Source organism: Ekhidna sp. (genome assembly GCF_965228795.1).
GTDB lineage: Bacteria > Bacteroidota > Bacteroidia > Cytophagales > Cyclobacteriaceae > Ekhidna.
In genome coordinates this window covers 1,326,444-1,384,114 of the sequence record NZ_OZ245839.1, presented here as the reverse complement: position 1 = coordinate 1,384,114, position 57,671 = coordinate 1,326,444, and the positions used below count along the sequence as shown (strand labels likewise).

Here is a 57,671-nt window from a genome sequence, read left to right as displayed (position 1 = left end):
ATTTATCTAGGAGAAAAGATCAGATTTGGAAAAAACATCCCAGACAGATACCCGGCCTAAATCTTAATGAAGATAGACAGTTTTCATTACTAAAGGATCTTGCGAAATATTATTCAGATATACCTTTCGAAGATCACAAAAAAGAAGGCCTCAGGTATTATTACAACAATACCATGTATGGATATTCTGATGCGGTGTTTCTTTTTTGTATGATTAGGAATTTCGCTCCTAAGAGAATCATTGAAGTCGGTTCAGGATTCAGTTCGGCTATTAGTTTAGACACTAATCATTTATTCTTTGATGACAAGATACAATGCACATTTATAGAACCTAATCCTGAGCGACTTAAGTCGCTCCTTTTCAAAGAAGAAAAGATCAATCTTATTGAAAGCATTGTGCAAGAAGTTGATCTTGACCTATTTAAGACACTTGAAGAAAATGATATTCTTTTTATCGACTCCAGTCATATAACTAAAGCTGGAAGTGATGTCAATTTTTTACTTTTTGATGTTTTACCTAATCTAAAAAAAGGAGTGAAGATACACTTTCATGATATTGGATATCCATTCGAATACCCTCAACACTGGGTAATCGACAAGTTAAGGGGGTTTAATGAAAATTACATTCTGAGAGCTTTTCTCATGTATAATTCAAATTTTCCAATCATTGCATTCAATACATTTCTCACTGAATTTCATGAAGCATGGTTTAAAGAACATATGCCAATGTGCCTAAAACATCCAGGAGGGAGTATATGGTTAGAGGTAAACTGAGCTTTTGAATACATAAAAACTTACCTCACTTACACACCCTCGCCAAATATTCTATCTTTGCGCGCTTATTTGAAATCTCGTATGCGAAGAATATTCCGAAACTTTACATTCAATCCAAAAAACGACATCCTCTCAGGCCTTACCGTGGCACTTGCTCTGGTACCAGAGGCGGTGGCTTTCGCCTTTGTGGCTGGTATCGATCCAATGGTCGGTCTGTACGGTGCGTTTATGATGGGGATAGTCACCTCGATGTTTGGCGGCAGACCCGGTATGATCTCAGGAGCCACCGGAGCTATGGCAGTGGTGATGGTGCACATGATCATGAAGGGAAATGAAGTAGGCATGTCATTGGCCAATCCGATTGAAAACCTTGGGTTACAATGGCTGTTTATCACCCTATTGTTCGTTGGTGGTATACAGATACTCGCTGGGATCTTCCGACTGGGAAAGTTTGTACGACTAATCCCGCACCCGGTAATGATGGGATTTGTGAATGGGTTAGCAATTGTCATCTTTCTCTCACAGCTCGGTCTTTTTAAAGAAAAAGTAAATGGAGCATTCCAATGGAAGCAGGGCCAGGACCTTTTCATCATGCTCGGATTGGTAGGCCTAACGATGGCTATTATGTACTTTCTACCAAAGCTTACCAAAAAAATTCCTTCTGCATTGATGGGAATAGTAGTTGTTGCTTGCATTACGATTTTTGGTGGACTAGAAGTAAGTACAGTAGGGTCATTTATAAGAGAAGGTGGTGGGAATGGACTTGAAGGAAGCTTGCCATCATTTCAGATCCAGATCTTTGGTCTATTAGATACACTCAATGGACATTGGGGATTGATTATATCAACAGCAGTGTTACTGGCGGCTGTAGGTTTGATTGAGTCATTGATGACGCTTAACCTTATAGATGACATGACGGAAACCAGAGGTAGTGGAAACCGTGAATGCGTAGCGCAGGGAGGTGCAAACATCCTGAATGGTCTTTTTGGCGGAATGGGTGGCTGTGCCATGATTGGTCAATCCATTATTAATGTTAGTTCCGGTGGTAGAGGTAGACTTTCCGGGATCACCGCTGCAATAGCATTGCTATGCTTTATTCTATTCGCAGCTCCACTTATTGAGCAAATTCCAATTGCAGCACTCGTGGGTGTCATGTTTATGGTGGTCATCGGAACATTCGCATGGAGTAGTTTCCGAATCATCAACAAGATTCCACTTTCAGATGCCATCATTTTGGTAACTGTTTCTGCAATCACCGTTTGGCAGGATTTGGCTATCGCAGTGATCGTAGGGGTAATTATGTCTGCCCTGGTGTTTGCCTGGGAAAATGCCACTCGTATTCGTGCTAGAAAATCTGTCAAAGAAGACGGTACAAAGGTTTATGAAATCTGGGGGCCACTTTTCTTCGGTTCAGTGCAGTCTTTTAATTCCAAATTTGATCCTGCTAACGACCCTGAAAGAGTAGAATTGGACTTTCTGGAGTCTCGTGTAAGTGACCACTCAGGCATTGAGGCTATTTATGCACTGGAAAAGAAGTATAAGGACTATGGAAAGCAACTTAAGCTGGTCCATCTAAGTCCGGAATGTAAGACACTTTTACACAAGGCTAGCCCGGATTTTGAACACATGATAGTTACCTCCATAGATGATCCGAGGTATCACGTGGTGACTGATTTAATGGATCAGGAGGTGTAAATTGTAACTATTACAAGAAACCAAACGTCATTAGTTAGGCTACTAACCTACCAATCATTTGAAAGCAATCGTTTGTCGATCATACGGACCAACTTCCCAGCTAAGGCTTGAAGATATTGAAAAACCCATCCCAAAACCCAATGAGGTTTTAGTCAAAGTGCGCTTCAGTGCAGTTAATGATTACGATTGGGGGATGGTTCGTGGGAAACCCAATCTTTATCGGCTACTCTTCGGTCTACTTAAACCAAAGCATCCCATACCCGGCATGGAACTATCCGGAGTGGTAGAAGCGTGCGGTGTGGGAGTTAAGAATTTTAGCGGAGGAGATGAGGTGTACGGGGACATCTCCAGATATGGTTTTGGAAGTTTTGCTGAGTATGTCTGTATCAATGAGAAAGCACTGGTTAAAAAACCAAAAAACATACCCTTTGAAGATGCAGCAGCGCTTTCACATGCGGCAAACCTTGCCTGGCAGGGGCTTGTAGACGTTGGTGGAATTAAAAAAGGCATGAAGATTCTTATCAATGGCGCAGGAGGTGGCGTTGGAACGATCGGATTGCAAATCGCTAAGACTTATGCATGTGAAGTAACAGGAGTTGATACAGGGGAAAAATTAGCAACAATGAAAACCCTGGGCTTTGATCACATCATCGACTATAAAAAAGAGGACTTCACCAAAAGTGATACACAATACGACCTCATTTTGGATGCTAAAACCACCCGTGCACCACGAGCTTATGTAAAAGTGCTCAGCAAAGGAGGTAAGTACGTAACGGTGGGAGGTACCATCGGACGACTCCTTCAACTACTCCCGGCTGGGAAATTATTAAAGAGACCTGTTTATATAGTAGCTCTTGATGCTAATAAGGACCTGTTTGCCATTGAAAAGCTTTACATGGAAGAAAAGATTAAACCCGAGATTGATGGTCCCTATCCTTTAGAAAAAACTCCATGGGCCATCCAGCATTTCGGAGAAGGAAAACATACCGGCAAAGTGATTGTATCAGTACAATAGGGACATTTATTAAAGTCCTTTATAAACTTTACGTACCATCTCACCGATCTGAGAAGGCTCAAGCCACCTGGTCACAATAACAAGATCTTTTTTCTGATCCACTACAATGAAGTTGCCGCCAAACCCTGCTGCATAAAACAGATGATCTGGTAATCCCTCCCAGGATCTGGGGCCTTTATTCAGCCACCACATATACCCATAGCTTTCATTGGCTGTTGCAAGTGTTTGAACCATTTCAGTCCATTTCGCTGAAATCAATTGATCGTTATTCCATATACCTTTTCTTGCAAAAAGAAGCCCAAATCGTGCATGATCTTCCGTATTTATAAATACTCCTCCTCCATGATGACCGCCTCCACTCACTACCTGCATGTGCTGTCCATCCAGGGTGATCCAGGAGTTGTCATATCCATACCATCTCCAGGTAGTGCTTGCCCCAATTGGATCCATGATTCGCTCTTTAAGCACTTGTGGCAATGGCTTCCGCCAAACGTTCAATAGTGCGTAAGAAAGGACATTAACACGTACATCGTTGTACTTATAGCTTGTCCCCGGCTCTTTGAGTTCACGATACCTCCAATCATCAATAGCTCCATCACGAGCAGGTCTGTCTGCCCAATCGTATAGGCCAAATAATGCTCCTGACCAATCGGAGGTCTGGTGAAGCAGGTGTTCCCATGTGATTTTCGAATTGTGTGCTCCTTCAAAGGTATCGTCCCAGACGTATTGATTAACCTTATCTTTTACAGAGCCAATAAGCCCGTCATCTAAGGCCAACCCAGCAGTCGTGGATAAATAACTTTTGGTGACACTGAACGTCATATCTACCCTACGGATATCGCCCCACTCAGCAATCACATAGCCATCCTTAATGATCATTCCTGCAGGCCCACCTCTTTCTTTCGTTGGTCCCTGTAGCTGATGATAAGGCTCTCTGCTAAAGCCCTCAAGAATTGCTATACGAAGGTCTTTAGGTCCGGAATACTCATTGTCCTGAGCAAACTGAACTGCATCATCAATCGCCGACTGATCAATTTTTACATCCTCTGGTGACTTACGTTCCCACTCGGATTTAGTTGGGTAATATTGAGCGCTGAGCGTTGTAGCAATGCCCAGCGCCAGAAGGAATATGTATTTTCTTGCCATACAGGCAAGATACAAAATGTGATATTTATTAGTCGACTTTTACCGCCGTACCACTGGCACTTACCATCATCATTCCTGAATCTTTGCCCAATGTTTCATAATCCAGATCAATGGCGATTACTGCGTTTGCTCCAAGCGCCTGAGCAGCTTCTATGAGCTCCTTTACCGCAATGTTTTTCGCATCCTTAAGGGACTTTTCATAAGCACCTGACCTCCCACCTACAATATCGGTAATCGATGCAAAAATGTCTTTAAATATGTTGGCTCCAATGATGGCCTCACCGGTCACCAGACCATAATAAGTGGAGATTGTTTTTCCTTCAATATTGTTTGTAGTAGTTAATAACATGTTATCTAATTAAATCTGTTGAAAGTGCTTTTTTCTTATAGCGTCGGTTCAATAACGGATAGAGTAACACAGAGGTTAAAATCAATAAAGTTCCGATATAAAAACCGGGACTCATTTCTTCGCTATCACCGAAAATAATCAAGGCTAAAATAATTCCATAGACCGGCTCCAGATTGACAACCAAATTGATTGAAAATGCAGATAGTCGCTTCATCAGTTCTACTGAAACAGAATAGGCATATACCGTACAAAAAATAGCTAATGATCCCAGATAGAACCAATCCATCAGTGACGGATTAAGTGAAAGTTGGTCTACAAAAAAATGAGAGTAAATGGGAAAGAACAGTGCAATCGATACACATGCGCCTATCATTTCATAATAGGTAATCACATATGGGTCATACGTTTTTGTTAGCCTGCCATTTATCACGGTAAATACAGAAGCAATAAATGCAGATAAAACAGCAGTTAATAATCCTGACAAGTAGTCAAACTCTACATTAAAAATCACGCCGATTCCTATGAAAGCGATTATACTAAGCAAAACCTCAAATCCTTTTATTCTCCTACCCTGAGAAATCGGTTCGATTAGGCTAGTCCACAGTGAGCAAGTGGCCATACCAGCCAGACAAACAGAGGCATTTGAAATTCTAGCTGACAAGAAAAACAAAATCCAGTGAGCTGCGATCAATGCCCCGGTCCCAAGAATAGTTAGCAGTTGCTTTCGTGAATTTATTTTAAGCGGTCGTTTCCAGAATTTTAGCAATACAAATAATCCAATTGCTGATATGAGCGTGCGAAAGAATACAACCTCCACGGATGGAATCTCAATGAGCAACCCCAGAATGGCGGTGAATCCCCAAATCAGCACAATGAAATGTAAAGTCAGGTAATCTTTTTTCTCCTGGATCATCTTGGTACTGTTCGATAAAGCAATGCAGCTACTCCCCCGAAAATAATATTAGGCATCCAGATTGCCAGCACTTCATTCATACTACCTGCCTCTGCAATGGCGCGTGCTAATATGAAAGTAATGATAAAGGCGAAGGATATTACAAAGCCCAAGGCAATCTGAAAGCCGGTACCCTGACGGGATTTTCTTGCTGCCACAATCACCCCGATTGACATCAGTATTAAAACCGTGAAAGGAGACATATACCGGATGTACTCCTCAATCTGAAAAATATGTACGTCATCCGCTCCTCTAGATCGCTGTAGCCTGATGTAATCATTCAACTCTGTCATGGTCATGGTTTCCCACATCCGCTCTTTATTCCCAAAATCCTCTGGTGATAAATTCAACAGTGTATCTAATTCCGTACCCTCTGTAATGATTTCTCCATCCGCTACAATCTCACGTCTTTGCCATCTTTTTAATGTCCAGTTCTCCTCCTCATCATTCCACTCAATCTGGCGTGCCGTGATCTTATCTACAAGTTCAGTACCCTTAATTTGTTCCAACGTTACTGACTGCCCCACATCTCTTCTCACGTCATACCGATACATGTAGATGTAATCTTCCAGACTGTCCTCTTCTGCTATTTTCAGATGAATATGCTTATCTGTGTTATAAAAAGGATCTTTCAGGTACTGTAACTCAAATTCCAGACGGAATTTATTTGCATCAGGAATCACATAACTGTTGAGGTAGAAACTGGCACACCCAATCATGACTGCAGCTACCATAAATGGAAACATCATTCTTCGGAAACTTACACCGCTCGCTAGTATAGCCACGATCTCCGTTTTTGCGGCCATATTGGCTGTAACGAATACCGTAGCAATAAATACAGTAATAGGGGTGAGTAACCCGGCGATGAACGGAATGAATGTGATGTAGTATTGGGATATCATATCCCATCCAAGCTCATTTTTAATGAAGTCATCATTTTTATCTGCATAATCCAGAACACAGATGATCACTTCGAACATGCCTACCACAAAAACGAATGTGACAAGTATCTTTTTAAGTATGTACCAATCGAGTTTTTTCATGAACTAAAGACGCTGGCTTACTTTTTTCACCATAAGATCCTTCCAGTTGGCGAAGTTATCGTTTAAGATTTGTTTACGAGCCTCACCTACCAGCCATAGATAAAAAGTAAGGTTTTGGATGCTTGCAATTTGTGCGCCAAGAATTTCATTGCTCGTAATTAAATGCCTTAAGTACCCTTTAGTATAAAAGGTGCTCGCATATCCTCCAAGCTCCGGATCAATTGGGCTAAAGTCATCTTTCCATTTCTCGTTACGGATATTGATGATTCCCTGGGTAGTAAAAAGCATACCATTTCTGGCATTTCGGGTTGGCATCACACAATCAAACATATCTACTCCTAAAGCAATGCACTCCAGGATATTGGCAGGTGTACCCACTCCCATCAAATACCTGGGTTTATCATCAGGCAGGATGCCACATACATGATCAGTCATCGCATACATATCCTCGGCTGGCTCTCCCACAGATAGGCCTCCTATCGCATTACCCTCACGTTCTTTACTGGCAATATATTCAGCCGATTGCGTTCGCAAATCCTTGTACACACTTCCCTGTACGATAGGGAAAAGGGTTTGTGAATAACCATATTTTCCTTCTGTTTCATCAAAACGATTGACACATCGATCCAGCCAACGATGGGTCATATGCATGGACTTCTCAGCATAACCATATTCGCATGGATATGGAGTGCACTCATCAAACGCCATGATAATATCAGCACCGATGGTTCGTTGAATGTCCATGATTGATTCAGGAGTGAAAAAATGTCTGCTCCCATCTTTGTGTGATTGGAAATGAACACCTTCTTCCACAATTTTTCGGTTATCAGCAAGCGAATAGACCTGGTATCCTCCACTGTCTGTTAAAATGGGCTTTTGCCAACCATTAAACTTATGTAACCCTCCGGCCTGCTCTATGATATCTAAGCCCGGTCGCATATATAAATGATAGGTATTTCCAAGGATGATTTGTGCTTTAATATCATCCTCTAGTTCACGCTGATGAACTGCCTTTACTGTACCGGCAGTACCAACAGGCATGAATATAGGTGTTTCAATTTGGCCATGATCGGTGGCTATTGTTCCGGCCCGTGCTCTGGACTTGCTATCGGTATGATGTAGGTCAAATTTCATCGGTCGCAAAAATACGTTGAAATGATCGGCAGGAAGAGTTATTTCAAATTCCATTCAATTCTATTGCGGATTTATTTAATTCACTGAATGATTTTAATAATCACCTGCGTGTTTGCTTTTACACACCTTGGAATTATTGTGTATTTGACCAGTGCATTTGCCAAATCCCAAAAGCCAGCTGAAGTGCAAACTGCGCCATCTATTTCAGTGATTATTGCTGCGCGAGATGAGGAGCAAAACTTAAAAAAGCTAATTCATGAATTACTCAATCAGTCTTACTCAGATTTTGAAATAGTCATCGCCCTGGATAGGTGCACAGATGAAAGTGAGGCTCTGCTCCGATCTTTTCAAAGCAAGAAAATAACTCCAATAGTAATAGATCAGGTACCTGAAGATTGGAATCCGAAGAAGCATGCTCTTAATCAGGCAATAGAGCAAGCAAATGGTGACTGGCTTGTCATGACGGACGCTGATTGCATTCCACAATCAAATAATTGGTTAAATGAAATTGCTAATCAAACAGGTGCAGCAACGGATATTATCATTGGCACTTCCCCCTACCTATCCGGAAATTCATTTTTAAGTAAGTACATACGATTCGAGTCCTTCGTGACGGCATTTTTGTATACTTCGAAAGCAATATTGTACAAACCGTACATGGCTGTTGGTAGAAATCTTGCCATTAGAGAGTCTTTTTTCAATCAGGTGGGCGGATACGAGAGTATCAAATCAGTTAAAGGTGGGGATGATGATCTTTTTATCCAAAAAAATGTGACACCATCCAATTCCAAAGTTCTGCTGGGAGAAGAATCTCTTGTACTGACCTATCCAAAGCAAACATGGCAATCATATATCAATCAAAAATTGAGGCATCTATCTGTTGGTCATCGATACTCGAGCAAAGACCAGGCTTTTTTAACGCTTTTTCATACCAGTCAGCTGCTATTTCTTACCATTCTCCCTTTTAATTCTCTTAGAAATTTGATTGTACTTCTTCTTTTTTACCTATTTATTAAATTAGTGAGTTATAGATTTGCTGCGATTAAAATGGGATTTGGTATCAACTATATGTTGCTCCCTCTCGTTGACATGCTATATGCGGTGCTTACTCCGTTTATTGCATTGCGGTCAAAACTCGTAAAGGACATTACATGGAAGAACTAAATCGTCAGTTTTCTGATAAGGCACTGCGTGACTTTAAGTTGATTGATCTAGCCACTGAAGGCAAAGATCAGGCTGCTTATGCGGAGCTCATGCAGCGTTACAAAAAACCTGTCTATCACATGATTTTGAAGATGGTCAGAAACGTTGATGATGCGGAAGATTTAACCATTGAAGCTTTTGCCAAGGCATTTAAAAACCTCGGAAGATTTAAGAAAGATTATACATTCAGTACCTGGCTTTTTCGTATAGCTACCAACAATGCCATTGACTTTATTCGAAAGAAAAAACTCAACACCTTTAGTCTAAACAGTACATTCACTGATGATAGCGGAGAATCTGTAAACATTGATGTTCAGGACAAGAACCTGACTCCAGATCAGGAAACCATCAAAGATCAAAAAATAGAGTTGGTTCGTATGTTTGTGGATAAGCTGCCCGCCAAGTACCAACGTCTCGTTAAGCTTAGATACTTCGATGAACTTTCTTATGATGAAATAGCAAAAGAGCTGGAGGCACCTTTAGGAACGGTAAAGGCTCAACTTCATCGTGCTAGAGAACTAATGTACGAGCTGGTGAAGGATAAGAAGAAGCATATTTGATTAAATCGAATACTCCAGAGCTATTTTCACACTTTTTCGGAATCTTTGTAAGTAGATGCTGAAACAAGTTCAGCATGACTAAAGAATAAAGGTCATCGAAATCATAAAGAAATATTTCCCCGAGCTTTCCGAATCCCAAAAAAAGCAATTTGATCAGTTGCATTCACTTTATGAGGATTGGAATTCAAAAATCAATGTAATCAGCAGAAAAGACATTGATCAATTGTACGAAAGACATGTTCTTCACAGCCTGTCAATAGCAAAGTTTATTTCATTCTCCCCGGATTCGAAAATATTAGATGTAGGTACCGGAGGCGGTTTTCCGGGTATTCCGTTGGCTATACTATTTCCTGAATGCCACTTTAACCTGGTGGACTCGATTGGGAAAAAAATAACCGTAGTAAAGGAGGTAGCGGCAGCCATAGGTTTAGAAAATCTTACTGCAGAGCATCAACGAATGGAAAAAGTGAAAGGGAAATATGATTTTATTGTTTCCAGGGCTGTGGCTCAAACCAAACAACTCTACATCTGGGCACATCAAAAAGTGACTAAAGAGCAAAGAAACGACCTGGATAATGGAATGATTCTATTGAAAGGTGGCGACCTAACCCAAGAGATGAAAGAATTTGGTCGGAGGTACATAGAAAAAGACCTCCCCGAATACTTCGAAGAGGCCTTTTTTGAAACGAAGAAAATCATCTACGTCCCCGTATTTTAAATTTGAATTATTCCACTACTTCCACCACCAGGTTATGGTTGGTGTAAATGCAAATGTCCGCAGCGATTGTAAGTCCTTCACGTACCATCTCTTCAGCGGTGAGGTTAGAAGCATGCTTCTTAAGTGCCAAAGCAGCTGAACGCGCATACATGCTTCCTGAGCCAATAGAAGCTATGTCATTATCGGGTTCTAATACGTCTCCGGTCCCCGATATAACAAGTACCTCACTCTTATCTGCCACAATCATCATTGCTTCAAGCTTACGCAAGTATCGGTCTGTTCTCCAATCCTTGGCCAGTTCTACTGCAGCTCGCTTTAAGTTACCCGAATAGTTACTTAGTTTTTCATCAAACCTGTCTAGCAGTGTAAAAGCATCTGCAGTAGATCCGGCAAAACCAGTCACGATCTTACCGTCTCCCAGCTTTCTGATTTTCTTCACATTTGATTTAGCAACAGTATTACCCAGAGTGGCCTGACCATCTGCACCAATAGCCACTTTACCATTATGCTTAATTGCCAGGACGGTTGTTGATTTTATTTTTTCCATAGAATAATAGTCTGCCTCATTAAAGGAAAAGATGCCTCACTTCGTTCAGCATGACATGTAAAAAATAAGATTTCTTAAATCAAAATTCTAACCGGGTCTTCTAATAGCTCCTTGAACGTTTTGAGAAATGCGGAACCAACTGCTCCATCTACCGCTCTATGATCGCAAGAAAGCGTCACTTTCATCACATTACCCGGCTTCATCTCACCATTTTTCACAATAACGGTTTCTTTTATACCTCCCACTGCCATGATGCAAGCATCCGGCGGGTTGATGATGGCAGTAAATTCTTCAATTCCGAACATCCCCAGGTTAGAAATCGTAAATGTATTGCCCGAAAACTCCTCCGGCTGCAGTTTTTTGTCTTTTGCCTTTTGAGCTAAATCTCTAACCTCTGCAGAAATATGAGACAGTGACTTACTATCAGCAAATCGTACTACCGGAACAATCAATCCCTCAGGAATTGCCACAGCCACTCCCATATGGATATGCTGGTGTTTCATAATATGATCACCTTTCCAGCTAACATTCACATCCGGATGCTGACGCAATGCAGCAGCTGCTGCTTTCACTACCATGTCATTGAAGGAGATTTTGACAGGGGCTACTTCATTCATGGACTTACGAGCTTCGATTGCCTTATCCATGTTTATCTCCATTGTTAAATAGAAATGCGGAGCTGTAAACTTGCTATCGCTAAGTCGTTTAGCGATGGTTTTACGCATTTGAGAAAGCTCAACTTTTTCTGACTTCTCTTCTCCAACTACCTGTGGTATATTGATCGATGGCTGATCTCCATCAGATTTTTGCTCTTGTGCTTTTGAAGGAGTGAAGTTTTCTACATCTGCTTTTACAATTCTACCGTCCGGGCCACTGCCATTCACCTGAGCAATATCAATGCCTTTTTCTGAGGCAATCTTTTTAGCAAGAGGCGAAGCTTTCACACGTCCATTATCTGATGAACTACCTGAACTCGCACTCGAGGTACTTTGCTGAGATGATTCTGAACTTGAGGAATCGCTTGTACTTTTTTCTGATTTTTGCTCTTTCTCCTCCTCTTTTTCTTTTTCTTTTGAGTCATCTCCACCCTGCTCTTCAGCTTTAAGCAAAGCCTCATAATCAGCGCCTTCTTCACCTATGATAGCAATAACCCCATCAACAGGTACACCACTTCCTTCCTCAACTGCTGTGTATAGCAATGTTCCATCCTCGTAGGCCTCTAACTCCATAGTGGCTTTATCAGTCTCTACTTCTGCAAGGATATCCCCTGATTCTACTTTGTCTCCTTTTTTCTTTAGCCATGAAGCAATGATGCCTTCCTCCATGGTATCACTCATTTTTGGCATTCGAATGATAGATGCGTTGATATCGCTGGTATCTATCTTCTCTGAGGATTTTTTCTCTGATTTTTCTTCTTTCTTATCACTATCATCTGAATCATCATCAGACTCACCATTTTTTGCTTCTTCCAGGAGATGTTTATAATCCTCTCCTTTTTCACCAATAACTGCAAGAATGCCATCGACCGGAACGGACTCTTTTTCTTTCACACCAATATGCAGGAGTACGCCATCTTGATATGATTCAAGTTCCATCGTCGCTTTATCTGTTTCCACTTCCGCCAGTACATCGCCGGAGCTTACCTCATCACCCTCTTCTTTCAACCATGATGCGATCACGCCTTCCTCCATGGTATCACTCATCTTGGGCATTCTTATTACTTCAGCCATTTAGTTCATCTTTTAATTCTAAGTCAAAATTAACCCATACATGAAAATAAAAATTTGGTTTCGGCACAAAATGATCATTGAGTTACCCGTGTTCTCGTGTTAAATTGCCAAAAATGTTGGATCGATACACCATAACCTTAAAACCAGATGAGCTTGCGCTTGTTTTGGGAGCCGAAGTTCCTGAAATGTATAAACCACAATATAACGCAGCTCCAACAAAAATTTTACCTACTATTACAAGCAATGAACCGGATAAGGTTTCATTCTTCAACTGGGGGTTGATGGCTATGTGGTCTAATAACCGGGCAATGAGTCCTAAATTTTTTAATCTCCCTACCGACTCTGTCATTAATAAAGCCAGTTACCTCAAAAAATTAGCTACTCACCGATGTGTAATCCCAATGGATGGTTTCTACTTATGGAAACAAGTGGCTAAAAAACAACAAGTACCACACTACTTTTTCTACCCTGACAAGAAGGTTTTTTCGGTAGCAGGGCTATGGGAAGAAGGTGAAAACGGCACCCATTCATTCATTATGATTACCAAACCATCGAACGAACAAATGCTTGAATTTCAAGACGACATGCCAGCTGTCATGGATACTGCATCAACCAGAAGGTGGCTTGAATCTGACGATCAGGATGAACTACAGGCATTGCTAAATCAGGAGCTGAAAGATGAATTGATATCGCATACCGTTTCACCCAAAATCAAAGATATTGATGGAAATGACAGTTCGTTTATCAAACCGGCCCCAGCTTCCGACCAACACGGAAACTATACCTTATTCACCTAATCCAGCTCATCAAAAAGCAACCGATTGTACTATTCTTGTGTCAGTATCACATGTTATTTTAAATTCGCACCTAATCAAACACTGAATTTTCAGTGATTATCACCATAATCAAACATACGCTTCGACCAGCATGAGTTCTGACAATGACCTTTTACTTTTCCAACAAGTGAAGAGTAATGACTTCTCTGCTTATGAGGTCATTTTTAAGCGCTATTACAAAGAATTATACCGATTTGCATTTACGTATGTAAGAGATTCCACAATAGCTGAAGAAGTGGCTCAAGAGGTATTTCTATATATCTGGGAAAAGCGAGGCAATATTGAAATACAAACAACATTAAAAACTTATCTGTACTCTGCGGTAAAAAATAAATGCCTGAACTACATCAAACTGGAGCTGCCAAAACAGCAATCCATGGCTGATGTAAGCGAAGTTTTGTTGAGTGTGAGTATGCCCAAAAAGGATGAAGGGGAAAATGAACGATTGAAAAAATACATTCAGTCCGCTATTGATGCCTTACCTAAAAAATGCAGGAGGATATTCATACTGAGTAGAAATGCTGGTATGACCTATGAAGAAATAGCTGAAGAGCTGGATCTCTCCAAAAAAACAGTGGAAAATCAGATGGGAATCGCATTAAAAAAATTGAGAGAATCGCTCGATCATGTGTACAAACATTATAAGGAAAATATGTCCTAAAAAAATCTAAGAAATATTGGGGGTAAGCGTTCCCCCAATTGACAGACAAATGAGATGGCAAACGACCTGAAAGCATATAACCACCTGAACTACAAGGAAAAGCCTTCCGGAGAAGAGGATAAGTTCGTTGAGTTCTTATTTCAACATTCCGAAATGGATGCTCCTGAGATAGATGAATCCAAAGCTTGGGATGCACTGAATAAAAAAATTCATAATCCGAATCAGTCTTTCGCCTGGATGAAAATTGCAGCAGCAGTTGTCATCTTAGCAGTTCTTTCTGTAACAGTTTATATGTATAATCCTGAAGTCAATCAGATTCAGGTTTCATCTACTGATCAAAAGGTCAGTGTTACTTTCCCCGATGGCTCTACAGGAATACTCAATACAAATTCATCATTTTCTTACCCTGAACAATTTGAAGAAGTGAGAAACGTCTCCTTCACCGGAGAAGCATATTTTGATATTAAGAAAAGCGAAAAACCATTTATTATTGATGTAAATGGAGTAAATGTAAAAGTCCTTGGAACTGCATTTAATCTAATCTCAAGTAATGATGATGTGAAGCTATACGTAGATAGAGGATTAGTCGCTTTCGAGAAAAATGGAGAACAAACCAAAGTACCTGCAGGGAAAGAGGCCATTTTCAGTAGAATTGATGACTCAGTAGAGCTTAAAGAATTGCCATCTGACAATATAATGAGTTGGAGAAATGGTGTTTTCAACTTTGATAACACTCCACTTAATGAAGCGCTGGAAGAACTATCCGAATACTATGAGGTAGAATTCAAGTTGTCCAATGAAAAGCTGAAGTCGTGCAAAATTTCGGTAACATTTAACCGACAACCATTGAATGAGGTATTATCCACATTGAGCTCACTGTTAGAGCTTAAGACCTCAACTAAAGATAAAACTGTAAAAATTTCCGGCCCGGGCTGCTAATTTCCGCCTAATTCATTGATTACTTTTGGAGGCGTGTTATGCGCCTACCAGATATCAATTCGTAAGATTCTAGCCATTTTTTTGTTGCTAGGTGCCTTCTTTGCATATTCCCAACAGACAGCCCTTCAAAGTAACCTTATCTTTTCGGGCGAATTAAGCTTGTTCAAATCCTTGGATTCCTTGCGATCGATGGGAATTCCAGTCGCCTACAGCACAAATAAGCTAACGAATCAAATCCTGACAGTGAAGCGTAATATGTCTGTCAAAGAATTCCTTGACTACTTACAAGATGAGTTAATTGCTGATATAAAATACAGCAAAGAACAAATCATTGTTTCGCCGCATATACCTAAATACTACACGATTCACGGAGTGCTGAGAAACGTAGAATCCGGAGAGCATATCATTGGAGCTACGCTACAAATTGTAGGAACTTCGGTAGGTACCACCTCGAATGGATATGGCTATTATTCAATAACACTGAAAGAGGGAGAATATCGTGTTAAGTTCTCTCACATAAACTACCAACAAAAAGAAGTTCAGGTTTCACTGTACAGAAATACTTACCTGGATATATCTGTAACTCCACGAATTACAGAGCTTGAAGAAGTAGAAGTGAGTTCGCTATCAAATGACATCAACCTTACAGAAAACATTCCATCTATCAATCGCATCTCCATTGCCGGTGCTGATGGCCAGATACCGTATCTTCTCGGGGAAGTTGATGTAATCCAAAATGCGCTATTAAAACCAGGTATTCGGGCCATCGGAGAAGATGCCAGTGGCATTCATGTAAGAGGTGGTGGAGTGGATCAAAACCTTACCTTACTGGACGAGGCAACCATCTACAACCCCAACCATTTTTACGGATTAATCTCTGTTTTTAATCCTGAGGCTGTAAATAACGTTCGAATAATGAAAGGATACATTCCTCCATCTTATGGTGGACGTACCTCTTCTATTATTGAGGTAAGACAAAAGGAAGGCAATGCAAACGAAACGCATTTTTCAGGTGGTATTGGAGTCATATCGGCCCGAGCGCTGCTTGAAGGGCCTATCACCAAAGGAAAAAGCTCATACCTGATCTCCGGAAGACAAAGCCTCCTTAATCTATCAATAGATGATTTTGCAAGTAACTCGGTTCTCAGGAATCGAATTAGATTCCAGGATTTAAATGTTAAACTAAACTTTAAGTACAGTAAATCGAGCACCTATTACTTATCAGGTTATTTAGGTAATGATCGCAACCTGGTGGGTTTAAATTCAACCAGGAATTGGGGAAATCGTATGCTCAATTTTAGATGGAATTACCTTTTTACTCCCAGGCTCTTCTCCAACATTTCAGCTTTTGTATCCGAATACAATTACCGAATTGAGAGCACTGAAGCACCGGGCGCTTTTGTGGGTAGATCAAAAATTGCTGATTACAGCACAAAGATCAATATGACCTACACCATCGATCCGAATAATGAACTGACTTTTGGAATTAGTAACATTTATCATCGGCTTTTACCTGGAACACGTGAGCCTCTGGATCAAAACTCAAATACAAATAGTATTCGTTTAGAGAACGAGCAGGGCCTTGAATCAGCAGCGCATATAGGCCATGAAACAAGTATCGGGAAGCTTTCATTACACTATGGCTTCAGAGCCAGTAGTCTTTTAACCCTTGGTCCGGGAACTGTTTTTAAATATGAAAACAATACACCAACAGCAGATTCAGCCATTGTTGACACTGTGAAGTTTGAAAGGTATGAGGTAATCAATACAGATATCAATTTTGAACCTCGAGCATCCTTCAACTATCAATTAAATCAAAAAACATCGATTAAGGCATCTTACACAAGAACCGCCCAATATCTACACCTCATTTCTAACACAATTTCGCCTGCACCGACAGATATCTGGAAGTTAAGTGATCAATACATCCCCCCTACCACCACTAATCAGTACACGTTAGGGCTGTATAAGAACCTAAAAGACAATACCTGGGAGCTATCGTCAGAGGTCTACTATAAGGACATTGACAATAACATTCAATATAAGAATGGAGCTGACTTGGTCTTCAATGAGAACATCGAAACTGAGCTACTCCTAAGCAAGGCTCGCGCATATGGATTAGAAATATATGCTAAGAAAAAAATTGGTCGTTTAAAGGGATGGATTAGTTATACACTTTCAAGAGCTGAAAGTAGCATATTGGAATTTGAAAGTGAGAGATACGTAGCTGAGAATCATGACAAAACACATGACTTTTCAACCTCATGGAGCATGGAGCTAAACGAAAGATGGAGTGCCTCTGCAAACTTTGTTTACAATACCGGAATACCTGTGACACTACCCACAGACAAGTATGTGTTTGAAGGTAATTTAGTTCCACATTTTCAGTTTAGAAACAACGCAAGGCTTCCTGACTATCACAGACTTGATCTTTCATTTAAATGGGAAGGGAAGGAATTCAAAAAAGATGGTTCAAGAAGAAAAAACAGAGATTACTGGACGCTTACCATTTACAATGTCTATGCGAGGAAGAATGCGTATTCGTACTTTTTTAGAGAATCTGAAACAAATCCTGCAGTAGCAGAAGTGGTCAAATACTCAATATTTGGAACGATAATACCGGCAATCACCTACAATTTCAGAATTTGAAAAAGCTTGTTTACATATCACTATTATTGGCACTGGCATGTGAAGAGGTGGTGATTGTAGACCTTCCACAACCTCAAAATCTCGTGGTAATTGAAGGGTGGGTAACAGACTCGCTTAGCAATCACCCAATCAGGATTACAAGATCAGGATCATTTGCAAGTCAAAATCCGGTACCACCTATTGAAGATGCACAAGTATTGGTTCAGGCTCGTACAGGAGAGGTATTTCAGTATACTTATCATGAAAATGGTTTTTACCGGGCTAATAATGCATATCGGGGGATAACTGGAAACGAATATCGTGTTTTAGCAATTGTAGACACATTTGAAATTCGTTCTGATTGGGATATGATTCCTGAAAAAGTCCAGATACAGTCTATTCAGGTTCAATCTTTTCTGGAAAATGATCCAAATAACCCGGGACAACAAATTACAGTCTACTACCCAAAAGTAAATGTGGTTGATCCAGTGGATAGCGAGAATTACTATCGATGGATTTTCTATAAAAATGATGTCATTTATACCGAGCCTGATCCTATTACAGTTCAAAATGATCGGTTGTTTAATGGGAATTTAATCCCTAACAATTTCAGGGCATTTGGTTATGATCCGGGTGATGAAATTACCATACAGCTTCAATCAATCTCACCGCAAGGCCATAGGTATCTTGCATTACTACGCTCTCAAATCACTACTCTTGGTACCTCCAGCGGCACAACACCTGCTATAGTAGATGGTAATCTGTTCTACGTTGAAGATGATGAAAAAAGGGTATTAGGGTACTTTGGCGCTGCGGCGATTAGTGCTGATTCAGTTGAAATCAGATAAAAAAAAGGAAAAGTGGGGTAAAAAAGCAAACGGAGCGCCCTCACCAAAGCAACTCCGTTCTAATTCAACCAGCTATGGATTGTTTTGAATTTCTTTAGTTCAAGATTAGCTAAGATTTTCGTAACGAAATGGGTCGATTCGTTTACATAAGCCAAATATTAGATAAACCTATGTTTATACACGATTAAAGAAAACGTCCATTGAAATATTCAGTGAGCACATAGGCTTAAACATTACTAAATCTATATTTAATTGTATTATTCTTATTTAAGAAAGAATCCTCCTGTGGTAATTAATTTGACCCAAATGATAGTTTAAATGCCCTAGTAGGTGATTTAAGAAGTATCTAACGGTCATTGGGTAGTCAAAAGGCTGTAATGGATATACTGCATCCAGGTCTGTGGCTTGAGCTTTATCAAAAAAGTCGGAAAGAATCCGCTTTGTAGTTTCTATTTCTTCAAGGATCTCAGAGACGGTCATTCTTCCATTGAATTCAAAATCTCTTTTTCGTTCGTATCCGCTTTTTGCCAAAACAGCACCAATGAAATGTTGAAGATTACCACACAAGTGCATAAATAGGTTTCCCGACGAATTATTTATGCCTTCTTTCTTAATCCATAAGGCATTTTCGTCAGAATAAGCATCCAACTCCGTTTTTAACTTATCAAGATCCCTGAGAAATAGTTTTTTTAAATTCAGAAGCAATCATTCCTCTTCAAATTGAAATTCCATATTATAAAGATCACCTGTTCTTTCTTTAAAGGTAGTCATTTGATCTTTTTTTATAAGGCAGTGTATTTTACACGAAGTTTTAAAATCCCGTTCAATTACTTCTAATTCAAAGTCATTGATAAGCCTTTCGGCTTGACTCATCATATCATACTCGAACTTGATGGAGACTTTTCTTGTCTCAAAAATCTCAATACGCTTTGCTTTTGATAATGCATGATCTGTAGCGGCTTTATAGGCCTGAATCAACCCACCGACACCAAGCTTCGTACCTCCAAAGTACCTGATTACAACAACGAGTACATTCGTTAGCTCAAATGATCTGATCTGTCCTAAAATTGGATCTCCTGCCGAGTGGGCCGGCTCACCATCATCATTTGCCCTCCAAGACTGATCATCCAGCCCTAAAACCCAAGCAAAGCAATGGTGCCTGGCATCATAGAACTCTTTTCTAAGCTGATCCTGGACTTGTTTGATTTCTTCTTCTGTATGAACCGGGAATGCGCGAGCAATGAACTTACTCCCCTTCTCCTTATACAAGCCTTCAACTTCTGATTTAATGGTATAGTAAGCACTCAAAGTACAGACAGCAATTTTTCAGCTTCACTTTCTATTTGTTCCGTTTCAGCATAGGTCAGGGCTTTTTCTAAATTGACTCTAGCCTCCTCCTTACGATTCGTTTTTACAAGAATACGACTTAAGCCCAGATATCCGAAACTCTTAAAAAACTCTCCATGGTTAGGTATTTCTTCAGCATACTTCAAAGCAGTTCGATAAGCATGTTCTGCTTTTTTATCATTCTTAATGATCTTCTCTTCAAAGTAACCCAGGAACACATATCCAGCTAGCTTATAGTATGGACTTTCATGTGTGATAAGCGCGTGAATATCATCTAATGGTGCGTCTTTGAAATCTTCAGGGTTGGCCATTGATTCGAGATACTTTGCCTTTGCATAAAAGTTGTTGGGATACATTTCACATAAAGCAGAAAGGTAGTTTTGTGCAAGATCAGGCTTATACTCATAGCGTAAATAGATATAACTCAGGTAAACATAGGCTTCCACTTTTGTAAGAAAAGATTCATTGCAAGCCTGTTCTAATTGCTTAAGGCCTTTTTCCATATCTCCACTTCTAAAAAACCAAAGTAGCGGCTTATACATGGGATGTTTTTCAGGATATTTTTCTCGGAAGTAGTTATAAAGACCAGTAGTCAATAAAAACTCAGGATAATCATCGACAATATCAAACCCTTTTTTCATTAAGCCATATGCTCGATTAGCCTCTGACACAGCCTTCATCATATAGCCCTGATCTGCATAATACTCGGCCAGTAATCCATAAGATGCCATGGCAAAAAAAATCATTTCCGGTTGTTCCAAATCTGGATCTCTAAACCGAGCCAAGGATATAGCAGAGTCTAATTGAAATTCCATTTTCGCAAATTCTTCTTCAGAAATTAATGGTATTTCTGACCATAAAATCGACATTGCACGCATTAACGGAATCACAGGATGCTCTGGTAAGTACCTTTCAGCTTTGGAGATATAGTATTCAGCCGAATCAGGTTTAGCATTATAAATATGATCGGAAGCTTTTTTGACAAGATTTTGAACAGGGCCTGGATTGAAAACCTGTCCTACTGACTGTAAGCAAGTGATTAAAAGAAATGTGGTGATTATTTTCTTCAAATGTGAAACGATTAAGTGCTAATTGTAGAAACAGGAATGCAAGATAACGTTGGTACCGAGCTTTAAAAAGTAGCTATCCGTTTTAATTTTGAGTCAATTATGATGCTAAACATTTACACATCTCCAGAACGAATTGCTTTCGAAAAAAGTCTCACCTACTATCAAAGTGCCTACTTTCAATCACAGACATATAACCAATTCACCGCCTATTCAACCGAACAGCTATTTCTACCCTTAGATATTATTGGAGAATCCGCAATTAGCATACCTAAAAGTCCTTTTGGATCTGTTGTATTGATAGATCATGCAGCAGACCTGCAAACCTTCATAAGTGAGGTGAAAAAGGATTTGAAAGAAAAAGGTGTCTCCGAATTGGTTATTCATCACCCATGTGAAATTTACAAAGACTATCCTGCGGTCAATGTTTTAGAAAAATTAGGAGCTCAACTTCTTTTCAATGACTCTAATCAGCACATACTTCTGAATGAAAAGTGGGAGGACACTATCCATCAGATGCAGGTTCGAAAACTAAAAGCACTACAGGATGAGGGATTTACGTTTAGAAAAATGGAAAAGGACGAGCTTGAAACTGCCTATAAGTTTTTAGCCGTCTGCCGTCAAACACAAGGCCTTCAGATCAACATTGGCTGGGAGCACTTGCAAAAACTCAGTGAAAAACTACCCGGTAAGTATGAATGTTTTGGGGTGTTTAGAGAAGGTAAAATATCTGCATTGTGCATTTCCGTTAATGTAACGGAAGATGTTGCGTACTACTATCTGCCGGCCACCAGCCCAATGTTCAGAAATCAAAGCCCAATGGTAATGCTAATAGCTGGTATGGTGGAGCACTATCGTGATGAAGGGTATAAATACCTGGATTTAGGTGTCTCATCTATTGAAGGTAGGACGCAGGAAACGTTGAAAATATTTAAGGAACGAATGGGAGGCGTTTCAACGACCAAGCCTACTTTGAAATTCCTTCTTTAAAAATCTGTTCCAACTGCCTGAACCATTCTGTGACTCCAAACCGTGAAACAGCTTCTTCTCTGACCTTTTCTGGTGAATATTCGCTGTAAGTTTTAACCATTTCATGAATGGCTGATCCTAAATCAGTCACATCCTTATCACATAGTACTCCTGAATATTCAGTGAGAATCTCCTCCGGACCGCCACACCTTGTAGCCACAACAGGCTTACCACAAGCCATTGCTTCTAGTACCACATTTCCAAACGTTTCGTATCTGCTTGGGAGTACTAGAAATTGACACTTATGAATATATCTCCTTACTTCTTCTCTGGTTTTTTCACCGATAAACTCAACCCGATCATCCAGTTTTAATCGACTAGATTTCTCAAGAAGGTTTTCTTTTTGAGATCCCTCACCTATTATTTTCAACTTAACATCTGGTAGATTTTGGATAGCTTCCAATAATAGGTCAAACCCTTTTTCATGTTCCAACCTACCAATAGCCAAAACGTATTGCCCGTTCTCATTACTCAGATCAAAGAAATCAGTATCAACCGGATTGTATATTACTTCTGCTTGAGGCACCCAATTTTGCAACTCATTCTGCTGAAAATGACTGGTCACAGTCACTTTTCTTGCTCTTTCTATAGCTGATAGGGTCTCACCCTTAATACCACCAAGGTCATTCAGAAGGTGTTCAAACATAAAGCCCCCAAGCCTGATGTGTAGATGGTAAGGCACATCATATTTATCGGATAAATACTCACCCACCAAAATGCCGGGATAAGTGCCTTGAACAAGTATCAGATCCGGCTTATCATTGTCAGTCACAAAAGCTTGAAAGTTTAACTCATTGCATCTAATTATATCTTTCAAATTTCCTTTTTTGAACCGCTTGGTCCAGCTTAGAGCAGGCTGATAGTATTCTATGACGCCATTTCTCTCTCGAACTTTTGATGCATCCTTTTGATGTTTTTTAATTTTTGAAAGGTTCTTAAAGTGATCTTTCACCCAAATCAATTTTTCTGCATCTCCTTGGCCCCAGGTGCTCACTCCTATCTTCCACTCGGGTCTTTGTTGAGCCATCATCATAATTTGCTCTTTTATAAAAATTCCATAGGAAGGATTGGACTCAGATGGATACCACGATGGAATGACAAAAAGCTTCATTGCCCCGAATTTAACTCGTGCACATCAACTTTCATCTTAGTTTAATTGGTAAAAACGATCTCAAATATGAAATTACCAGCATGAATCAATTGCCATTGGTTTCAGTCGTTTGTTTATCTCACAATCATCAACCCTTCATAAAAGAGGCCATCCAGTCGGTTTTAAAACAAACGTATACGAATGTAGAATTGATCATTGTAGATGATGGGAGTACCGATGGTACCAAGGAGGAGATTGAAAATATCATTGCAGAGCGGAAGATTGCATTCATTGACATTCCGCAAGCGATTGGAAACTGTGCTGCATTTAACAAGGGATTTAAAAAATCATCAGGAGACTATATCATCGATCTGGCGGGTGACGACATCTTAATGCCCGAGCGTATATTAAGAGGAATAAATACTTTTTTGAGTAGAGATGCAGGAGTCATCTTTTGCGATGTTCTCAAAATAAAACCGAATGGCCAGATCATTGACAACCATTATAAACGTGACAAAAAAGGCCATCTAATTGAAAAGGTGCCTGAAGGTGATTTATATATTGATTTGATTAAGAACTATTTCATATCTCCACCCTCAATGATGATCAAACGTGAAGTACTGGAAGACCTGGGGGGGTATGATGAGTCTTTAAGTTATGAAGACTTTGATTTCTGGATTCGATCTTCACGAAAGTGGAAATACGCTTTTACAGATGAAGTGCTGGTAAAAAAGAGGATTATCAAAGGATCATTGTCAGATCTACAGTTTCAATTTGGCACCAAACATCAGGAATCAACCCTAAAGGTTTGTCAAAAAATAAAAGAGCTGAACGAAACCAAAGAAGAACGTTCAGCTCTTAGAGCTAGATGCATTTACGAGATAAAGCAGTGTGTAAGACAAGGGAATTTCAGCCTAATACCATCCTTCATCAAACTGCTTTAGTTACTCATATTTTAGCGTATTTGCCGGATTAAGAGAGGCAACCTTCAAGACCCTGACACTTACGGTAATAAGAGAGCATACTACCACAACAGCTAAAGAAATAGCCAGTACAGCCCATGGAAAATTAATGCGATAAGCATAGTTATCCAGCCAGTTATTCATCCCGAAAAAAACGATTGGTAATCCAATAACTGTAGCAATACCAATCAATACGATGAACTCTCGATAAAAAAGTGATACGATGTGTGCTTCTGAGGCACCCAATACTTTTCGTACTCCAACTTCTTTCGTTCGCTGAGAAGCAATGAATGAAATAAGACCAAACAAACCCAATATTGCCACGAGTAAGGCAAAACCAGAAAAAATACTAAAAACAGATCCGAATTTTCGATCCTCTTTATAAAGCCGATCAAAACGATCATCAATAAAGGTATATTCCAGCGTAGACGTAGGAAACATTTCAGCCCATGTCGATTCGATAAGATCCAGACCTTCTTTCAGGGAACCAGAAGAAAGTTTAACTAACGAATGATGTAATACTGGATCATGAAAATAACAGGTCGGTTCTGTCGATTTTTTTAAGGTGGTTCGATTTACATTTTCGATCACTCCTATTATGTGATACTTATCATTTTCAGGATCTCGACCAAACTGTATTTTTTCATTGATTACGCTTGATTCGGAAAGATTGAAGCGATCCAAAAATGCCTGGTTGACAATAACAGCTGAACTATCAGAAGCCAGGTCTTTTTCGAAATTTCGTCCATCTAGCAATTGAATATCTAATAACTCAAAATACCTTTCATCAATGCTTTGAATATATGTGGTTGCGTCTAATCTATCAGTTAGTCCCACTATCTTCACCCCACCACTTGTTGATGCGATTTCATCGCTCTCACCCCCTGGTACTGATGTGGTTGTGGAAGTGCCAATAACATTCGAATTCTTTTCAAGCCGGTCTAAAAACACCATCATTTTATCTACCAACTGCTGTCTGTCATTACCTGTCGGGCGTGGATTCCTGAATGAAACAACGTGGGCTGTATCCATCCCCATATCCATATTTCGCATAAAATCAACTTGCTTTATCACAATCAATGTGCAGGCAATAAGTACGATGGAAGTAGCAAATTGAAGTACTACAAGTGTTTTTCTTAAACCTACTCCACTCTTGGAATTTCGGAATTTCCCTTTAAGTACACTTATGATTTTGAAATTGGAGAGGAAAATAGCCGGGTAGAACCCGGATATAAATGTGCCAACCAATGTGAACATGCCCAGCATCAACAGAAAGCCGGTATCTTTCCAAACATCATTTAATATTTGAGTTTCCACTAGTGCATTGAAAGATGGTGTAACCAACTGTGCAATTAATAAGGCAATTATGGCACCTAATAAATTGATCAGAAGCGCCTCTACTAAGAATTGTATTCTTAGCTGCCTCTTACCAGCACCAATCACTTTTCTCAATCCCACCTCTTTTGCGCGATCAACTGCTTTGGCAGTAGATAAATTGATGTAGTTCACCCATGCAATCACCAATATGAAAATGGAAATAATCTCAAGAAAATCGACAGATTTTTTACTTCCAGCCACTTCTGGCTCAAAAGTCATTTCTGAATAAAGATGAATATCCTGAATAGGCTGAAGGTTAAAGAAAAGCGTACTTTCCTCATCCAGGTGCTTATTTTTTATAGGAATCATTTTCTCCTCTAATGCAGTAATATCTGCACCTTCATCAATCCTTAAATACGTGTAATAATTAAATGCTCGCCATCCTTCATTATCCAGTCTTTCCTGAATGGTAGAAATAGAAATAAGGAAATCAAACTTGAAGTGTGTATTAAGTGGTACATCCTCAATGACACCAGTTATTTTAAAATCCTGGTCAAACCCAGAGAAGAGATGTAAGGTTTTGCCAACAGGGTCTTGTTCACCAAAATAGAACTCAGCTTTGGATTGGGTGAGCACAATGGAATTAGGCTCTATAAGCATGGTCTGTTTATCTCCGGATATCACTTTATGACCAAAAAATTCAACGAAGTGCTCATCTCCCATTTTGACCATCTCCTCATTGATCAAAGTCTCTCCTTTTTTTACTGTAACATTCCCAATATTGTATGTCACTGTGTAAGCACTCACTTCCGGGATTTCCTCGGTAATGATTTTGCCGGATGGATTAAAAGACATAGCGTCTCTTACACCAACCTGTCCGTCAACGATCTGATCAGTAGTGAGCCGGTAAATATTCTCAGCATCTTTATGAAAAGAATCATAGCTCCTCTCAAAAGAAATATACTGATTGATCAATAAGAAGGCTGCTAAGCCAACCGCCACACCAATTACATTAATGGCAGTATAACCTTTGTGCTTTAGAAGATTTCTAAAGCTGATTTTGAAATAGTTTTTAAACATGCCTGTGTCCTTTATTAATGAGTTTTTGAAAATGGGTTTAAGTAATGAAAGCCTCAATAGCATTACTACATCCATCAAATATTTCCATTGTGGAAATCTTGACCCGGATGCTAAATGATCAGCATATAATTCTTCCAGATCACCCTTGATGTCGGGGTAATATTCAGGGTGACAAAACCACTTGAAAAATGTATCTGCTGTTTTTTTAATCATACTACTTTCAAGTCCAGCGCCACTTCAGGGATTGCATCCCACAACTGGGATCGTACATCTTTCGAATATTTTAAAGCTTCCTTACCATATGCAGTGATAGTGAAAAATCGTTTTGGTTTCCCTCCTCTTTTTTCACTAGAATCCCCCTGACGACTATCCAAATAACCTTTCTTCTCCATCCTTCGAAGAGCTGATTGTAACGCGCCTACACTAACCTTTCGATTTAACCTGTTCTCTATTTCATGCTTTATAGCTACTCCATAAGCTTCATTATAAAGTACCCCCACTGTGAGGAGTACGATTTCTTCAAATTCTCCTAATTGATATTTTTTCATATTCAATCTCCTAAATGTAGTATTCGTAAACAAACCTATAAAAGTTTCATGAATTTCCTAAATGTAGTATTGAAAAAAGTCAGCAATGAAATTATTGAAGAAAGACCGAACACTATTCAAGCGGATGGTGTTAATATCTTACACTAGCAATAGTGTGAGTTAGGTTGGTTGTGTGATGGGGTCGCTCGCTCGAGTGACCCCTTTTTATTTTGAGCAGGCTAGCTTAATTATTACCAAATACTCGCTCAATGATCGAGCTTCCCCAAGCGAAAGGATCTTCCCGAATCTTCTTTTCTTCTTCACCCACTAAGTGAAAAAGTCCATCAATCGCTCTGGTAGTGGCATATTCATCAATACTGGATGGAAGCTGTACATTTAAAACGTCGCTTGGACTTACCGTGGTGAGTCCCAAACCTGTAGGGTCATACTCATAACTTAAAAATGATGCAACATCCGTATACACCTGATTTGCCCCCGTTGCATCCAGAGCTTCTTTTACGTCCGGATTAAAAGCTGTAAAAAGCGCATCACTCGTTGTTCTGTAAAAAAAGTCTGTCGCTGCTGTTTCGCCACCATTAAGAATACCTCTTGCGTCATCAAAAGACATATTCCGTATGGCATTTCCGAATATTGGTAATGCTTTTGTGGCAGCTGATTCAGCTCCTCGATTCATCGCTGTGATCAACTCTTCGAACAGATCATTTCCGTTATTTTCTAAATTGATATAGGCGTCATAAACTACGGATAATGGCACTACTCCACCAATGCTTTCCGTTTGAATTTTACTTTGCAGGTTATTAACTTCTTCTGGCAAAAGAATCTTGATTACTTCATTTTGTAAATATCCTCCGGTAGAGGAAGCACTGGTAACCGAGTTTTCCAATCCGATATTTAACGCTTCTTTCAGTCCCTCAACTATTTCAGCCTCAGATAGCGGATTCGTTGCATCCTCAAAAAGCTCGCATGACACCAAAATGCTACTTAGAGCAAGTAACGTAACCAACAATAATCGTCTATAATTTTTCATAACCTGGATTTTAATTTCAAATCTATTGAATGTAGCTCTCACCTTCTGTTATCCTCTGTCCTTAAAATAGACAAATAACTTTCATACCTAGACACTGAGATGCTTTCACCCACTGCTTCTTTGATTTTGCATCCCGGCTCATTCTCATGTAAGCAATTATGAAACTTGCATTCTCCTAAATATTGCCTCATTTCAGGAAAATAATGAGAAAGTTCTTCATCTTCAATTTCGGACAATCCCAACTCTTTAATACCCGGTGTATCAATGATTGCAGATTTATCATTAAGCCAGAATAACTCAGCAAAGGTGGTGGTATGAACACCTTTATTAGCAAAGTCAGAAATTTCACTAACCTCCTGCTTTGCATTTGGAATGATTTGATTGATCAATGTTGATTTACCCGCTCCACTATGACCAGAAAGCAGACTTATTCGATTTTGAAATAACGATTGTACTTCCGTCTCAACTTCCTTATCAAACTGACAAAGAAATACCTGATATCCTATCTCGGTATAGATCTTTTTTAGCTCCTCGTACTTATCAAAATCTTTGGCTGAATAAATGTCTTTTTTATTGAATAAGATTACACCAGGAATTCTAAAGGCTTCCAAGGTAATCAGAAAACGGTCTATGAAACCTATAGAAGTTCGAGGCTTTTTAAGTGTCACAATTAAAACTCCAAGATCAATATTACTCGCAATTAAATGATCGTGTCCCTTTTTTCGCGGACTTTCTCTCAGTACATAATTCTCACGAGGATAGATTTTGGTAATCACCCACTCACCTTCTACTTGTTGATTGTCTTCTACTTCGACAAAATCACCAACAGCAATTGGATTCGTTAATTTTTTATCATCCAGCTTAAACTTACCACGCAACCTTGCTACAAGGCGTTCCTGCCCGGATTGAACTTCATACCATAGTCCGGTAGATTTAGTAACGAGTGCTTTCAAAAACGATTGATTTTAATGTACAATACTAAGACAATGCAATTGATTGAAATAAAAAAGGCTGATCATAAAAATGATCAGCCTTCAATCATGCAGTATTAATTCTTAGTTACTTGAAAGATATTCTGCTACACCTTCTCTTGTTGCGTTCATAGCAGTTTTACCTTCTTCCCAGTTTGCAGGACAAACTTCTCCATGCTTTTCTACGTGCTTCCAAGCATCTACAATTCGTAGCATTTCATCAATGTTTCTTCCTAGAGGAAGGTCATTGATGGTCTCGTGTCTTACGATTCCTTCTTTGTCAATGAAGAAAGTACCTCTGAAAGCTACGGGTGCTCCATCAAACTCAAGATTTCCTTCTTCGTCGTATGACCAATCTCCGGCCAAAACTCCGAAATTAGATGCTACAGTTTTTGATGGATCAGCAACTAATGGGTATGTAACACCTGAGATTCCACCTTTATCCTTGTCAGTCATTAACCAAGCCAGGTGAGTCTCTTCAGTATCACAAGATGCTCCCACTACAGCTACACCTCTTTTCTCAAACTCTTCTAATTTCTCTTGAAATGCGTGAATTTCTGTAGGGCACACGAAAGTGAAATCTTTTGGATAGAAGAAGAACATTACTTCTTTCTTACCAATGTACTGGTCAAGTGAGAAGTTCTCTACAATCTCTTCTCCGTTGATTACAGCTGGTGCATTTACTATAGGTGCTCTTTTTCCTACTAATGACATGTTTTACGTTTGTTTTAAGTTTTAAAATTTAAATTATTGTTACATCTGCCTCAGGATCAATACGTTCTCCGTTGACCTGAAGCTTTATTTCGTTGATTTTAAAATTCCTAATTCGCTTCTTTCTGAAAAAATCATTGATTAAACCATATAACTCTTCATCGTAGAAGTCTTGAATTTTGTTCGTCTTAAGACAATAAATATGACCATGAGGGCTCATATTAGCGTCATACCTTTTGGATCCGGATCTTACTGACACTCTTTGAATCAAGCCCGAATCAACCAGAACATCCAATACACGATAAACACTTCCTAACGAAATAGAAGGATTGTCCTCTTTAATTGTTTCGTGAATGCTCTCAGCAGTTGGGTGATCATTAGAAATCATCAACTCTTTAAGCACCACTATTCTCGGATGAGTGGCTTTTAGGCCTGCATCGCTTAACTGTTCTTTTATTTGACTAACAATTTCCATTTAGGAATTATTCTCAAATGCGAAGTTAGCATAATTAGATTCTCAACCCAAACTTTTAGACTAAAGAATTATGAGAGGCCATCAATGACTGAAATTAATTAGTGATTCTTTCTTAGCTTTACTCTAACCAATTGAATAATACATCACACAATGAAACAAGCTAAAATTTTAAGCCTAGCATTACTTTGTTGCCTATATCTCCTAACTAGCTGTGGAGATGCTGGCATACAAGTCAAAGTTGGAGGGGAATATGATACCGATTTTGGTGCTAACCAGGCTGGACTTGAATTGCTACAAAATTTCAATGAGTCTGCCTCTACCTCTGTAAATTCAGAAATCAAAGACTTTGGCGATAGAATACTCGAGTTAGAGGTTACTTCGCTAGTAATAACGATGCGCGATTTCCGAGAAAATCAGAACTCTATTACAGGAGAAATTATAATTGAGGCAAATAATATTGAATTCAATTCCGGCCCTGTTGAACTTTCCAATGGTGCTATTATCCCCCTTCAAGCCAATCAATCAAACTTCAATAATTTAAGTAATAGATTAAAAAACGGCGATGTTAGTATCGCCCTGGAAGTTAATGCTGACGAACCTTTTGGTGACAACAACTTTGATATTGAATTAGCAATAACAGCTTTCGCTACTGTACAAGTGGATGAAAATCAATAATCTCAACAACCACACACATGAAACTAAACTATAGACTAATAATAACTTTATTTTTTGCAGCTACTATCTCAAGCACAAAAGCACAAGATATTGGAACATTTTTAGAAGCAGGAGCTGGAGATGCTGAAAGATTAATGGAAAGCTATTTAGAACCTGCATTTTTGGGTTTTGGTTATGGTATTAATAGCGGATGGTACAATACTGCAAAACCTCATAAACTTTTGGGTTTTGACATAACACCTACCACTACTCTGGCTATGGTTCCATCAAAAGGAGAGTTTTTTACCTTTAATCCCAATGATTATGATAACATTTCGTTGAACCCAGACAGCCCAACTGATCAGGCACCAACTCTGTTTGGCCCTAATCTTCCGGCAGATGAATTACCACTTCTTGACTATACATCAGAGTTAAATGGGGAGGAACAGACCATTTCTATCAGTTCGCCGACAGGATTGGGCTTGAAGGAGGTAATCCCAATCAATGCAGTCCCATCCGGAATGATACAAGTAGGACTTGGTTTATTCAAGAATACGGATCTTAAAATCAGGTTTATTCCTGCCATTAAAGAAGAAGATTTTGAATTTGGAATGTTTGGTGTGGGTTTTATGCACGACCTGAAACAATGGGTTCCCGGATTCAAGCAAATTCCTTGGGATGTCTCAGGGTTTGTTGGATGGAATAACATTAATGCAAAGCTCTTTGTAGATCCTGAAAATAATCCGGATCAAATGGCCATCTTAAATATTAGTTCATTTACTCTGCAAGGGTTGATTTCTAAAGAGCTTTCAATTTTAACGTTATTCGGGGGTGTTGGCGTTGCTACAACCACTACAAACTTTGATTTGGAAGGTACATATGAGACTGAAATTTCTGATGAAAACCCAACGGGTACATATGTAGATCCAATTAGCTTCAAATATTTATCCACTGGCCCACGAATAAATGTTGGCTTTAGATTAAAACTGTTGATTATGACATTGCACGCTGATTATGCCATTCAAAAGTATAATACATTGACATTAGGTGCCGGAATCAATATCAGGTAACAAAACATTCTCTAACCTACATTCTAAAGGCCAACATTGCGTTGGCCTTTTTTATTACCCTCTAAGATTCGGTAATTTCGATTAATCCACGGATAATTCAGGATGACTCAATTCGTATTTTCAAAGAATCTTGGTTAATTGCGCAAACAACTAATTCCACATCATAGAGACTAAAATTTATCAGTAATGAAAAAGCATATAAAGTATATTATTTTATCAGTAGCAGGGATGATCTCAATGAGTCATTCCGCAAGTTCACAGGAGTTTGGTGAGATATTCCGAAGTGGTGCAGCTGATGCTAACCAATACCTTGGTGCATACACCAAATCAATGATGCTATCATTCAATAATGGGTTGAGCAGTGGTTGGTATAACACAGCAAAACCACATAAATTGCTCGGATTTGATATCACAGCAAGTGTTAATGTTGCGAATATTCCTGATGATGATAGGTTTTTTGACTTTAACAGTAGAACCTGGGAAAACCTGGAACTAGCTTCAGGGTCAAATATTTTACCAACTGCTGTAGGTGGCGAAACTTCATCCGTTTTGAGAATCCCTGCAAGTACTGAAGTAGCACCTGGTGTTACCTATGAGAATGATGTTACATTCAATGCCCCTCCGGGATTTGATGTAGAAGATTTTCCAATTGTTGGCTTCCCAGTGCCGGCTGTGCAACTTGGCATTGGCCTGCCGAAAGGCACAGAACTAGTCGTTAGATATGCCAGTGATTTTGGTGCAGCAGGAGATGATGGCAGCTTCAACATTTTTGGACTAGGTGTAAAGCATGATCTGAAGCAATGGGTTCCAGGGTTAAAACAAATTCCGTTTGACTTTTCAGGATTTGCTGCTTTCAACAGATTAAAAGCTGAATATGTCATTGATGAAACATCTCCAGAGTTTCAGGCTGATGGCTTGGCTACACTAAAAGCCTCTTCATTTACAGTTCAAGGTATCGTATCCAAAAAACTAGCGATCTTCACCCCTTACATGGGCATTGGCTACAATATAGCTAGCAGTTCCATGGATGTAGCTGGTGATTTCACATACACAGACACATCAAGTGGACAAAGTGCTACCGTAACAGATCCTGTAGCACTGGATTTTTCCGGTGGTAGTTCACCTAGAGTAAACCTGGGACTAAGAATGAAACTATTGATACTTACTATTCATACTGAATACACCATCCAGAAGTACAATACATTCACTGCAGGTTTGGGTCTGAGCATCAGGTAATTAGAACCGCATAAAAAAAGAAAAGTCCCGTCAAAAACGGGACTTTCTTTTTTACTTGTCAAACAGGTGTATGAATAAATTTGTGTTATGCATTAGATATATACTATCTAATCAAAAAAAGTAACCACCTATTATGATAAAAGTTTTATTTGTTTGTTTAGGAAACATATGCAGATCCCCTTTAGCTGAAGCCATTTTCAATAAAAAACTGCTAGAACAAGGCTTAAACAGCAAAATAAGCGCAAATTCTGCTGGCACTGCCAACTATCATGTTGGAGAAAATCCTGATCCTCGAACCATAGAAATTGCAAAAAAACATGGTGTTCCTGTTAACCATAAAGGGCAGCAGTTTAAAAAAAATCATGCAATAGAGTATGATTACTTGCTGGCAATGGATAGTTCTAACTATGGAAATATGGTTTCAGAGATGGGTAATGAACCAAGCAAACTGATTTTAATGCGGGATTTTGATCCTTACGGAAAGGGTGAAGATGTACCTGATCCATACTATGGGGGTGTTAATGGATTTGAAAATGTATATCAGATTTTAGATCGATCATTGGACAAATTCATCCATTTTCTAAAAAAGGAGCATAATTTATGAGTGGTTTTGTTGCCAAAATCATTGAAATAAACTTTCCCGATCAACAAGTAGATACGACGCAAAATGTATCAGGCGGATGCATCAATAATGCCATTAAGGTTGAAACTGACGAAAATCGATATTTTCTCAAATGGAATCGTTCTGATCTCATTGGAATGTTCGAGTCAGAATCCAAAGGACTAAACCTTCTCAACAAGCATTCCCCTATTTTTTCTCCTGAGGTTATCGATGCTGGGGTGATTGAAAACAGATCGTATCTGCTGACAGAGTGGATTGATCAAGGGGCTCCTCACACCGATTTTTGGAGAAATTTTGGTATAAACCTGGCACGTCAACATAAAAATTCATCCGATCAGTTTGGACTTGATCATGATAATTACATTGGTAGTTTACCTCAGTCCAACTCTCAGCATGCATCCTGGGATCAATTTTTCATAGAGGAAAGACTAAACCCTCAGTTAGACCTAGCTAAATCAAAAGGATTAATGGACAATAACCTCTTAAAACAATTTGATACCCTGATGAATCACCTGCCTCAGCTGGTACCTGATGAAAGGCCTGCCCTTCTGCACGGAGACTTATGGAGTGGTAACTATATGATTGCTGCCCATGGAAATGCTGCCGTATTTGACCCTGCTGTTCATTATGGTCACAGAGAAACAGAGCTGTCATTCACCAAACTATTCGGTGGCTTTTCAAGTGATTTGTATCGGTATTATGAAAATGAATATCCTCTTGAGCCTGAATTTGAAGATCGAGTAGATATTCACAACCTCTACCCTCTTCTTGTACATGTCAATCTCTTTGGATCATCCTATCTATCAGGTATAATTCAGACTTTAAGAAGATTTACATGACATGAAGATTGGTGTATTACCGATATAGTACCTGATAATTATTAGCGGTCTTTTGCTCCATGATTACCGTCCTGTTCCAAGGTAGTTTATTGAATGCATCAGGTGTGTAATTTTTAATGGTCGCCAGGTTTAATGGGCTTTCAAATGAAAGGATGAAATCCCTATTTAAAAGCTCCTTTATCCGCTTCGACTTAAATTCCTTATTGTCAATACAGAAAGAAAAGGTTAGGGCTGAATTCTGCATCAGGTTGATTTTTATATTTAACAAATCAAGTACCTGAAGGATCAAACCTAATTTTTTCTCATCCATAAAACTGTGATCTTTTACCTGTGCTGTCACTAGCAGCTGATTCCCTTTAAATACGAAGCATGGAATCATCTTCGTAGTGTTATCTGTGGATATGGTAGTCCCACTTTTTGCTTTATCCTGAAACGAACGAACCATCAACGGGATACTTTTTTGAGCGATCGGCTTTAATGTTTTGGGGTGAATTACCTGAGCTCCATAATAGGTCATTTCTGTCACCTCACGGTAGCTGAGCTTTTCGTATTGTTCCGCTCCTTCCAGTATTCTGGGGTCTGCATTAAGGATGCCCGGTACATCTTTCCAAACAGTGAATCCTTCCGCATTTAAGCAATACGCTAAAATGGCGCCTGTATAATCCGACCCCTCTCTCCCCAGGGTGGTGGAATTACCTTCTACATCTGAACCAATAAATCCCTGTGTAACCACCACAGACTCCTCAGCAACAGGCTTCAACAAGTTTATCACTTGCTTTTCAGTCACTACCCAATCCACATTGGCTTCTGTAAAATACTGATCTGTGCGGATAATGGTTCTGGCATCAAACCATTTACAGTTAACCTGCTTATTTAAGTACTCTGCTATGATTGAGGTGGACATCAATTCTCCGTAGGGAACAATTTTGTCATAAGCAAGCATAGACTCACATTCTCCCAAGTCTTTAAGTTCGTTTTCTAAAGAACGCTCAAAGTGAAGATAACTTTCTGGTATTTCACCAAAAAGCTCCTGTGCAATCTCATGATGATAGTCTTTTAGCTCACCAAGTGTTGCTGCATAATCCTGACCTGTATGTGCCTGTTTGACTAAGTCTTCAAGTTTATTAGTGGTCTTACCCATTGCAGAAACTACAATCACCAGACGTTGCGAACCGAATGAAGCAACAATTTCTCCTAAATTTTTTACCCCGGCAGCATCTTTGACTGACGCACCTCCAAACTTGAAAATCTGCATTATGCAAACGTTATAAATACTGAATGAATTAATTTCGTGGTTTGAAACCCAATAAACAATCTCGAATATAAACCCCTTATGAACAAAAGTAAGCTTGGCCTGCCGATAGGAACAACCTTAGACCGCTTTATTAAACAAAAAGAGGATGAATTTTCCTCAGCAACTGGTGAATTGTCTCAACTTTTGAGAGATATCGCGCTTGCAGGAAAAATTATCAATAAGGAGGTAAATAAATCAGGACTACTTGATATCACTGGTGGTTTTGGAGAAAAAAACGTTCAGGGAGAGGATCAGCAAAAACTCGATGTTGTAGCTGATATTCGATTTACAAGAGCATTGCGAAATGGAGGTATGACTTGCGCGGTTGTTTCCGAAGAGGAGCAAGAAATCATCCACCTCAATCCTAATTGTAGGTATGTTGTAGCAATTGATCCTTTAGATGGAAGCTCCAATATTGATGTGAATGTATCGATTGGTACTATTTTCTCTATTTACAAGCGAATTTCCCCGGTAGGTGGACCTGTGCAGGAAGAAGATGTACTCCAGAAAGGTACAGAGCAAGTTGCTGCAGGATATATTTTATATGGCTCTTCTACCATGCTGGTTTATACGACAGGCAGAGGTGTTCATGGATTTACGTTAGAGCCAAGCCTTGGAGAATTCGTGCTTTCTCACAATCAAATGAAGTGTCCTAAAGACGGAAAAATCTATTCGATCAATGAGGGTAACTATTATGCTTTTGACGAATGGGTGAGAGAATACATCGATGATTGTAAGAAAAAAGGCATGACTGCCAGATATATCGGTTCGCTTGTTGCAGATTTTCATAGAAATATGATGAAGGGTGGACTCTATCTTTATCCAAACACAGAAAAGGCACCAAATGGTAAACTAAGGTTACTATATGAGTGTAACGCCCTGGCATTCATCGCTGAGCAATCAGGAGGAGTTGCTACTAGTGGTAAAGAGCGTATTTTGGATATTCAGCCTACCTCGTTTCATCAACGTTCTCCGTTGTACATCGGGTCGGCTAACATGGTCAAACACGCCACTTCTTTTATGAAGACTGGTACTGTTGCCTAGTAATTACTTTCTTCTTTTCCCTTTCTATAATTGCTAAAGCCATGTTTTGGGCAATTTTACCCTGATCGGAGTAATGAAGTAGACGTTTTACTTCATTTTCCGGTATATCTATACGGTAAAGTGCGTTCAGAAGCCTGTTTAAGTCATGATCCAAGAGGTGGTTTACCTGCTTTGTAAGGAAATCCACTAACCGATCAAAATCGTTTTTTGTATCCTCAAATTCTAATTGATCCTCTAATCCTAAATCCTTGTGGATCAGTTGATAACTCTGCCTCAGAAGTGTAACTTCATCCATAGTATAACATTGAATTAGGCAATTATCAGGTATTTTATCTGACTATAAAAAACCCCCACATGAAAAAACTATTAATAGCACTTCTACTAGCTTCTCCATTGCTATCCATAGGACAAGGTCAGGATAAAGATGAAATCATGGAAGTGATTAACCAGGTTTTTGAAGCAATGCGTACCAACGACAGCACCCTCCTAAAGCAAAGCTTTGTAGAAAACCCTAATACGTTTACTGCTTTCTATGATAATGATGGAAATTCTACGTTGGTATCAGGTGAATTCAAGCGATTCAAAGATGCTGTTGGACAGCCCAAAGAGCAGGTATGGAACGAACCAATTTGGAATGAAAAAGTAGAGATAGATGATAATTTAGCTTCCGTTTGGGTCGATTATGCATTTTATGTAGACGATCAATTCTCACACTGTGGTGTGGATGCATTCCATTTAATCAAACGTGAAGATGGCTGGAAGATCTTTCATCTTGTAGATACACGTCGCAAAGAAAATTGTGAAATACCGGATGAGTTTAAGCCTTGACTTTATCCGGAATCCACTCAAAATCATCTGATTTTACAGCATCCAGCAACAAACCGCTCAGCTCCGTTGGCGGAACTGTTGTTCGACGCTTTACCAGATCCAACCACGCTCCATCAACATCTACTTTTGCCGAAAGGCTGCCATCATTAGTATAAATATTATGCCTGAATGACCATTTTGACCCATCTTTTCGAAGTTTCGAAATGGTAAATCCCACTTCGAATTCTTCATTCATACGGACTTCTTTGAAAAATCTGGTGTCTTCTCGGAAAAGGATTGGCCCCACACCCATTTTTATCAATTTGCCGAAAGACATATTGATATCCTCAAAGTACATTAAACGTGCCTGCGCACAATAGTCATTATACGCAGTGTGCCTCATATGCCCGTTTGGATCCAGATCTGCCCAACGTACCCTGAATTTATACTTAACCTCACTCACCTTTGGCTTCCTCTTTTTTCTTAGCCGATCCTTTTTTCGTTTTCTTGGCTTCTTCTTTTTTTTCTGCTAAAACATCAGGAGCCTGCTTTACTAATTGATCGTACCAACTTACTACCTTCTTTATATCAGAAACATACACTCTTGCTTCATCATAGTCTGGTAGCACAAACTTTAAAAATGCTTTCAGCTCCTCCGGGCTACTATTTTTATCTAAATCAGTATCACCATCAAATTCCTTATGGATTTTTCTCATCACATCCTCCAAAGGAACTGCTCCTTCTGTATCAGTAGTATAAATGGATATTTCCGAAAGAATGCTCACTTTATTGTGCATGGTAGCTACCATTTTCTTCTTGTGCTCATCCAGGCTTTCCAATATCACACCTGTACGTGTTGGTTGAATTATTTTGAATAAGGTTCCTTTTCCTGAAACTGATGCTATATCGCTGAATTCCATATGTTATTTTTTGAGGTCGCAAAGATATTCAGCCTGGCGGATTAATAGTATTTTCTAATAAAAAAGGGCCGCACAATAAACTATTTATCAATGCAGCCCCACCTTAGTATTGCTTATCTTAATTATCTGCGAATGATCACCTTCAGGGTTTGATTCGTCCCATCAATCCTTAAGTAATAAATTCCTGTATTCATATTTGAAACATCTATCGCTTCTCCATTAGATAAACGATCCGATTTAATAATCCTTCCGGAAGTATCAATCATTCTCCATCCTACTTCGCTAAAAGTCCCTTTGATGTACAACTGCTTAGAAACAGGATTAGGATAAATGTGATAGTCCTCAACAGCATTGACGCCCAAAGGAATTACAGTGAAATCAAATTCGAATGAAGCCTCTCCGCCATTTCCATCGGAACCTGTAACAGTGATTGTAGCGACTCCTTCGCCTCTTTCCAGGATGGAAAGCGTGGTTCCGCTAACTGTTACGGCTACTACTTCCACATTTGATGAAGCGGCAGACAAACGTATCTGATCGCCATCCTCATCCTCAAAAGCATTGGCTAAATCAATGGTAGAATTACTAAAACCCTTCTTGATCTCTTGATCCACAATTCCAGATACCGCCACCGGTGCATCATTTACATTATTTACAGTCACAGCAAATGAGGTTTCCACATTTCCTCCATTCCCATCATCAGCTGAAACTATAATGGTTGATGAACCATTTGAAACCTCGGTTAGAATCAATTCACTTCCTGAAACTGAAACAGTTACAACCGCTTCATTATCAGAAGACGCAGTATATATCAATACATCGCCATCGATATCTTCAAACTTATTATCTAACAGCAAGGTGGAAGTTCCAAAATCCTCCAATAACTCTAATGGAGCTATTTCACTTACTAATGTTGGAGCATCATTGACATTCAGCACTTCTATGTCGTACATCTGAACCACTGTGCCTCCTTTGGAATCATCCACACGTATCTTGAGCGGCTCAACACCTACATCACTATTCGCTGGAGTCCCAGACAATATATTTCCTGTCTGAGTTAACCATTCGGGCTTTTCAGTTGATGAAAAACTAAGTGCATCGCCATCTACATCTCCAAATAATTCGGTCATGTTCAAAGAATAGCTAACATCCTCAGTAGCAGGTCCTATGGATGCTGACTTGATGAATGGAGCATCATTTACCGGCAGCACGTTCAAATCAAAGGAAACCACTTCCGGATCCCCACCATCGCTGATACTTATTTCAATGGTCGTACTTCCATTTGCATTAGCTATAGGTGTAAAACTGAAAGAAAAGCCACTACTTAAAATATTATTGGTGATGCCAACATTATCAATGATGTTAGTATCAGAAGAGCTAGCTGTTATGGTCAATTCAGATAAGGAATTATCCACATCTGCAACTGATAGAAATACCCCTGAAAGTATTTGATCCTCTATCATTTCCTTAGCAGAAACCTGAGAAACAACAGGCGGATCATTAACAGGGGTCACTTCCAGTGTGAATGATGTATAATTGGCCTGTCCATCTACAGAACCAAAAAGATAAAAGGTCTCTGTTCCATTGAAGTTTTCATCTGATTCGAATGTGATTAAACCTTCTTCGTTAATGGAAGCAGAGGTAAAGCCACCTCCAGTTAAGTTGAATTCAAATACAGCATTGGGATCATTGGTATTTGCAAAGACATTGGATACATCTAACGTTGATGTGCCAAAATCTTCTTCCAAGGTAAAATCCGCTACTGCATTCACAATCACTACGTTAGGATCTGATTGAATGTACACAAACGATACCGTCTGACTGACCTCATTTTCCCCATCTGAAGCTGTCACGGTAACTTCCTCAATTGAATTAAATGATTCTGAAGGTGATACTGTAAGGATTGTATTTGAGATGCTTAATCCAATTTCTGAATTGCCGGCAAACGTATAGGTAAGGTCGGAACCATTTTCAACATCCGTAAAATAAGCGCCTAAATTGATGGTGTAGTCTGGCAATCCGGTAATGATTTGCTGAGTTGAGAATGACTTCAAAATCTCAGGTTCATCGTTGATTGGATTGATCACCAATTCGAAGACCTCAGCTTCCGATACTGACGTAGGTTTACCAAGTCCATCGTCAGCAAATACACTCACGGTGTATGTACCATTTACGTTAGGCTTAGGTATCAGCTGGATGGTACTCCCATCAACCTCTACATCAATAGCAGATGGATCATTTACCTCAGCACTGTAAGTGAATACTGCCAAGGTAGCATCAACGTCTGTAGCCGAGGCAATAAAGGTTAAAGTATTATCCTCATCAATCGTTGTATTGGGAATGGCATTTACAACAGGACTATCATCCACATCCAATACTTCAACGTCAAATTTTCGATAAGCCACGTAGTTTTCATCGGTATCTACCTCTTCCACAATGACGTTGACAGAAACTCTGCCGCTGAAATTATTTTGTGGAGAGACAGTGATTACACCGTTTTCATAAGTAGCCGGAGCTAAGGTTGCTTCGTTGGATTCTACGATTACTGAAACTTCATTGTCCGGATCGGTTGGAGTAATGTTTACCTGTAAAGGCACATCTTCCTCTGTCACCTGATTAGCGATTCTTGCCAACTTTGGAGGATCATTTACATCGATGATATCAATCCTTACGTAAGCTGTATCAAATAACTGACGATCCTGATTAAACACCCTAAACTCTATCGAATCCTTACCTCCCACTTGTTGTGTTGACTCATAAGTAACCGACCACTCTTTAAGCACATCCGTAGACTCCTTTACAGTGAGATCGGAAATGTTTCCTTTCGATCCTTCGTCAAGTAGTTCTATAATGGTGGTAGCCGCATCAAAATCACTGAGTTCTACACTATAGAAACTAAGTTCTACCTTGCCATTTTCACGTACGGTTTGACTACTCCCAAACGCAAAGAACTCACCATCTGAAGATGCTGTCGTTCTCGCACCTGTCGTATTGTCCAAAACAATTGCCTCAAAAGCTCCTACTCCATTTGGGGTAGTGACTGATGCCGTTATAAACACCTGATCACCATCAAAGACGTAAGGGTGCTCAGTGGCAGAAACCGCAGTAGAAACACTGTATAGTCCATTCTCTGGTATTAGATCTGCTGCATTAAATGATTGATTAATCAAAAATTTGAAGCCCGGGTTTGTTGCATCAGATAGATCGTAATAGTCTAATTCAACTGCATACGAATCATTTGGCACCACATCTTCCCATGAAAGGGACATGTTGGTTCCATCAAATGTTACTCCGGTAATCTCATGAGGAGCATCTTCCATGATAAACTGGAAGTTAAAGACCGCATCTTCTGAATTTAGACTTCCATCATTAACCCTGAACGTTAATTCATCGGTGTATAATTGACCAGGATTGAGTCCCGCATTTGGTAGAAACTCAAACTGACCTCCCTGTACCTGCGTAAGGGTGCCAAATTGAGGTTCTGCAACGATTTCAAAGAATATCTCATCCCCATCGGGATCAAATCCTGAAAGTTCAATTATACTATCTTCTACAAAAACGGTTAACGAAGTTGTAGAAGCTACTGGCGGGTTGTTTTGTCCGATATTATTCACAGGACCGATGAATCCAACAGAGCCGGATAACACACCATCTTCTGATGTAATATTGGTCGCAACACCAGGCTGACCGAAGGTTCCAAAGAGGGTGTAGCTACTCTTAGTGAGCCATGCACCTCCGTTGGAGACATTGGATCTGCTTAATGTATCCTGTGCACAAAGTGCTCCTACAAGGAGACTCAGAATGCACGTTGCTATGAGTTTATTCATGATCGTTTTCATGATCTTGAATATTAATTTTTAGCACTTGAGGTGGAAGATTCGGCCTTTAGCTCCAGGAGCTTTTCAATGGTTTCGATGCGTTTGGAAAGCTCGGCTGTTTTCAAGGCATTTGATTTCAATTCCTCGTTCTCTGCTTTCAGTGTTTTCACTTCGGCATTCAGTTCTTTGATTGCTTCGATGAGTACGGTTGTAAGAGCAGGATAATTCACAGACTTGTAACCTTCAGCATCAGTTTTTACTAATTGAGGATAAACCTTTTCCAATTCTTGTGCTAGAACTCCAATTTGCTCTTTTTCATCGCTAATTCCTTTCACTTCTTTTGCAACATCATTCCACTTATATGTATAACCACTTATTTTTAAAGTATTTGATAAGGAATTCGTTAGCGGCTCAATATTATCCTTGAACCGCTTGTCAGATGAAGTAGGGAAGGATGTTGCCGTTACAGTTCCACTGAAAGTTGCATTACCATCATACCCAATGTTATAAGAGCCTGTTCCGTCACCACCAAACATGCCTGTAGCTGTTACAAATGCTCCATTAGTTCCACCATCATTCGATACAACTAACTGTCTATTAGCACTTTGAAAATGAGCCCATAATTGACCTGTATTGTCACTTACTAAGATTTCTCCTCCACTGGAAGCATCCTGAATCGATACTGCATTGTAAGTTGCATCTGAGCTATTGATATCAATGACTCTTGTTGCACCGTCGATGCTTATAGTATTTGTACCATCATCACTACCAGTGCCTCCTGCAGTAATTGAGATCATATTATTATTGATGTCTACTGCATTATCCCCTTGATCACCAACTAAAACGTTAGTATTGAGTCTCGCTTCATTAGTTGAAATGATACCTACGTCATTATTGAATGAAACTGGACTTGCACCACTAAAGTATAGGTCGCTAGCACTGATATAACCAGAGGCGTCAATATTTCCCTGGCCACTTAATGTAACAGAACCAGGACCTCCAAGAGATAGAGCACCATAATTTCCTCCTCCATCAAGCACAACATTCATCAGAGCTAGTTCATTATTTGAATTCCATAAGCTGAAAAAACCAGCTGTTTCATTAAGATCAGCAAATCCCATGCTTATTCGATTGCTACCATCACCAACTGTAGAATTCAAATTCAATTGTCCGAAATCACCATTTCCTTGATTTCCGGATGTGATGTTAGCTCTACCATTGCTCAAAGAGAATTGATTTGCATTTGTGTTATTTCCGTAAAGATTCCCGTTAACATTTAAGTCTCCAGTAAAATTAGAAGCAGCTCCTGTTGATCCTTGAAGGGATATAGAAACATCACCTGCTTCATCTCTCAAATCGACGATACCATAATCATTTTCCTCAAAAGCTTCTACTACCTGATAGCTACTATCCGTACTATTCCAGATATTCATTCGACTAAAATCACCGAAGATATTTAAACCAGCAGAGTTGACTGATGTACCGTCAAAATTTGGATTGATATTGGCATTTAGGTTTCCATCCACAGTAAGATCACCAGCAATATAAGAAGCAGCACCGGTCGACCCTTGTAGGGAGATTGAAACATTTCCGTTCTCATCTCTTAGATCAATAATACCATAATTATTTTCTTCAAAGGCCTCCACTACTTGATAGCTACTGTCAGAACTATTCCAGATATTCATTCGACTGAATTCTCCGAAAATGTTCAAGCCTGCCGAGTTGACTGATATACCGTCAAAATTTGGATTGATATTAGCATTTAGGTTTCCATCAACTGTTAGGTCGCCAGCGAAGTAGCCTGAGCCATTTGCTCCGGTTAGGTTTATTGTGGTGCTTAAACCCGCATCCAAAAACTGTGCATATCCACCTTCATTTGAATCAACTCCTAACTCTAATCGGGTATCATTTTGGCCATTTGGAGAATACAATCTGAATCGTCCGAAATTACCTCCTGAGCTGAATATTCGGGCTGCTTGAGTACCTGCTGGACTAAAGACAGTAAATCGACCGGAACTGGTGTTTGGGTCAGCTTTCACGAAATTGGTTCCATCTCCATAATTTACATTGAACTCATTCCCATCAATTGGAGTAACATTTGCACTCAAGTTTCCATCTACAACAAGGTCTCCTGAAAAGTAGCCAGAACCATCAATACTGTTAAAATTCACAGTTTGGCTTTCTCCAGCTCCATCAACACTTGACATGGATATTTGAGCACCCCATGCCGAGTAATCACCGTTTGGTACTGTTTCCATTTTCATCACAGGAAGCGCTTTTGAATCTCCATCTAGAATATTGCCATACATTAAAATGTTAGCTGCTTCCTCGCCATCACCTCTTCTTGTGGCCTCAATGGCGACCTTCATATTGGCATCAAAATAATTCGCTGGATTTACTGTTCCCCTAAGATGGAAATAGCCTAGTTGTGTTTGAGCAGGATCGAAGTTGAACCACTTAGTACCCATCGACACGCCTCCACCATTTTGAAGACCGTCTATGAAGCCCATTAGATTCAATTGAGTCCCATTATCTCTGGCGATGATATCACCAATTTGCTGTCCATCATTCGGATTTTGAAGAGTATATAAGCTTGAATTGAAATCAACGTTAATACTGCTATTGATCACTCCGTCTACAGTCAAATCACCTGCGATATACATGTTGCCAGACTGACCGTCAATATTTACTGTTTGGACCTCTCCACCTGCTCCTTCTACTGAATTAAATAGTTCAATCTGACCCCAGTTATTGGTTCCGTCAGAGTTGACATTCATAGCTATATTTCTGTGGTACCAACCATCGCCATTGCCGTGCTCACCATACATCTGAAAAGATCCTAAGTCGTTATTCTCCCATTTCTTTCCCTCCATGATGAAATTGATGCTGTTCGTACCGTACAGCCCCATTCCGGCAGACCATCCATCCGGATCTCCTCCATTCTCGTCACCAGGCATGGAAGTAAACCAGCTTGTTTGTTCACCTCGGTTATTATAAAAATCAACTCCTCCTCGAGCATATCCATCTCTTAAAACCGTTCCGTCAATGAATCGATCTGTGGAGTAAAGTTCTAGTAAAAGGTTTCGATCACCAGCATCACTGAAGCGCTCCATAGTGATATTACTAGTACCATCCGGTCTGGCTGTGAAGAAGCTTAAACTTCTGGTTGCTCCCAATGAGTCAAAATCTGCAAGCTGAAGCCTGGATGTTCCTCCATTTGTTAGATATACACTTGAGGCTCCTTCAGATCTGTTTCTAATTCTATAAAAGTTATTCGTTACCTCTACATAGTTTCCCTGATCATTTTCTATAATCAGTCGATTAGATAGAAGTGAATCTACTTTTATTATCCCGGGAACGAACGAAGGATAGATATTTACCTGTCCGAGTGAAGTCCCATCAACTGTTACAGTGACCGAACGCTGAGCAGCATCCATAAATAAGTCGTTCGGTATAGGATTAGTATTTCCCAAGACTACCGAATAAAGCCCGTTAGCTACAGAAACACCGCTAATGGTTTCCGTCCACTCCCCATTGGGTAATGGTATACTAAAGGTTAATTCAACTGTGCCATTCACTGGCTCACCATTTTGGAATAGTGACCCTTGAAAAGTCATTTTCCCACCATCACCGGTATTTTGAGCAAAAACTCCAATGGTGACAAAGCATAGTAAAAATAGGAGGCGAAGTGTTTTCATGTTTTTTGGTAGTTTAGTTTATCATTTCAAATTCCTTCATTGAGTGATGACAAAAAAACAATCTTCACGAGTATGGTTAAATACTTTGTGAGCTAGTGATATTTTTTTGTGACTTATCCATTGAAAAGGAGTTTGATTCTTTGTTTAATCCTAAATTAGGAAACAAAAGCCTCCATTATCAATACCTAATTGGGGGTATATTTTAAATTACGCGTAAGCGTTTGAGCACTTCTGAGCGCTGTGCGGCTCCAATTGGAATGGAAGCTTCTTGAAGATAGATGATGTTGCCATTGATGGCATCAATTTGTGTGGAATTGACCAAATACGATCGATGAACCCTTACAAAAGAGTCATGACTCAACTTACTACTGAAGGTTTTAAGATTGATTGCAAGTGTATGATTTGATTTCTTTGTGTGAATTTTCGAATAGCTACCTACTGCTTCTACATACAGGATGTCTTCAAGGAGGATTTTCTTTAAAAGTTGATTTTCTTTTATGAATATGCGATCCGCCAGAATAAACTCAGATGGAAGTTGTTCTTCGCTTTCTCGATCTTGTAACAAACTGCTGAAGGCCATTTCTACGGAAATGATGAGGTTCTTTGCCTGAAATGGCTTGACCATATAAGCTGCCGGAACTACTTTTTTAGCACGCTCCACATACTCATCGTCCTCAAAGGCAGTCAGAAAAATGATGGCAGTTGTACGAATCTTATTTATTTGACTAGCCAGCCAGATTCCATCGTTATCCCCTTTGATATTGATATCCAGAATAGCTACATCTATTGTTTCATTTTGAACAATCTCAAGTGCCTCTTCCGCATTATCAACCTGACCAGTGACATTGATTTGTTTTTCCTCAAGTACCTCCTTGATCTCTTCCGAGGTAATCCATTCATCTTCTACTATGAGGACGTTTATTTTTTGATCTGACATTTACCGAGCCGGTTGAAATTCGATTTTGTATTCCAGACCTTCTGTTTGATTGATTTCTAATTTAGCTCCCAGTTGCTTAACAAGCAACCTCACTAGCTTCAATCCAAAGGATGTAGCCTTTTCAAAATTGAAACTTGAAGGAAGGCCTTTACCATTGTCTTTTATTGAAAGCTGAAAGCTGTTCGATTGTTGTTCAATAACTGATAGTTTTAAAAATGGTTGATCGATATCCTGATAGGCATATTTAAACGAATTGCTGACTAGCTCATTTACGATTAACCCAATGGGCATGGTCGTATCTACATCCATGGGAATTTCAGGGATTTCAAGTTGTAATCCTACCTTTCGACCATATCCATAAGAGTCTGCAATCTCCTTAACGAGTGTTTCCAGGTACTCTTTCAGATTTACTGAGGATACATCACTCTGCTGGTACAACTTCTGGTGAATTAAAGACATGGCTCTTATGCGCTCCTTTCCCTCCTCTACCGCTTTCTGAGCAGACTCATCTTTAAGCTTAGATGATTGTAATCCCAATAAACTTGATATCACCTGAAGATTGTTTTTTACTCGATGGTGCAACTCACGCATCAGCGTTTCAATTTGCTGGTTTTTACGCTTTATTTTTTTAAATAGAATCAACGTAACTGATAATGCGAGAAGAATGAGTAGGGATGAGATACTGGTAATGTAAATAATTACATTTTTCTGCTTAATCTGATTGGCTTGATATATTAATTCTTGCTCCTTTTGTGCAGTTTCATATTGAATTTGCAGCTCATTGGTTCGGTTTACCTTTTGAATTTCAAGCCATTCATTCTCTCTTTTTCTGAGCTCTTCATAAGTGGCAAGAGCTAGCTCTGAATCATTCATCATTTTAGCTAACTCCAAAATTTCTTTTGTCAGATTGACGGACTCCTCTGTTGTACCAATACCCATCTCAATGGTGAAATCTAAAAGACGATTAAATCCAGCAAGGGCCTGTTGATATTTACCTTCACTCTTAAAAACCAGATACCTTGCACCATCTGTGTACGCTTGATGGTAAGGCCCCATTTTTTCAAACTTCTGATCAAGGGTTTGGATTGCTGACCTTGCTTGATCAAGCAGACCAAGATATGCATACGCATAGGCTAATTCAGTTTCAATATTTATAATGCTATCAAAAGATGCTGCACTTTCTTGGATTAGGCGATTTGCAGTTTCTAAATAAGTGATGGCAGAATCGTAGAATAATGGATTCTCAGAAAAAAGATAGAAACTACCAATGCAGTAATTCCCATATCCCATCAAGGAAGAATCATTGTTAATACTTCCAATCTTTAATGAATTCCTAAAATAGTTAAGTGATTTCTCATGATCATCTAGATTATCGTAAATCCAACCTAGCTCTGTGTATAAAGCACCCTCTGTCTTTGGGCTAACACTGCTTTTCCTGGCATTCATCAGATCCATTGCTTCTAGACTAACCTCTAATGCAATGTTGTACATGCTAGCATCCTCATAAAAAGATGACAAAAGACACCTACTGATTATCTGGTTATTGACATCCGATTGAGAGTCTGTGTAATCAACGAATTGTTGCGAGTAAAAAATTGCAGAATCAATAGAGAAAAGTGAATAATACTCTACAATCTCTGAATAAGCGTAATAAATATCCTTTGGGTTTTCAGCATGCCTAATTACGCTAAGATGTTCTTCTATTGGATCCTGCGCATAGGTTGAGAAGAGATTAACAGCAAAAATTAATTGAAAGACAATCCTCATTTCGCTACAATATAGCAGCGTTAATGTTTTCTATAAAATCCATAATTTCTTTCCCTCCCACTCGCTCTGCAGAGGATGTTACGAATGTAGGTGGCAACTCTTCCCATGTCTTTCGCATTTCTTTTTTATAAGACGCTACATTGGATTGAACCTGAGTTTTTCCAAGCTTGTCCGCTTTCGTAAATACAATACTGAATGGAATTCCTTCTGTGCCTAACCACTCCATAAAATCGAGATCGATTTTTTGTGGATCATGGCGCAAATCCACAAGTAAGAATACACACGCAAGATTTTGACGTTCTTCCAGGTAGGTGTGGATCATTTTCTTCCATTCAGCTTTATTGGTTTTACTTGTCTGCGCCCATCCATAGCCAGGTAAATCCACCAAATACCATTGATCATTAATCAGGAAATGGTTGATCAGTTGGGTCTTCCCGGGCGTGGAAGAAGTTTTTGCAAGCTTTTTCCGATTGGTCAGATGATTGATAAGACTCGACTTACCTACATTAGACCTGCCAATAAAGGCATATTCCGGGATGGTGGGGTCCGGACAGTCCGTCACCTTTGGGCTACTTTTTACAAATTCTGCTGATTTTACATCCATGGAGAAGAAACTGATAACATTTGGACCTCACAAGGGTTTAATCCACTAATATTGCGGCAATTATGACGGTACTTCCATACAAAGATAAGTCGGATGCTAAGAAGAAGCAGGTAGCGGAAATGTTTGACAGCATCTCCGGTAAATATGACTTTCTTAATCATTTCTTAAGTCTGGGTATAGACATACGATGGCGAAAAAAGGCGATCAAGATGTTGAGAGATCTACAGCCTAAAAGAATCCTTGATATTGCAACGGGAACAGGCGATTTTGCTATAGAATCATTGAAGCTGAACCCTGAAAAAGTTGTAGGTGTGGATATCTCTGAAGGAATGCTCAATGTGGGTCGTCAGAAAATGAAGAAAAGAGGCTACTCTGATATCATCGACATGCAATCCGGAGATTCTGAAAACCTTCAGTTTGAGGACAATAGCTTTGATGCTGTGATCGTTGCATTTGGTGTGAGAAACTTTGAAAATCTGGAAAAAGGACTCTCGGAAATGAATCGTGTCTTGCGACCTGGAGGTCGTGCAGTCATTCTTGAATTTTCGAAACCTACTGTATTTCCATTCAAACAATTATATAATTTTTATTTTCGTTGGATATTACCGAAGATTGGTAAGGTAGTTTCAAAAGACAATGCTGCCTATACCTATTTACCAGAGTCTGTAAATGAATTCCCGTTTGGCAATGATTTTCTTAAAATTCTGGAAAAAACAGGATATAAAAAGACTAAATGCAAACCATTAACCTTAGGCATCAGCTCTATCTACGTGGGAGAAAAATAGCTCTTGCAAGTTTGCTCATTTTTGGGTTGGGATATAACTCTTATGCCCAAAATAACCCCTCTGATAATCTCATCAATTATGAGGATCAATGGATACACTATGGATTTTTGATTGGTGTCCATTCCTCCAAATACGTCATTAAACATTCAGATTATTTCACCTCTCCGGCAATGGATACCGTGCACTCGATCGTACCCGGTAATCTGGGAGGATTTAAGCTTGGCTTTGTTATCAATATGAAGTTAGGCACCTATACCGACTTTAGAATTTTACCTACGGTCGGATTTTATGAAAACGACCTTAGCTATCGGTTTACCAATGGAACCACACAGCGGGAGCTTAAGGATGCTACCATGGTAGAACTACCTATGCTGATAAAATATAAATCTGCTCGAAGAGGAAACCTGGCGATGTACATGCTCGCTGGAATAAATCCATCATTGGAGGCATCAGGAAAAGGGGATGAACAAGATGTGGGGCAAAAACTAGAGCTTAGAAATTGGGACGTTTCTATAGATGTAGGTGTAGGTCTCGACATGTACTTTGCTTACTTCAAATTCTCTCCCGAAATCAGATATTCCTATGGAATGAGAAACATGCTATCAGACAATCAAAATGATTTCAGTATTGGCTTGGATCGATTAACCCGCCAGAATCTTGGCATTTTCATCACTTTTGAAGGGGGGCCTAGCGGAAAAAGAAAACTTGGAGGTAAAACGAAAGGCGCTGGTCAAATAAAAGCGCGACAGAAAAAACGTTTGAAGCAATGAGTAAACGAATTGTTCTTATTACAGGAGCTACCAGTGGCATAGGAGAAGCAACTACAAGACTACTTGCCGATAACTATCGTCTAATTATCTGTGGAAGAAGAAAAGAGCGTTTGGAAGGTTTGAAAAAAGAACTAGGGGGTGATGTTCAAACTCTTTCATTTGATGTGAGAGACAAGAAAGCGGTTTTCGACTCCATTAATTCCCTGCCAGAAGATTGGCAGAAAGTAGATATCCTAATAAATAACGCAGGAAATGCACATGGATTGGACTTGATTCATGAAGGAAATACGGATGATTGGGATGCGATGATGGATATCAATGTTAAAGGATTGTTGTATGTGAGCAAGGCAGTACTCCCACAAATGGTGGATCGACAGCAAGGTCATATTGTGAACATCAGCTCTATTGCCGGGCTTGAGGTTTATCCTAAAGGAAACGTCTACTGTGCATCAAAACACGCAGTGGATGCGCTAACAAAGGGCATGCGCATGGATTTGAATGAGCATGGCATCAAGGTTACGTCAATTGATCCCGGACTGGTAGAAACAGAGTTTAGTGAGGTTCGATTCAAAGGAAATTCTGAAAAAGCCAAGCAAGTCTATCAAAACTACACACCACTTACGGCTCATGATGTAGCAGAAACAATCGAGTTTGTTATAAGTCGTCCGGCCCATGTCATGATCGGAGACTTACTGATCTTACCTACTGATCAGGCCAGCAGCACGATTGTGAATAAAAAAAGTTAATAGTCTTTTCGAAAGATTTGCGATAAACACATATTTGCCGGATGCAAAATATCCTGATCATTGGCGCGGGTAAATCATCTACCGCACTCATCAACTACCTGCTTGATAATGCAGAGAAAGAAGCGTGGCAATTGACCATTGCTGAAAAAGATGTTGCTCTAGCAGAATCCAAGATTAAGGGGCACCCGAGAGCTACAGCAGTAACGTTTGATGTATTTGATGCCGAGTTATTAAGCAATCTGGTCGGCTCCAGTGATTTAATCATCTCGATGCTACCGGCCTCACTGCACATCCATGTAGCAAGAAAATGTGCAGAACTTAAAAAACATTTCTTAACAGCATCTTATCTTAATAATGAAATAAAGGCATTGTCAGGACAGTTTGAAAATGCAGGAAAACTCATGATCATGGAAATGGGTCTTGACCCGGGAATTGATCATATGTCTGCGATGAAAGTTCTGGACGAGCTACGCGAACAGGGGCATGAATTGACCGGCTTTGAAACCTTCACCGGGGGATTGGTAGCTGAAGAGTCTGTGGGTGACAATCCCTGGAAATATAAATTCACCTGGAATCCGAGAAATGTTGTTTTAGCTGGTCAGGGCACTTGCAAGTTCATCCAGGAAGGTAGATACAAGTACATCCCCTATCAAAAGCTGTTTAAGCGTACAGAAGCTATTTACATTCCTGATTATGGATATTTTGAAGGATACGCCAACAGGGATTCATTATCCTACTTAGATGTATATAACCTGCGAGGAATTCGAACGCTTTACAGAGGTACGCTTAGAAAACCGGGATATTGTGCTGCGTGGGACGTCTTTGTTCAACTTGGAGCCACCGACGATACCTATCAGATGGAGAATGTATCTGAAATGACTCATCGACAGTTCATAAATTCGTTTTTGACATATAACCCCAACGATTCAGTAGAGCTAAAACTGGCGCACTACCTAAACCTTGACCTGGATAATGGAATCATGTTCAAGCTTAAGTGGCTGGGCATGTTTGATGACGAACCGGTAGGGCTTAATCAAGGAACTCCGGCTCAAATTTTAGAACACATTCTTAAAAAGAAATGGACATTAAATCCTGAAGATAAAGACATGATTGTAATGTGGCATAAGTTCAACTTTAATGACAATGGAAAGCCACGTCAGATTGAATCCAGCATGGTGGCATTGGGTGACGATGAAGTCAATACTGCTATGTCTAAGACTGTTGGAATGCCTTTGGCTATCGCCGCAAAGCTGATTCTACAAGAAAAAATAAAACTAAGCGGCGTGCATGTGCCGATTAAAAAGGAGATTTATGAACCTGTTCTCAAAGAGCTTACCAATACTGGATTAGAATTTAAGGAACGTGAAGTAGAGCCTACTTTTTATTAAGATCACTCAATTACGTGAGCCTTAATTACAGAGTCAATCTCACTCATCACCATGTCAATTTGAGAAATATCATTTTCAAGATGTTTATCAATGAGACGCTGAAGGTGACCTGCTATTTTTATTTCATCTTCTTTTTGCTCACCTCTTGCGAAGTAAATGGAGTTTTGTAAATGATCCATGGCATGGTTGATGGTCACGCGTGCTTCCTCCATCTTCCCCTCCTTAATGAATTGCTCTGAAACCCGTAGTGAAGCAAACGCTAATGAATTCATTGCATCTGCAAATGCCTCATACATTAGATCTTCGTTGATATCTTCGGCTTTTATATGTCTTTCAACTGCCTGCAAATCACTTATTGCTATTTCAATCGCCGTTCTGCTCACACTGTCCCCATCTTTTTCAAGAAGCTTCATCGTTTTAATCGCGTCCTCCAAATAATCAATCGCAGCGAATGATTTATTGTCCTGAAAGCTTCTATCAGCAGTAGACATAAGTAAATCCGGTTCTATAGCTACATCAGTCAATTGCGGATTTTTTAATTTTTGCTCACGTTCATATTTGAAGTAGATAGCCATCGAGCCAATTACAGTGGCTGCAAAAAGAAAATAATAGACGCCTTTACTGATTTTCATATTTTTCGGGGAATTGACTTATACTAAATTAATCGTTTACGTGTTTCCAGCCTCAAAAGCTTCGTCTACTTTTAGATTTTTTCGTTCAGCAGCAGCTACAGCCAGTTGATCACATCGCTCATTCTCCGGATGACCGGCATGCCCCTTTACCCACTTAAACCTTACATCATGTGGTGCTGATGCTTTCAGGTAGCGTTCCCAAAGATCTCTGTTTTTCTTTCCCTTAAAGTCTTTTACCACCCAGCTTTTAAGCCAGCCCTTAGTCACAGCATCTACCACATACTTACTATCAGAAACAACCAGCACTTTCCAACCCGGCTTTTTAATTGCCTCTAAACCGGCAATAACTGCCAATAGCTCCATCCGATTATTAGTAGTATTACGAAATCCATCAGACAGTTCTTTTTCCTTTTCCCCATAACGAAGTATCGTACCATACCCACCAGGGCCCGGGTTGCCTTTCGCAGCTCCGTCTGTAAACATCATGATCATGCGAGAAGGTGATTTTTAAAGATTTTAATGGAAATAGCCAATAATACAATTCCAAACACTTTCCGAAGTATATTAAACCCCGCTGTTCCAATTTTTTTTTCGAGCCATCCGCAGGTTTTCAAAACGACATAGACAAACACCAGGTTGAGAGCAACGCCAACCAAAATATTAACGGTGGAAAATTCTGCCTTTAATGAAACCAAGGTTGTCATGGTCCCGGCACCAGCGATAAGTGGAAAAGCAAGAGGTACGATAGAAGCACTTTTCATTTCCTCAGGATCTGACCTGAAAAACTGCCTTCCTAGGATCATTTCCATTCCTAGAAGAAACATAACGATGGCACCAGCTACGGCAAAAGAATTGATATCGATACCAAACAGGTTTAAAATACTCTCCCCAAGGAAAAGGAAAATAACCATGATCACCCCCGAAACGATGGTTGCTTTTTCAGATTGAACATGTCCGAATTTTTTCCGCAAATCGATGATTATTGGTACACTGCCTAGGATATCGATCACTGAGAATAGGATAAGAGAGACACTAATTATTTCCTTGAAATTCAACATCTGAAAATTTTAGATGATATTTAACACAAAACTAATGTGAATGACACCCGTATTAGCATAAAAAATTATTCAATTTGCAGACATTTTCGATCATGCCAAAAGGACTAATGGCATTGTTTTAGCAGAATGAATCAAAATAAAAGGCAAAACCGAAATTCAAATCAATAGGACATGATAAAATCTATTTTTTTAGCACTTATGGTGCTATTAGCTTCTTTTTCATATGCTCAAAATGGCTGGAGCTGGCCTGACGACCCTGATATGAAAACTCAGGCTATGGAAAAACAAGCGTATTATAAGCTTCTTATTGCCCAAAGTAAATTTAAAGAGGCGATGGATCCGCTGAATTGGCTATATGAAAACAACCCGGAACTAAACCCATCTATCTATATACAAGGAGTGGATTGCATAGAAGACATGCTGAAAAAGACTACAGATAAGGCTCGGAAAGAACGTCTGCAGGATTCTTTACTTTGGATGTACGATATGCGCATCAAGTATTTCGATAATGATGCAGCTACGATGGATCGCAAAGCCTATGAAGCGTTTAAACTCTATTATAAAACGCCCTCCAAATATCCGATGCTGGCAGACCTATATGCTAAGGCGTATGAAATGAATGGCCCGGATATCTCCACATTCAACTTAAACACCTATATGTTGCTGGCTAAGAATTTTCATCAAATCGATGACAGCAAAATGCCGGCTGAGAAAGTCTTGGACATCCACACCCAAATTTCAGAGATCATAGACGCTAAAAGAAAAAACGGCGAAAATGCCGATAAGCTAAATAAAGAACAGGCAAAAACCGATGCATGGTTGAGTTCAATACCTGGCATTTTGACTTGTGAGTTTATTGAGGAGAAGTTAGTGCCAAAATTCAGAGCTAATCCTTCTGACCTTAACACAGCGAAGAAAATATTTAAGTATTCAGTTGAGGCAAAATGTACCGATCAGCCATTTTTCCTTGAAGCTAGTGAGCCGGTTTTTAAAGAGCAACCATCCTATGCACTAGCAAGTGCAATTGGAAACAAATACTTAGCTATCGGAGAAGTAAGCAAAGGTCTCAAGTACCATGAAGAAGCATTGAACCTTGCCTCCAGCAACGAAGAAAGATTTGAATCACTGATGGGACAAGCTGTAGCAAACAGCAAACTTGGTAATAAATCAAGAGCACGAACGCTTGCTTATGAAGCATTGAGTGCAAAACCAGGAAGCTCTGAAGCCTATAATTTGATAGGCAATATGTATTTCACCAGTTTTGAAGACTGCAGAGGCGATAAAAGCAAGGTCATGGATAGGGCTGTTTTTCTGGCAGCATACAAAATGTATGAAAAAGCCGGAAATACGACTCAAATGGCTGCATCCAAAGAACAGTTTCCTTCCATTGAAGAGATCTTCAACGAAGGGATGGAAGAAGGCGAAACCATTACTGTTGGCTGCTGGATCAATGAATCTGTAAAAATTCAACGCAGAGATTAGATCTTTAGAAAATATTAAATCTCAAGCCTCTCCCCGATTAGTGGAGAGGCTTTTTTAGTTTTAAAGGGATGAAGGTATTATTGACGATTCTATTATCGATTGGTTGTTTTTTCAGCAAGGCCCAGGAAGTAGTTGTGCTCGGCACAGCACAAGATGGCGGATTCCCACACATCGGATGTCAAAATGACTGCCTGAAGGCTCATAAAAATGTTAATAGAGCTAAATATGTCACCTCGCTTGCGTTGGTCGATCGAAATAGTAAAAAATGGTGGCTGTTTGAAGCTTCTCCTGATATGGATAGGCAACTACAGTATTTCCGTGAACTTACCGATGGCGATTATCCCTATCTTCCGGAAGGAATTTTTATTACACATGCTCATATTGGACATTATACAGGATTGATGTTTCTAGGGAGAGAAGCGCTGGGAGCCCAAGGTGTGAAAGTTTATTCTCTTCCAAAAATGAGTGACTTTATCAAGTCTAATGGGCCATGGAGCCAACTGGTTAACCTAAAAAACATTGTACCAATTACCCTAACTGAGGATTCAGCAATTACCGTTTCTGATGGTGTTTCCGTTGAAGTTTTTGCTGTACCACACCGTGATGAATATTCTGAGACTGCAGGATTCAAAGTGCTATCCGGAGACAAAGGTTTTTTATTTATCCCTGATATAGACAAGTGGTATAAATGGGATCGTGATATTTTGGAAATGGTCAACGATCCAATGATCAGCTATGCCTTTCTTGATGCTACATTTTTCGATGCAGGTGAGCTTCCTAACCGGCCAATGAATGAGGTGCCCCACCCCTTTGTGTCAGAAACGATGGCATTGTTTGACGAGGAACCTACACACTTAAAAAGAAAGATCCATTTTATTCATTTGAATCACACAAACCCGCTGCTCTTTGATAAGCGGAAAAGAAGTGAGGTTTTGAAAAAAGGATATAAAATCGCAGAGCAAGGGACTACCTATGACTAAAAAACAAGTGTTGAATCCTGATCAGGTAAAGCAGGAAATAGGTAATTACGGGGACAAAATCTTTCTTAACAGTGCAGGTTCTTCGCTTCCTCCAAAATCGGTACATGAAAAAGTCAAAGAGT

The 57,671-nt window shown here is 39.6% G+C and carries 56 protein-coding genes (2 of these 56 cut by a window edge); 27 read left to right on the top strand and 29 right to left on the bottom strand.

Annotated elements, in window-relative coordinates; all coding sequences use genetic code 11:
- From ACQK2H_RS06480 to ACQK2H_RS06470, 3 genes are all read left to right on the top strand, one after another.
- Positions 1-773: the 3' portion of a class I SAM-dependent methyltransferase gene (locus ACQK2H_RS06480; protein WP_425390641.1), read on the top strand. The gene continues 121 nt to the left of window position 1, outside the view; the window shows 773 of its 894 coding nt (coding positions 122-894); its start codon lies off the left edge, out of view; the stop codon is at positions 771-773.
- 81 nt (positions 774-854) lie between these two features.
- Positions 855-2,468, top strand: a complete 1,614-nt coding sequence (locus ACQK2H_RS06475) for a SulP family inorganic anion transporter (RefSeq protein ID WP_425390640.1) — start codon at positions 855-857, stop codon at positions 2,466-2,468.
- A gap of 58 nt (positions 2,469-2,526) precedes the next feature.
- Complete coding sequence (locus ACQK2H_RS06470) at positions 2,527-3,483, top strand: NAD(P)-dependent alcohol dehydrogenase (RefSeq protein ID WP_425390639.1); 957 nt, start codon at positions 2,527-2,529, stop codon at positions 3,481-3,483.
- Between the two features lie 9 nt (positions 3,484-3,492).
- On the opposite strand, the gene ACQK2H_RS06465 is transcribed toward ACQK2H_RS06470, so the two are convergent.
- From ACQK2H_RS06465 to tgt, 5 genes are read right to left on the bottom strand one after another with little or no spacing between them, the layout of a single operon-like run.
- Complete coding sequence (locus tag ACQK2H_RS06465; protein ID WP_425390638.1) at positions 3,493-4,629, bottom strand: serine hydrolase domain-containing protein; 1,137 nt, start codon at positions 4,627-4,629, stop codon at positions 3,493-3,495.
- Positions 4,630-4,657: 28 nt separating this feature from the next.
- On the bottom strand, positions 4,658-4,978 hold the full coding sequence (locus ACQK2H_RS06460; RefSeq protein ID WP_425390637.1) for a heavy metal-binding domain-containing protein: 321 nt from the start codon (positions 4,976-4,978) through the stop codon (positions 4,658-4,660).
- 1 nt (position 4,979) lies between these two features.
- Entirely contained in the window at positions 4,980-5,891 is a 912-nt protein-coding gene (locus ACQK2H_RS06455; protein ID WP_425390636.1) for a DMT family transporter, read from the bottom strand.
- Positions 5,888-6,973: an LptF/LptG family permease gene (locus ACQK2H_RS06450; protein ID WP_425390635.1), complete on the bottom strand. Its 1,086-nt coding sequence runs from the start codon at positions 6,971-6,973 to the stop codon at positions 5,888-5,890. The genes ACQK2H_RS06455 and ACQK2H_RS06450 overlap by 4 nt, the downstream gene beginning before the upstream one ends.
- A gap of 3 nt (positions 6,974-6,976) precedes the next feature.
- The gene (gene tgt / locus ACQK2H_RS06445) at positions 6,977-8,107 is read right to left on the bottom strand and encodes a tRNA guanosine(34) transglycosylase Tgt (RefSeq protein ID WP_425393128.1); all 1,131 of its coding nucleotides are present in this window, start codon (positions 8,105-8,107) and stop codon (positions 6,977-6,979) included.
- Positions 8,108-8,194: 87 nt separating this feature from the next.
- Between tgt and ACQK2H_RS06440 the strand changes: the two genes are divergently transcribed.
- The 3 genes from ACQK2H_RS06440 (at position 8,195) to rsmG (ending at position 10,588) form a co-directional block, all read left to right on the top strand.
- Positions 8,195-9,271: a glycosyltransferase gene (locus ACQK2H_RS06440; protein WP_425390634.1), complete on the top strand. Its 1,077-nt coding sequence runs from the start codon at positions 8,195-8,197 to the stop codon at positions 9,269-9,271.
- Positions 9,259-9,870, top strand: a complete 612-nt coding sequence (locus ACQK2H_RS06435) for an RNA polymerase sigma factor (protein ID WP_089356963.1) — start codon at positions 9,259-9,261, stop codon at positions 9,868-9,870. The genes ACQK2H_RS06440 and ACQK2H_RS06435 overlap by 13 nt, the downstream gene beginning before the upstream one ends.
- Positions 9,871-9,955: 85 nt before the next feature.
- Positions 9,956-10,588, top strand: a complete 633-nt coding sequence (gene rsmG, locus ACQK2H_RS06430) for a 16S rRNA (guanine(527)-N(7))-methyltransferase RsmG (protein WP_425393127.1) — start codon at positions 9,956-9,958, stop codon at positions 10,586-10,588.
- A 7-nt stretch (positions 10,589-10,595) separates the two neighbouring features.
- Here rsmG and hslV read toward each other — a convergent pair whose 3' ends face one another.
- Together hslV and ACQK2H_RS06420 are read right to left on the bottom strand one after the other, a co-directional pair.
- Positions 10,596-11,135, bottom strand: coding sequence for an ATP-dependent protease subunit HslV (hslV, locus tag ACQK2H_RS06425; protein WP_425390633.1), 540 nt, complete (start codon positions 11,133-11,135; stop codon positions 10,596-10,598).
- Between the two features lie 74 nt (positions 11,136-11,209).
- Positions 11,210-12,865 carry a pyruvate dehydrogenase complex dihydrolipoamide acetyltransferase gene (locus ACQK2H_RS06420; protein WP_425390632.1) on the bottom strand — a complete coding sequence of 552 codons (1,656 nt, stop codon included), beginning with the start codon at positions 12,863-12,865 and terminating at the stop codon, positions 11,210-11,212.
- Positions 12,866-12,978: 113 nt separating this feature from the next.
- Here ACQK2H_RS06420 and ACQK2H_RS06415 point away from each other — a divergent pair, with 113 nt between their 5' ends.
- From ACQK2H_RS06415 to ACQK2H_RS06395, 5 genes are all read left to right on the top strand, one after another.
- On the top strand, positions 12,979-13,662 hold the full coding sequence (locus tag ACQK2H_RS06415; RefSeq protein WP_425390631.1) for an SOS response-associated peptidase: 684 nt from the start codon (positions 12,979-12,981) through the stop codon (positions 13,660-13,662).
- Between the two features lie 130 nt (positions 13,663-13,792).
- Positions 13,793-14,362, top strand: coding sequence for an RNA polymerase sigma-70 factor (locus tag ACQK2H_RS06410; protein WP_425390630.1), 570 nt, complete (start codon positions 13,793-13,795; stop codon positions 14,360-14,362).
- A 54-nt stretch (positions 14,363-14,416) separates the two neighbouring features.
- Complete coding sequence (locus tag ACQK2H_RS06405) at positions 14,417-15,301, top strand: FecR family protein (protein ID WP_425390629.1); 885 nt, start codon at positions 14,417-14,419, stop codon at positions 15,299-15,301.
- A gap of 189 nt (positions 15,302-15,490) precedes the next feature.
- Positions 15,491-17,950, top strand: coding sequence for a TonB-dependent receptor (locus ACQK2H_RS06400; protein ID WP_425390628.1), 2,460 nt, complete (start codon positions 15,491-15,493; stop codon positions 17,948-17,950).
- Entirely contained in the window at positions 17,947-18,777 is an 831-nt protein-coding gene (locus ACQK2H_RS06395) for a DUF4249 domain-containing protein (RefSeq protein ID WP_425390627.1), read from the top strand. The genes ACQK2H_RS06400 and ACQK2H_RS06395 overlap by 4 nt, the downstream gene beginning before the upstream one ends.
- 267 nt (positions 18,778-19,044) lie before the next feature.
- Here the strand turns inward: ACQK2H_RS06395 and ACQK2H_RS06390 are convergent, their stop codons facing one another.
- From ACQK2H_RS06390 to ACQK2H_RS06380, 3 genes are read right to left on the bottom strand one after another with little or no spacing between them, the layout of a single operon-like run.
- A complete protein-coding gene (locus ACQK2H_RS06390; protein WP_425390626.1) occupies positions 19,045-19,482 on the bottom strand; it encodes a DinB family protein in 438 nt (145 codons plus the stop codon).
- Positions 19,483-20,085 carry an IMPACT family protein gene (locus tag ACQK2H_RS06385; protein ID WP_425390625.1) on the bottom strand — a complete coding sequence of 201 codons (603 nt, stop codon included), beginning with the start codon at positions 20,083-20,085 and terminating at the stop codon, positions 19,483-19,485. It abuts the gene before it with no gap.
- A complete protein-coding gene (locus ACQK2H_RS06380) occupies positions 20,082-21,194 on the bottom strand; it encodes a tetratricopeptide repeat protein (protein WP_425390624.1) in 1,113 nt (370 codons plus the stop codon). Before ACQK2H_RS06380 ends, ACQK2H_RS06385 begins: the two co-directional genes overlap by 4 nt.
- 99 nt (positions 21,195-21,293) lie before the next feature.
- Between ACQK2H_RS06380 and ACQK2H_RS06375 the strand changes: the two genes are divergently transcribed.
- Positions 21,294-22,181 carry a GNAT family N-acetyltransferase gene (locus ACQK2H_RS06375; RefSeq protein ID WP_425390623.1) on the top strand — a complete coding sequence of 296 codons (888 nt, stop codon included), beginning with the start codon at positions 21,294-21,296 and terminating at the stop codon, positions 22,179-22,181.
- Here the strand turns inward: ACQK2H_RS06375 and ACQK2H_RS06370 are convergent.
- A complete protein-coding gene (locus ACQK2H_RS06370) occupies positions 22,159-23,331 on the bottom strand; it encodes a glycosyltransferase (protein WP_425390622.1) in 1,173 nt (390 codons plus the stop codon). The two genes, ACQK2H_RS06375 and ACQK2H_RS06370, sit on opposite strands and share 23 nt — an antisense overlap.
- 80 nt (positions 23,332-23,411) lie before the next feature.
- Here ACQK2H_RS06370 and ACQK2H_RS06365 point away from each other — a divergent pair, with 80 nt between their 5' ends.
- Positions 23,412-24,254: a glycosyltransferase gene (locus tag ACQK2H_RS06365; RefSeq protein ID WP_425390621.1), complete on the top strand. Its 843-nt coding sequence runs from the start codon at positions 23,412-23,414 to the stop codon at positions 24,252-24,254.
- On the opposite strand, the gene ACQK2H_RS06360 is transcribed toward ACQK2H_RS06365, so the two are convergent.
- The 6 genes from ACQK2H_RS06360 to ACQK2H_RS06335 form a co-directional block, all read right to left on the bottom strand.
- Complete coding sequence (locus ACQK2H_RS06360) at positions 24,255-26,882, bottom strand: FtsX-like permease family protein (protein ID WP_425390620.1); 2,628 nt, start codon at positions 26,880-26,882, stop codon at positions 24,255-24,257.
- Positions 26,879-27,217 carry a PadR family transcriptional regulator gene (locus ACQK2H_RS06355; RefSeq protein WP_425390619.1) on the bottom strand — a complete coding sequence of 113 codons (339 nt, stop codon included), beginning with the start codon at positions 27,215-27,217 and terminating at the stop codon, positions 26,879-26,881. The genes ACQK2H_RS06360 and ACQK2H_RS06355 overlap by 4 nt, the downstream gene beginning before the upstream one ends.
- Before the next feature lie 223 nt (positions 27,218-27,440).
- Positions 27,441-28,244, bottom strand: coding sequence for a DUF4197 domain-containing protein (locus ACQK2H_RS06350; protein WP_425390618.1), 804 nt, complete (start codon positions 28,242-28,244; stop codon positions 27,441-27,443).
- 38 nt (positions 28,245-28,282) lie between these two features.
- Positions 28,283-29,197, bottom strand: coding sequence for a ribosome small subunit-dependent GTPase A (gene rsgA / locus ACQK2H_RS06345; RefSeq protein ID WP_425390617.1), 915 nt, complete (start codon positions 29,195-29,197; stop codon positions 28,283-28,285).
- A gap of 102 nt (positions 29,198-29,299) precedes the next feature.
- Positions 29,300-29,929 (bottom strand): peroxiredoxin, encoded by a 630-nt coding sequence (locus ACQK2H_RS06340; RefSeq protein WP_425390616.1) that lies wholly within the window; start codon positions 29,927-29,929, stop codon positions 29,300-29,302.
- A gap of 28 nt (positions 29,930-29,957) precedes the next feature.
- Positions 29,958-30,401, bottom strand: coding sequence for a Fur family transcriptional regulator (locus ACQK2H_RS06335; protein ID WP_425390615.1), 444 nt, complete (start codon positions 30,399-30,401; stop codon positions 29,958-29,960).
- Between the two features lie 150 nt (positions 30,402-30,551).
- Here ACQK2H_RS06335 and ACQK2H_RS06330 point away from each other — a divergent pair, with 150 nt between their 5' ends.
- From ACQK2H_RS06330 to ACQK2H_RS06310, 5 genes are all read left to right on the top strand, one after another.
- Positions 30,552-31,076 (top strand): hypothetical protein, encoded by a 525-nt coding sequence (locus ACQK2H_RS06330; RefSeq protein WP_425390614.1) that lies wholly within the window; start codon positions 30,552-30,554, stop codon positions 31,074-31,076.
- 17 nt (positions 31,077-31,093) lie between these two features.
- Positions 31,094-32,125, top strand: a complete 1,032-nt coding sequence (locus ACQK2H_RS06325; RefSeq protein ID WP_425390613.1) for a DUF6588 family protein — start codon at positions 31,094-31,096, stop codon at positions 32,123-32,125.
- Between the two features lie 186 nt (positions 32,126-32,311).
- Positions 32,312-33,361, top strand: coding sequence for a DUF6588 family protein (locus tag ACQK2H_RS06320; protein WP_425390612.1), 1,050 nt, complete (start codon positions 32,312-32,314; stop codon positions 33,359-33,361).
- A 133-nt stretch (positions 33,362-33,494) separates the two neighbouring features.
- Positions 33,495-33,965: a low molecular weight protein-tyrosine-phosphatase gene (locus ACQK2H_RS06315; protein WP_425390611.1), complete on the top strand. Its 471-nt coding sequence runs from the start codon at positions 33,495-33,497 to the stop codon at positions 33,963-33,965.
- Positions 33,962-34,822: a fructosamine kinase family protein gene (locus ACQK2H_RS06310; RefSeq protein WP_425390610.1), complete on the top strand. Its 861-nt coding sequence runs from the start codon at positions 33,962-33,964 to the stop codon at positions 34,820-34,822. Before ACQK2H_RS06315 ends, ACQK2H_RS06310 begins: the two co-directional genes overlap by 4 nt.
- Before the next feature lie 16 nt (positions 34,823-34,838).
- Here the strand turns inward: ACQK2H_RS06310 and ACQK2H_RS06305 are convergent, their stop codons facing one another.
- Positions 34,839-36,077, bottom strand: a complete 1,239-nt coding sequence (locus tag ACQK2H_RS06305) for an aspartate kinase (RefSeq protein ID WP_425390609.1) — start codon at positions 36,075-36,077, stop codon at positions 34,839-34,841.
- Positions 36,078-36,155: 78 nt separating this feature from the next.
- On the opposite strand from ACQK2H_RS06305, the gene fbp reads away from it, so the two are divergent.
- Positions 36,156-37,160, top strand: coding sequence for a class 1 fructose-bisphosphatase (fbp, locus tag ACQK2H_RS06300; protein WP_425390608.1), 1,005 nt, complete (start codon positions 36,156-36,158; stop codon positions 37,158-37,160).
- On the opposite strand, the gene ACQK2H_RS06295 is transcribed toward fbp, so the two are convergent.
- The gene (locus tag ACQK2H_RS06295; RefSeq protein WP_425390607.1) at positions 37,135-37,455 is read right to left on the bottom strand and encodes a hypothetical protein; all 321 of its coding nucleotides are present in this window, start codon (positions 37,453-37,455) and stop codon (positions 37,135-37,137) included. The two genes, fbp and ACQK2H_RS06295, sit on opposite strands and share 26 nt — an antisense overlap.
- A gap of 59 nt (positions 37,456-37,514) precedes the next feature.
- On the opposite strand from ACQK2H_RS06295, the gene ACQK2H_RS06290 reads away from it, so the two are divergent.
- Complete coding sequence (locus tag ACQK2H_RS06290) at positions 37,515-37,988, top strand: nuclear transport factor 2 family protein (RefSeq protein WP_425390606.1); 474 nt, start codon at positions 37,515-37,517, stop codon at positions 37,986-37,988.
- Here the strand turns inward: ACQK2H_RS06290 and ACQK2H_RS06285 are convergent.
- The 7 genes from ACQK2H_RS06285 to yihA form a co-directional block, all read right to left on the bottom strand.
- Positions 37,978-38,430 carry an acyl-CoA thioesterase gene (locus tag ACQK2H_RS06285; RefSeq protein ID WP_425390605.1) on the bottom strand — a complete coding sequence of 151 codons (453 nt, stop codon included), beginning with the start codon at positions 38,428-38,430 and terminating at the stop codon, positions 37,978-37,980. The two genes, ACQK2H_RS06290 and ACQK2H_RS06285, sit on opposite strands and share 11 nt — an antisense overlap.
- On the bottom strand, positions 38,423-38,887 hold the full coding sequence (locus ACQK2H_RS06280) for a DUF5606 domain-containing protein (RefSeq protein WP_425390604.1): 465 nt from the start codon (positions 38,885-38,887) through the stop codon (positions 38,423-38,425). The genes ACQK2H_RS06285 and ACQK2H_RS06280 overlap by 8 nt, the downstream gene beginning before the upstream one ends.
- Before the next feature lie 122 nt (positions 38,888-39,009).
- A complete protein-coding gene (locus tag ACQK2H_RS06275) occupies positions 39,010-42,723 on the bottom strand; it encodes an Ig-like domain-containing protein (RefSeq protein ID WP_425390603.1) in 3,714 nt (1,237 codons plus the stop codon).
- Between the two features lie 11 nt (positions 42,724-42,734).
- The gene (locus ACQK2H_RS06270; RefSeq protein WP_425390602.1) at positions 42,735-46,400 is read right to left on the bottom strand and encodes a tail fiber domain-containing protein; all 3,666 of its coding nucleotides are present in this window, start codon (positions 46,398-46,400) and stop codon (positions 42,735-42,737) included.
- 202 nt (positions 46,401-46,602) lie between these two features.
- Positions 46,603-47,337 (bottom strand): LytR/AlgR family response regulator transcription factor, encoded by a 735-nt coding sequence (locus ACQK2H_RS06265; RefSeq protein ID WP_425390601.1) that lies wholly within the window; start codon positions 47,335-47,337, stop codon positions 46,603-46,605.
- Complete coding sequence (locus ACQK2H_RS06260) at positions 47,338-49,104, bottom strand: histidine kinase dimerization/phosphoacceptor domain -containing protein (protein ID WP_425390600.1); 1,767 nt, start codon at positions 49,102-49,104, stop codon at positions 47,338-47,340.
- Between the two features lie 4 nt (positions 49,105-49,108).
- Entirely contained in the window at positions 49,109-49,708 is a 600-nt protein-coding gene (gene yihA / locus ACQK2H_RS06255; protein ID WP_425390599.1) for a ribosome biogenesis GTP-binding protein YihA/YsxC, read from the bottom strand.
- Between the two features lie 62 nt (positions 49,709-49,770).
- Here yihA and ubiE point away from each other — a divergent pair, with 62 nt between their 5' ends.
- The 4 genes from ubiE to ACQK2H_RS06235 are packed head-to-tail and all read left to right on the top strand — an operon-like array spanning position 49,771 to position 53,397.
- Positions 49,771-50,493, top strand: a complete 723-nt coding sequence (gene ubiE / locus ACQK2H_RS06250; protein ID WP_425390598.1) for a bifunctional demethylmenaquinone methyltransferase/2-methoxy-6-polyprenyl-1,4-benzoquinol methylase UbiE — start codon at positions 49,771-49,773, stop codon at positions 50,491-50,493.
- A complete protein-coding gene (locus ACQK2H_RS06245; RefSeq protein ID WP_425390597.1) occupies positions 50,442-51,263 on the top strand; it encodes an outer membrane beta-barrel protein in 822 nt (273 codons plus the stop codon). The genes ubiE and ACQK2H_RS06245 overlap by 52 nt, the downstream gene beginning before the upstream one ends.
- Entirely contained in the window at positions 51,260-52,009 is a 750-nt protein-coding gene (locus ACQK2H_RS06240; RefSeq protein WP_425390596.1) for an SDR family NAD(P)-dependent oxidoreductase, read from the top strand. The genes ACQK2H_RS06245 and ACQK2H_RS06240 overlap by 4 nt, the downstream gene beginning before the upstream one ends.
- A gap of 41 nt (positions 52,010-52,050) precedes the next feature.
- Positions 52,051-53,397 (top strand): saccharopine dehydrogenase family protein, encoded by a 1,347-nt coding sequence (locus ACQK2H_RS06235; RefSeq protein WP_425390595.1) that lies wholly within the window; start codon positions 52,051-52,053, stop codon positions 53,395-53,397.
- Positions 53,398-53,399: 2 nt separating this feature from the next.
- On the opposite strand, the gene ACQK2H_RS06230 is transcribed toward ACQK2H_RS06235, so the two are convergent.
- From ACQK2H_RS06230 to ACQK2H_RS06220, 3 genes are read right to left on the bottom strand one after another with little or no spacing between them, the layout of a single operon-like run.
- Positions 53,400-54,029, bottom strand: a complete 630-nt coding sequence (locus tag ACQK2H_RS06230; protein ID WP_425390594.1) for a hypothetical protein — start codon at positions 54,027-54,029, stop codon at positions 53,400-53,402.
- A gap of 36 nt (positions 54,030-54,065) precedes the next feature.
- Positions 54,066-54,521, bottom strand: coding sequence for a ribonuclease HI (rnhA, locus tag ACQK2H_RS06225; protein ID WP_425390593.1), 456 nt, complete (start codon positions 54,519-54,521; stop codon positions 54,066-54,068).
- Positions 54,518-55,087, bottom strand: coding sequence for a MarC family protein (locus ACQK2H_RS06220; RefSeq protein ID WP_425390592.1), 570 nt, complete (start codon positions 55,085-55,087; stop codon positions 54,518-54,520). The genes rnhA and ACQK2H_RS06220 overlap by 4 nt, the downstream gene beginning before the upstream one ends.
- Positions 55,088-55,258: 171 nt before the next feature.
- On the opposite strand from ACQK2H_RS06220, the gene ACQK2H_RS06215 reads away from it, so the two are divergent.
- The 3 genes from ACQK2H_RS06215 to ACQK2H_RS06205 all read left to right on the top strand — a co-directional run.
- Positions 55,259-56,569, top strand: coding sequence for a hypothetical protein (locus ACQK2H_RS06215; protein ID WP_425390591.1), 1,311 nt, complete (start codon positions 55,259-55,261; stop codon positions 56,567-56,569).
- 68 nt (positions 56,570-56,637) lie between these two features.
- The gene (locus ACQK2H_RS06210) at positions 56,638-57,549 is read left to right on the top strand and encodes an MBL fold metallo-hydrolase (RefSeq protein ID WP_425390590.1); all 912 of its coding nucleotides are present in this window, start codon (positions 56,638-56,640) and stop codon (positions 57,547-57,549) included.
- On the top strand, positions 57,542-57,671 hold the 5' portion of the coding sequence (locus ACQK2H_RS06205; RefSeq protein WP_425390589.1) for an aminotransferase class V-fold PLP-dependent enzyme. Its footprint extends 1,061 nt past the window's final position; 130 of the gene's 1,191 nt are visible here — the first part of the coding sequence; its start codon is at positions 57,542-57,544; its stop codon lies beyond the right edge, outside the window. Before ACQK2H_RS06210 ends, ACQK2H_RS06205 begins: the two co-directional genes overlap by 8 nt.

What these genes read in the sequence shown, in the direction of transcription:
- ACQK2H_RS06475 (WP_425390640.1), top strand. Translation starts at nt 855, where the DNA reads ATGCGAAGAATATTCCGAAACTTTACATTCAATCCAAAAAACGACATC.
- ACQK2H_RS06465 (WP_425390638.1), bottom strand. Translation starts at nt 4,629, where the DNA reads ATGGCAAGAAAATACATATTCCTTCTGGCGCTGGGCATTGCTACAACG.
- ACQK2H_RS06460 (WP_425390637.1), bottom strand. Translation starts at nt 4,978, where the DNA reads ATGTTATTAACTACTACAAACAATATTGAAGGAAAAACAATCTCCACT.
- ACQK2H_RS06455 (WP_425390636.1), bottom strand. Translation starts at nt 5,891, where the DNA reads ATGATCCAGGAGAAAAAAGATTACCTGACTTTACATTTCATTGTGCTG.
- ACQK2H_RS06450 (WP_425390635.1), bottom strand. Translation starts at nt 6,973, where the DNA reads ATGAAAAAACTCGATTGGTACATACTTAAAAAGATACTTGTCACATTC.
- tgt (WP_425393128.1), bottom strand. Translation starts at nt 8,107, where the DNA reads ATGAAATTTGACCTACATCATACCGATAGCAAGTCCAGAGCACGGGCC.
- ACQK2H_RS06440 (WP_425390634.1), top strand. Translation starts at nt 8,195, where the DNA reads ATGATTTTAATAATCACCTGCGTGTTTGCTTTTACACACCTTGGAATT.
- ACQK2H_RS06435 (WP_089356963.1), top strand. Translation starts at nt 9,259, where the DNA reads ATGGAAGAACTAAATCGTCAGTTTTCTGATAAGGCACTGCGTGACTTT.
- hslV (WP_425390633.1), bottom strand. Translation starts at nt 11,135, where the DNA reads ATGGAAAAAATAAAATCAACAACCGTCCTGGCAATTAAGCATAATGGT.
- ACQK2H_RS06420 (WP_425390632.1), bottom strand. Translation starts at nt 12,865, where the DNA reads ATGGCTGAAGTAATAAGAATGCCCAAGATGAGTGATACCATGGAGGAA.
- ACQK2H_RS06415 (WP_425390631.1), top strand. Translation starts at nt 12,979, where the DNA reads ATGTTGGATCGATACACCATAACCTTAAAACCAGATGAGCTTGCGCTT.
- ACQK2H_RS06410 (WP_425390630.1), top strand. Translation starts at nt 13,793, where the DNA reads ATGAGTTCTGACAATGACCTTTTACTTTTCCAACAAGTGAAGAGTAAT.
- ACQK2H_RS06405 (WP_425390629.1), top strand. Translation starts at nt 14,417, where the DNA reads ATGGCAAACGACCTGAAAGCATATAACCACCTGAACTACAAGGAAAAG.
- ACQK2H_RS06400 (WP_425390628.1), top strand. Translation starts at nt 15,491, where the DNA reads ATGGGAATTCCAGTCGCCTACAGCACAAATAAGCTAACGAATCAAATC.
- ACQK2H_RS06375 (WP_425390623.1), top strand. Translation starts at nt 21,294, where the DNA reads ATGATGCTAAACATTTACACATCTCCAGAACGAATTGCTTTCGAAAAA.
- ACQK2H_RS06370 (WP_425390622.1), bottom strand. Translation starts at nt 23,331, where the DNA reads ATGAAGCTTTTTGTCATTCCATCGTGGTATCCATCTGAGTCCAATCCT.
- ACQK2H_RS06365 (WP_425390621.1), top strand. Translation starts at nt 23,412, where the DNA reads ATGAATCAATTGCCATTGGTTTCAGTCGTTTGTTTATCTCACAATCAT.
- ACQK2H_RS06360 (WP_425390620.1), bottom strand. Translation starts at nt 26,882, where the DNA reads ATGATTAAAAAAACAGCAGATACATTTTTCAAGTGGTTTTGTCACCCT.
- ACQK2H_RS06355 (WP_425390619.1), bottom strand. Translation starts at nt 27,217, where the DNA reads ATGAAAAAATATCAATTAGGAGAATTTGAAGAAATCGTACTCCTCACA.
- ACQK2H_RS06350 (WP_425390618.1), bottom strand. Translation starts at nt 28,244, where the DNA reads ATGAAAAATTATAGACGATTATTGTTGGTTACGTTACTTGCTCTAAGT.
- ACQK2H_RS06340 (WP_425390616.1), bottom strand. Translation starts at nt 29,929, where the DNA reads ATGTCATTAGTAGGAAAAAGAGCACCTATAGTAAATGCACCAGCTGTA.
- ACQK2H_RS06335 (WP_425390615.1), bottom strand. Translation starts at nt 30,401, where the DNA reads ATGGAAATTGTTAGTCAAATAAAAGAACAGTTAAGCGATGCAGGCCTA.
- ACQK2H_RS06330 (WP_425390614.1), top strand. Translation starts at nt 30,552, where the DNA reads ATGAAACAAGCTAAAATTTTAAGCCTAGCATTACTTTGTTGCCTATAT.
- ACQK2H_RS06325 (WP_425390613.1), top strand. Translation starts at nt 31,094, where the DNA reads ATGAAACTAAACTATAGACTAATAATAACTTTATTTTTTGCAGCTACT.
- ACQK2H_RS06320 (WP_425390612.1), top strand. Translation starts at nt 32,312, where the DNA reads ATGAAAAAGCATATAAAGTATATTATTTTATCAGTAGCAGGGATGATC.
- ACQK2H_RS06315 (WP_425390611.1), top strand. Translation starts at nt 33,495, where the DNA reads ATGATAAAAGTTTTATTTGTTTGTTTAGGAAACATATGCAGATCCCCT.
- ACQK2H_RS06310 (WP_425390610.1), top strand. Translation starts at nt 33,962, where the DNA reads ATGAGTGGTTTTGTTGCCAAAATCATTGAAATAAACTTTCCCGATCAA.
- ACQK2H_RS06305 (WP_425390609.1), bottom strand. Translation starts at nt 36,077, where the DNA reads ATGCAGATTTTCAAGTTTGGAGGTGCGTCAGTCAAAGATGCTGCCGGG.
- fbp (WP_425390608.1), top strand. Translation starts at nt 36,156, where the DNA reads ATGAACAAAAGTAAGCTTGGCCTGCCGATAGGAACAACCTTAGACCGC.
- ACQK2H_RS06295 (WP_425390607.1), bottom strand. Translation starts at nt 37,455, where the DNA reads ATGGATGAAGTTACACTTCTGAGGCAGAGTTATCAACTGATCCACAAG.
- ACQK2H_RS06290 (WP_425390606.1), top strand. Translation starts at nt 37,515, where the DNA reads ATGAAAAAACTATTAATAGCACTTCTACTAGCTTCTCCATTGCTATCC.
- ACQK2H_RS06280 (WP_425390604.1), bottom strand. Translation starts at nt 38,887, where the DNA reads ATGGAATTCAGCGATATAGCATCAGTTTCAGGAAAAGGAACCTTATTC.
- ACQK2H_RS06275 (WP_425390603.1), bottom strand. Translation starts at nt 42,723, where the DNA reads ATGAAAACGATCATGAATAAACTCATAGCAACGTGCATTCTGAGTCTC.
- ACQK2H_RS06270 (WP_425390602.1), bottom strand. Translation starts at nt 46,400, where the DNA reads ATGAAAACACTTCGCCTCCTATTTTTACTATGCTTTGTCACCATTGGA.
- ACQK2H_RS06265 (WP_425390601.1), bottom strand. Translation starts at nt 47,337, where the DNA reads ATGTCAGATCAAAAAATAAACGTCCTCATAGTAGAAGATGAATGGATT.
- ACQK2H_RS06260 (WP_425390600.1), bottom strand. Translation starts at nt 49,104, where the DNA reads ATGAGGATTGTCTTTCAATTAATTTTTGCTGTTAATCTCTTCTCAACC.
- yihA (WP_425390599.1), bottom strand. Translation starts at nt 49,708, where the DNA reads ATGGATGTAAAATCAGCAGAATTTGTAAAAAGTAGCCCAAAGGTGACG.
- ubiE (WP_425390598.1), top strand. Translation starts at nt 49,771, where the DNA reads ATGACGGTACTTCCATACAAAGATAAGTCGGATGCTAAGAAGAAGCAG.
- ACQK2H_RS06245 (WP_425390597.1), top strand. Translation starts at nt 50,442, where the DNA reads ATGCAAACCATTAACCTTAGGCATCAGCTCTATCTACGTGGGAGAAAA.
- ACQK2H_RS06240 (WP_425390596.1), top strand. Translation starts at nt 51,260, where the DNA reads ATGAGTAAACGAATTGTTCTTATTACAGGAGCTACCAGTGGCATAGGA.
- ACQK2H_RS06235 (WP_425390595.1), top strand. Translation starts at nt 52,051, where the DNA reads ATGCAAAATATCCTGATCATTGGCGCGGGTAAATCATCTACCGCACTC.
- ACQK2H_RS06230 (WP_425390594.1), bottom strand. Translation starts at nt 54,029, where the DNA reads ATGAAAATCAGTAAAGGCGTCTATTATTTTCTTTTTGCAGCCACTGTA.
- rnhA (WP_425390593.1), bottom strand. Translation starts at nt 54,521, where the DNA reads ATGATCATGATGTTTACAGACGGAGCTGCGAAAGGCAACCCGGGCCCT.
- ACQK2H_RS06220 (WP_425390592.1), bottom strand. Translation starts at nt 55,087, where the DNA reads ATGTTGAATTTCAAGGAAATAATTAGTGTCTCTCTTATCCTATTCTCA.
- ACQK2H_RS06215 (WP_425390591.1), top strand. Translation starts at nt 55,259, where the DNA reads ATGATAAAATCTATTTTTTTAGCACTTATGGTGCTATTAGCTTCTTTT.
- ACQK2H_RS06210 (WP_425390590.1), top strand. Translation starts at nt 56,638, where the DNA reads ATGAAGGTATTATTGACGATTCTATTATCGATTGGTTGTTTTTTCAGC.